The sequence below is a fragment of the Amycolatopsis pigmentata genome, assembly GCF_042684065.1.
Taxonomy (GTDB): Bacteria; Actinomycetota; Actinomycetes; order Mycobacteriales; family Pseudonocardiaceae; genus Amycolatopsis_E; species Amycolatopsis_E pigmentata.
The window spans coordinates 966,776-1,023,157 of sequence record NZ_JBHUKR010000004.1; the positions used below are offsets into that span (position 1 = coordinate 966,776).

The window sequence follows — 56,382 nt, forward strand, 5'->3', positions numbered from 1 at the left end:
TGTCGCTCGCCACCCCCGCCAGCAGCCGCGGCTCGCCGTCACGATCGACGAGCACGGCGGCCTCCCGCACCCCGGGCACGGCCAGCAGGGTGGCCTCCACTTCGCCCGGCTCCACCCGGAATCCGCGCACCTTGACCTGGTCGTCACGGCGGCCGACATACACCGCGTCGCCATTGGGCAGCCAGCGCGCGAGGTCACCCGTGCGGTACATCCGCTCGCCCGGCCTGAACGGGTCCGGCACGAACCGCTCGGCGGTCAGGTCCGGCCGGTGCAGGTAACCCCGCGCGAGGCACGCCCCGGCGAGGTGGACCTCCCCCACCACTCCGGGCGGCACCGGCCGCAGTTGCTGATCGAGCAGGTAGAGCCGGCTCCCGGGGAGCGGTTTGCCGATGGGACACGACCGTTCCAGCAAGCGCTGTCCGGTGTAGGCGACGGCATACAACGTCGCCTCGGTGGGCCCGTAGCCGAACAGGACGCGCAACCCCGGCAGCACACCGGTCATCCGGGCCAGCGCGGCTTCGGGCAACGACTCGACGCCGGTCAGCACCAGCCGCAGCGACAACCCGGCCAGCCGCCCCGCGGGATCTTCGTCGATCCAGCGGATGTAGGCGGGAGGCAGAAACGCCTGCGCCACCTGGTGTTCGCGCAGCCATGCCATCAGTGCCGACGGATCGCCTCGCATGTCTTCCGGCACCACATGCAACACCCCGCCGCTGGTGAGCGGAAGCAGCAATTCGTGCAGTGAAGCGTCGAAACCGATACCGGACCACGCCGACGCCGCCTCGCCCGGGATCGCGCCGAAACGCGCCACCCACTGGTCGAACAAGGCGAGCAGACTCCGGTGGGTGACCACCACGCCCTTGGGCCGGCCGGTCGAACCGGACGTGTAGATCACGTAGGCGGCATCCTCCGGCGCGGCCCGGATCCCAGCCCGGCCATCACTGTCCACTTCGGACTCGACGGCCGAGACCGGCAGGTTGTCGTCGTCGAGCACCAAGGCGGGAGCGGCGTCCTCGACCATCGCGGCGAGGCGGGTGGCCGGTTGCGCCGGATCCAGGGGCAGGTAAACGGCGCCCGCCTTGAGAATGCCGAGCAGGCCCACCACCAGCTCGGCCGTACGCCCGGTGCGCAGCCCGACCAGTTGACCAGGTCGTACCCCTCGAGCACGCAGTGCCCCGGCCAGGCGGCACGCTCGCCGGTCCAGCTCGGCGTAACTCAGCCGGGCCTCCCCCGCCACGACCGCGGTCCGGTCAGGACACCGGTCTGCCCAGGCCTCGAACCGCTCCACCAGGCCACCGGGACGAGGTTCGGCCTCGGGGCCGGTGCTCCAGTCCGCCAGCAACGCACGGCGCTCGGCCTCGTCCATCAGTTCGTACGAGGCGACTTCGTCGTCCGGCCGCTCGGCGATCTGCCACGCCAGCCGGAGCAGATAGCGGACGAACCGCTCCGCCGTGGCGCGGTCGTACAGCGCCAGCGCGAAGTCCAGATCCCCCGCGACGCCACCTTCCTTGTCGGCCAAGGTCAGCACGAGGTCGAACTTCGCCGGGATGTCCGGGATCTCCCGCGGAACGGCCTGGACGCCGGCAAGCTCCAGCAGGCCGTTCCGGTCCGGTACCCAGCTCACCATCGTCTGGAACAACGGCGTGTGCGCCGGGCTCCGCGGCGGATTGACCAGCTCGATCATCCGCTCGAACGGCAACTCGACGTGGTCGGCCGCCTCGCGCAGCGAGGCGCGCACCCGTTTGAGCAGCGCCGCGCCACTCGGCGAACCGGCGAGCCCCGCCCGCAGGGGCAGGGTGTTGGCCAGGAAACCGAACAGGTTCTCGGTTTCCGGGCGCCCACGGTTGGCCGCCGGGACGCCGACAACGATGTCATCCTGGCCCGAAAGCCGCGAGAGCAGGATGAACCAGCAGGTGAGGATCGTCGAGTAGAGCGTGACGCCGTGGTCGCGGGCGACCGTCTTGAGGGCGGCGGTCAACTCCTCACCGAAAAGGACCGGCACATGGCCGCCGCGGTAGTCCTGTTCGGCCGGGCGCGGCCGGTCGGTGGGCAGTTCGAGCAGGGCGGGGACACCGGCGAGGCGCTCGCTCCAGTACGCCTCGTGCGGCGCCGGTTCCGCACCGGCCAGCCACTCGGCCTCCCAGCGGGCGTAGTCGCTGAACTGCCAGGACGGCTCGGGCAGATCGGCTCGCTCACCGCGCACCAAAGCGGTATAGACCATGCCGAGTTCGCGGAGCAGGATTCTCAGCGACCAGCCGTCGTACACCGAGTGGTGCACGACCATCAGCAGCACATGATGGTCCGGCCCGAGGATCACCAATCGGGCGCGGAGCAGTGGCGCGCGCTTCGGATCGAACGTCTCGTGCAGATCCGTGTGCACCAGTTCGTCGAGAAGGTGGTGCCGGCCGGAAAGGTCGGTCACGGTCAGCGGGCAGCCGAGGCCGCGCGCCTCGGCCCGCTGGCCGAGCGTGCCGTCACGGACGACCAGCCTCGTCCGCAGCGCCTCGTGCCGCGCGACCAGTTCGTCGAGGGCGGCCCGCAGGACGTCGTGGTCCAACGGGCCCCGCAGGGTGTAGGTGATGGCGTCGTTGTAGGCCGCGATCGCGGCGTCGTCGTCGAAGAGGGTCCAGAGCCGCCGCTGTCCTGAGGACAGTGGCAGGGAGACGTCCGTCAAGAGTTCGATCCTCCCGCGAGGGAATGGTCGAGACCTTTGTTCTTAGCATGGTCGCCAACAACGTGCACCCCCCTCCCGGCTTCGGGCTTCCGGCGCGCCTGCCTCGAAGAACTTCCTGCCGGAACAAGCCTTCCAGGATCGGAAACCGGCGGGTCAGCCGATTTCCCGTGGAGCGACAACCATCCGGAATTTCGCGCAGCGAAACGCGCGGGCACCGTGGTTTCAGCGCCCGGCCACCGGAAGAAATGTGTCCAGTATCACTCCACGCCGGTTGGGAGCGCTCCCCTACGGGATCCAAGCCGGAAGCCGCCGCTACCGCCCGCGTCCGGTGAGCCTGCGGATCAGCCTGATCGCGGCCGAGGCCACGACGACGGCGAGGACGAAGCCGTCCGGACGCTTCGGCGGAGGTGGTTCCTCCGGGCCCAGGGGAACGGGCCTGCCGTGGGCGAGGTCGATACGGCGGCGAAGATCGTCTGCCGCCTCCGACTCGACCAGCCGTTCGTGCTGCTGCAACCAGTACAGGTAGGCGAAGGACGGCACCACGAGCAGCACGGCCAGTCCGGTCACCCCCAGCAACGCCCACAGCGCGCTGGGCGAGGCGCTGCCCTCGGTCAGCGTCAGCGTGCCCGGCACCAGCCAGGGGTACTGCGCCCATCCCCATCCCGCGACCACCGACGTCACGGCCAGAGCCGCGGTAAACCTCAACAGACGGTAACGGCGCAGCAGGATCAGACCGAGCGCGGCGATGCCCGCGGCAACCGAAAGGGCGACCAAGGGCAGTGCTCGCCCCACCAAACCGTCGAAGACATAGGGCGCGCCGGTGCGGAGCAGGAGCATGTTGACCGCCGCGAGCAGACCGGTGACCACGCCCGCGGCGAACGCCCGGCGGGCGAAGTACCGCACCATGACGGTTTCGCCCCGGCGATGGGCGTCCCCCACCAGATACACCGCGGCCAGGTAGGCACAGGCGGAGACGAACAACACGCCGGTCACCACCGGGACCGGGCTCGTCCACGCGGCAAGGTCGTTGCCCACCGCCGGGAAGGGCACGCGGCCGGTGGCCACCGCGCCGATGACGGCGCCGAGGAAGAACGGCGCGATCACCGAGGACGCGGCGAAGGTGGCTCCGAGCAGCCGTCGTGATCGCAACCTTCGCGCCTCCATGCGGAACGCGAAGCCGAGGCCACGGAAGAAGATTCCCGCCAGCGACAGGAACAGCGGCACGAACAGCGCGGTCATGACGCTCGCGAACAGGGGCGGAAAGGCGGTCCAGACGACGACCAGGCCGAAGATGATCCAGACGTGATTGCCCTCCCAGACCGGCGTCACCGACGCGGCGATCGTCGCGCGCGGCCGCTCACCGCGCTCGGCACTGCCGGCGAGCAGATCCCAGACCCCGGCACCGAAGTCGGCGCCGGAGAACAGGGCGTAAGCGGCCATCGCGGCGAAGAGCACCACCGCGCTCGCGATCGTCTCCGGCGGCGGGTTCACGGCGCCGGCTCCGGGACCGGGGGTCCGTAGGGCGTGGTCTCGTACTCCTCCGCCCGCGGATCTTCCCGGCGCCAGCGCCGGCTCATCAGCCACGGCGCCCCGATGCTGACGCCGGTGAGCGCGGCGTAGATCGCGACGGTCAGGCCCAGCGTCACCGGAACCCCTCCCGAGGTCGTGACGGCGTCGCTGGTCAGCAGGAGCCCGTAGACGACCCACGGTTGCCGCCCGACCTCGGTGACGATCCAGCCGGACTCCATCGCCACCACCGCCGCGAACCCCGAAAGCAGGGCCGGAACCAGAAACCAGCGGGTGGCCGGGATCGCGCGCCGGAACCACCAGGCCCATCCTTGCCACGCCCCGAGCAGGAGCAGCGCGACACCGAACATCACCATGGCGTCGAAGGCCAGATGGATCAGGTTCGGCAGCGGCGCCCGCAGTTCGGGCGGAAAAGCGTTCCAGCCGATGACCGGGGTGCTCGGCGAGAACCCGACGAGAATGGAGTCGAGATCGGGGACGCCCAAGCCGAAATAGACCTGCCCCCGGTAGTAGATCCCGCCCAGCCATTCGGTGACGTGGGTTCCGGTCCGCTCGACGAATTCCATCGCGGCGAACTTCGCCGGCTGCTGCGCCGCCACCTGCCGCGCCGCGATGTCACCGACGATGACCTGAACCGGCGCGGCGATCGCGCCGGTGGCGAAGGCGATACCGAAACCCAGCCGGTGATAGCGGTCCCGCCGTCCGCGGAGCATCCCCGCGGCATACACACCGGCCACGACGAAGCCCACCACCATGTAGGCGGCGAGCACCATGTGCGGTACTTCGTAGGGCACGGCGGCGTTGAAGACCACCGACCACGCGTTCACCGAGACGATCCGCCCGTCGCGCAGGACGAACCCGCTGGGCTCGTTCATCCAGGAGTTCGCCGACACCACCGACAGCGCGCCCAGCGCGCCCGCGATGACCATCGGCGTCCCGGCCCACCAATGCCGCCACGCGGGCAACCGCCGCCAGCCATAGAGATAGATCCCGGTGAAGATCGCCTCGAGGAAGAACCAGATTCCTTCGATGGCGAACGGAATACCGAAAGCACTGCCGTAGGTCCCCATCAGGCCCGGCCACAGCAACCCCAGTTCGTACGAGAGCACCGTGCCCGACACCGCGCCCACCGCGAAGATCACGGCCATCACCTTCGACCACCGCCGCGCCAGCAACAACGCCACCGCGTCGTTCCGGCGGATCCCCCGCCAATGCGCGATCAGCACGACCGTCGGAAAGGCGATGCCGAAGCAGGAGAACACGATATGGAACCCCAGCGACGCACCCATCTGGCTCCGGGCCGGAACCGCGCCATCAGCCAGCGTCACCAACGACGCGATCACCACGAAGGTGTCCTCCCCTCCGCGACGGCAAGGGGTGAAGCTTTGGTCATGGCAACTGCGATCGCGGTGTTCCTGCTCGGCGTCGGCATCGGTGCCCTCGGTCTGGTCGTCCCGGATCTCTATGTGGTCGGGCTCGTCGTGCTGGTGATCGGCGGGGTCGGCGTGCTGGTCCGCCTGGGCGAGCGGACCGCGCACACGGGCCGCCGCTAGCGCCGGAAACCTGCTTTCCGTGACCGGCACGACACTGTCGGCCACACCCTATGACGCTTCCGTCACGCCGTTCCCGCGCTGCGGGCGCACACGGGCAGTGCAGCACCGTTCCGCGGCCGGTGCCCGGCTCGCCTCCCTTACAATCGGTCGGACGGTCCGCCGGTCGGACGATGGGCGTCCCAAGAGCTCGAGGGGAAGGGAGACGCACGGTGGACCAGCAGTCGACCACGTGGGTGACGGCACCGCTCGGGCGAGTGGCCGCGCCGTTGCGTGACCAGGTACTCACGGTCGTCCGGCAGGCGATTCTCGACTTCCGGCTCCCCCCGGGACAGCGTCTCATCGAGCGCGAGCTCGTCACCCAGCTCGGCGTCTCCCGGGCCACGGTGCGCGAAGTGCTCGCGCTGCTGGTGTCGGAAGGGCTGGTCACGGTCATTCCGCAGAAGGGCGCGATCGTCAGCGTGCTGTCGGCGACCGAGGCCGCCGACATCTACGAGATGCGCCAGTCGCTGGAACCCCTCGCGGTCCGGCGCTTCGGCGAACGGGCCACCCCGGAGCAACTGCGTGACCTGCGGGCGTCCCTCGAGGCGCTGGAACAGGTCAGCGGGACCGACACCGACCGTCTGGCCGAACTCCGCGCCAAGGACGGGTTCTACGAGGTGCTGCTGGCGGGTGCCCACAGTCAGCCCCTGGCCCAGATCCTGACCTCGCTCCAAGGCCGGGTGCAGGTCCTGCGCGCGACCTCGCTGTCCACCCCGGGACGAGCCAAGCAGGCGTCCGCCGAACTGCGGCGAGTGGTCGAACTCCTCGAAAAGGGCGACGTGGAGGGAGCCGCCAACGCCTGCGCCGAACACGTCCGCAACGCCGCCGAGGCCGGTCTGCACAAGCTGGCCGAATTCGAGGCGGGCCAGACCGGACGCAAGGAACACAAAGCCCGCGCGTGACCGGCTGAACCTCTTGTCCGTCCTGGACTATCGGGTGATGTTCTCCGCTACAGATGTGGCGCGCGCAAGGCGTTGGTCGGTAGTGAGGACTCGAGCATGCAGACGCACCGCAAGCTCGACATAAAGCGCGTCGGCGAGGCGAAGGTCCGCGCGCCGCGCCCACGCTCCGACCGCCAGCTCAACAACGGGGTGCCGGGTGACGGGGACCGTTGCCAGCGCCGAGAGGCCCGTTTCGACACCTGCCACGTTCAGATCTCCGGCCCGCTGCAGTCGGCCGAGTGCGGAGAGGACTTCTGCGTCCATATGTGCTGGAGCGTGCATGACGGTACCAACGAGCCGCTTCTTCGTCGCGGCCGCATAATCCGTACCGGCAAGCAGGTCAACGAGCGCGGAAGCGTCGACGACGACAATCTCGGCGGGAGTATCACTCATCAGTTCGCCCGCCCAGCTCCGCCCGCGCGCCGTCGAGCGCGTCAAGAACAGCATCGTGGGACACCGTTTCGCGTGGGGCAGGCAAAGTGTCCAGCCAGGAGTCGGTGGCGCGGCGTTGCAACTCATCCGCGATAGCCGCCTGCACAAGCGCGGACACGTTCAGCTTCGCGGCCTTGGCGCGTTCGGCCAGCTCATCAGGGACGTAGACATTCAACCGAGCCATACACACACTATACACACAACGCGACCACGCCAACTCGACTCTGCCCGCGGCCCCTCCCGGCTCAGCGGAATCTCCAGGAACTCCGGCAGTCCCCGGAAGTCCGGCGAGGCGGGGGACGTTCGGCGCCCTCATACGGCTATTTTATCGAACAAGCGAGCGCATCTATCCCGGTAAAGGCCGAGTTCACCGGAAGGTGTGAAAACAGCCGGACACCCCGCGCAACGGACCTAGGGCTCCTGTCCGGTCTCCTTCATCTCCTCCAGCAGGATGGGCACGGCGGAGGTGACCGCGTGGATGCCGAGCACGCTGGCGATCTCCATCACTTCCAGGATCTCACCGGGCGTCGCGCCGTAACCCACGGCGTTTTCGATGTGCAGCTTCAGTCCCTTGACGTAGAGATGGGTGGCCGCGGTGTCGAACGCGATGTAGACGAGTTCCTTGACCTTCGGTTCCAGCGTGCCGTGCTGCCACGGGACCGAGGAGAACTCGGTGTAGGCGTCGAACAGTTCGGGGTCCAGTTCCAGCATCTCGTCCCAGAACGCATGCCAGTACCCACGATTCCTGGTGAACTCGGCCTTGAGTCGTTCCTGGTAGTCGTTCAGCGGAGCCGGACCGGTCCGCAGCCCCTTCTCTTCGAGCACCTCGACCAGGATCGGCACGCCGATGTTCATCGCGTGGATGCCGAGCGTCGCGCTCAGCTCCAGCACCTCCATGATCTCCTGCGGCGTGGCACCGGCCTTCAACGCGGCCTTGATGTGCTGGCGCACGCCGGGAAGGTACATGTGCGTCGCGTTGGCGTCGACCGCGATGAAGATCAGTTCCTTGATCTTGCCGGACAGGTGGTTGTGATTCTCACGCCAGGCGACCGTGGAGAACTTCAGATAGGCGGCGAGGAACGCGGGATCGAGTTCCAGAATTCCCTGCCACGCGTCACTCCACGTGCCACGTCGCGCGATGAACTCGGCCTTGAGCTTTTCCTGCTCTTCGGTCAGCGCCATACCGTGCCTCACCCACTCGTTTCCTTCTGGTACTCGTCCAGGACTCGTTCGGCGACGCGGAAGGACTCCAGCGCGGCGGGCACACCCACGTAGATGGCCGTATGGATGAACACCTCCTGGATCTCCTCCACGGTCACGCCGTTGCGCAGCGCGCCCCGCACGTGCACACCCAGTTCGTGTGACCGGTTCAGCGCGGTCAGCATCACGAGGTTGAGCAGGCTCCGGGTCCGCGGGGGCAGCACGGCCCTGGTCCACACCTCACCCCAGCAGTACTCGGTGACCAGTTCCTGGATCGGCCGGGAGAATTCACTGACCCGCGCCAGCGAACGCTCCACGTGCGCGTCGCCCAGGACCTTCTTGCGCATCGCGAGTCCGCGTTCGAAGGTCTCGCGGTGGGTTTCGTCGTTCGTCATCGAGCATCCTTCTGTGTGTTGTCCGCGTCGTGCTGTGCCGTTCGTTACCAATCCGACGGCAGCCACGGGCGGAAATGGTTCTCTACAAACAAGTCGGTTGCGGACCGTGTCCGCCTACTTTCGGTCGGATTGGTAGAGTCGCACACCACCGGAGATGTCCCCGATGGCGTCCACGACCGTGTTGCTGATTTCGTCGGCATAGCCGAGGGCACGAGCCAGCCCGAACGACGCGACCGGTCCCGCCGAGTTCAGGCTGGCGACACCGAGTTTGCCCACCAGTTCGGTGTAGAGCGTGATGTCCTTGAGCATCAAGGTGTTGCTGAGCCCGCCCTTGAGATAGTCGCCCGTGATGATCTTCGGGAACCGGTTGAGCGTGGCGAAGTTGACGCCCGAGCTCACGTTGAGCACGTCCAGCAGCACCTTGAGGTCCAGGCCCGCCTTCTTGCCCGCCACCATGACCTCCGCGGTCGCCGCCAGCGAAACCGCGTTGAGGAAGTTGTTGAGCAGCTTGGTCACGTGCCCCGCGCCGCTCTCGCCACAGTGGAAGATGTTGGCACTGAACAAATCCAGCACCTCGCGGACGGACTCCAGCGCCGCGGTGGAGCCGCCCACCATCAGGGTCAGCGCGCCCTTCTCCGCCGCCGCCGCTCCCCCGGAAATGCCGGCGTCGAGAAACGCCACGTCCTTCGCGGCGAGGTCACCGTGGATGCGACGGGTCGAGTCCGGCGACGCCGTGCTCAGATCGACCACCGTCTGTCCTGATCGGACAGTGGCGAGCAGGCCGTCGTCGCCGTACACCACCCGCTCGACCACCTTGCTGTCCGGCAGGGACAGCAGGACGACATCCGACCCGGAGACCACCTCGGCGACGGTGGCCACCGGCCGGGCGCCCGCGGCCGAGACCACCTCGGGCCGCACGTCGTAGCCGAGCACCTCCCGCCCGGCGTCCACGACGCATCGGGCCATGCGGCCGCCCATGTTGCCCAGGCCGACGAACCCCACCCGTTGTCCGGTCACTGTGTCTCCCTCCCCGAGCGGCTGCCGATCGTGGCCGCGAGACCCGCGAGTTCGCCTTCGACCGGGGTGAAGCGGGCCAGCGTGTCCGGGTCGTGCCCGCTCACCAGATGCCGGACCCGGCCCTGCCCGGCCATCGTCCGGATCAGGTCGAACGCGTCGTACATCTCCACCAGGTCGGCGACGAACGTGAAGGGCCTGTCCTGCTCGTATTCCTCGTAGTAGTGGATCGCGTCCGAAGCGAGCAGCACCGGTCCGTCCGAGGTGTCCACCAGGACGACGCTCTGACCGGGGGTGTGCCCGCCGACTTCGATCACCTCGATGCCCGGCGCCACCTCGAGCCGGCCGGAGAAGGTACGGACGTTGCCTGCCGCGTGCGCCGCGACCAGGGCGTCGATTTCCTCGTCCTCGACGGAGTGGTGGAACTGCGTCCGCTTCGCGTGCCTGCCGGTCCAGAAGTCGTACTCGCTCCGGGCCAGGATCAGCGGCGAGTCCGGGAACAGGCCGAGGTTGCCGATGTGGTCGTAATGCGCGTGCGTGACGATCACCGTCGGCCGGGCCGCCGGATCGACATCCAGCGCCGCGTACGCCCGCGCCGGTTCGAGGAGAAAGGTGCGTTTCCGCGCGGTCCCGCCGGCCCGCGAGAAACCGGTGTCGACGAGGACGGTGCGCTGTTCGTTCCGGATGATCCAGAAGAAGTAGTCCATCCGGATCGGCTCGTCGGCCTCCCCGTAGACCGGGTAGTTGAGGAAGACGTCCTTCTTGGTGGTCTCCCGGGTGCCGTACTTGACGATGACGACCTCGTAGGTTTCCGACACTGCGCTCGGTTCCCCCGTCAGCTCAGCACGGTGGCGATGTCCGAGGCCGGTCCCTCCACCGGCGGAAACTTCTCCCGCACCCGGCCGTCATGGCCCGGGATCACCGTGGCACCGGTCTCACCGGCGAGTTTGTTGATGAAGGACAGCGCCGAGCGCATCTGGCCGAGATCGGTGAAGGCGAAGAACGGCCATTCGTTCTCGATCTGCTCGTAGAAGTGGGCCGCGTCCGAAGCCAGGATCAGCGGACCGGACTGGGCGCGCACCAGGGTGAGCAGTTCGCCCGGGCAGTGCCCACCGACCGGATAGACGGTGATGCCCGGGAAGACCTCGGTCTCCTCGGAGACCAGCCGCAGCCGTCCTTCCCGCTCCGCCCTGCGTACCGCCTCGAGGTGTTCGGCGATGGTGAACTCGCCTTCCAGCTGGCTGTTGTCCCATTTGCCGAACCAGTACTCGTACTCGGCCGTGCCGGAGACCACCTGCGCGTTGGTGAACAGCCCGAGGTAGCCGATGTGGTCGTAGTGGAAGTGCGAGGTGATCACCATCGTCACCCCGGCCGGGTCGATGCCCAGCAGTTCCAGGGCCTCCGGGGTGTCCTTGACGACCTGCTCGCCCAGCCAGTCCCGCGCGCTGATGTCGTAACCGGTGTCCTTGAGGATCACGGTGTCACCGGCACGGATGATCCAGAAGTTGTAGTCCATCCGCAGATCGCCGTCCGGCCTGCCGTAGGCGGCGTAGTCGTGGAGCACCACGCTTTTCTGCGTCACGCGCTCGCCGTAGGTCACCTGGACGACCTCGAGCGGTACCGAGGGCGCGGCCGTTTCGGACATCTGTCAGCTCCCTTGCTCGCGACCGGACTCCCGGGGTGGCGGACCCGCCGACGCGCCTGACTATATGCTTGTCAGACAATCCAGGGCAAGACGCCTCACCGCCACGAGCGGCCAGGGATGCGAGGGCACTTTCCTTCCGCCATAGGGCAATCGGCGATACCGGACCACGAGCGCTCGATACGGTTGTCCCGATGGGAAAGGAGCGCTCGTTGGACCTGAGCCACACCCTGGCCGGGGCGAAGGACACCATGCACCGCCCGGATTTCCGCCGGGCGATCGGAGCCGGGGCGCTGGCGCTGGCGGCGCCCGGTGTCTACTACTGGCTCGGCGGCATCACCGGTTCCCACGCGCTCGGCTTCCGCATCGGCGCGTACCTCTCGATCGCGGTATGCCTGCTGTTCGGCGTCGTCGCGGTACGCAGCACGGCCACCGAAGTCGCGCGCATCACCCGGCCGCGCGGCGGGCCGGCGGTGGCCGGGGTGCTGCGCCTGCTCATCACCCTGGCCGGCTACGCGCTGGTCGCCGTCACCGTGCTCGGACTCCTCGAACTTCCCCTCGACCGCCTGTTGCTGTCCGGCGCGATCACCGGTGTGGTGGTCGGCATCGCCGCGCAGCAGTCGCTGGGCCACGCCTTCGCCGGGCTGGTGCTGCTGTTCTCCCGGCGCTTCGCCGTCGGCGACTACATCACGTTGCGGTCGGGCACGCTGGGCGGCCAGTACGACGGCGAGGTGACCGCCATCACGCTGATGTACACGGTGCTGGAAACCGAGGAGGGACCGATGACCATTCCCAACTCGGGGGTGCTGGCCGCGGTGACCGGACCCCGTCTCGCACCGGAAACCCCGGAACCCGCGGCCGGGACTGACTAGCCGACGTTCCGCAGCACCCGGGCGACCACACCCGTCACGACCAGCCAGAACACCGCGGCCGAACCGTAGTTCAGGATGGTCGTGAAAGCCTGGCTGGAGGTGCTGAACAGGTGCGTGAACCACAGGCCGATCACGTCGGACCAGCTCGCCGCCCACCGCGCCACCGGGTTGTCCGGCCGGGCGTTGGCCAGGACGAACACGATGTGCGCGCTCAGCACCAGCGCCAGCGCGGAACCGGCCAGGTTGACGAAATTCGCCGCCGTGCGACGGCCGCTGTACAGGTCATAGCTGGTCATGAGGACCTCCCCGACTGAGCGTTCGTACCCTTTGCGACGCGCGGCGACCGCCGGGGTTGCGCTGTGTACACCCGGCGGAGCAAAACTCCGCCGGGCGCCCCCGGCCCCGGTCCCGGACCTCGGTCACGGAGAGTGTGGTGCGCACCCCGCCGCTGCCGCCGGCAAGGTGACCGACCCGTCGATGACCTCCCCGGTGTCGTGCCGGACCGCGTGCGCGGACATCACGTTGATGGTGCCGTGCCGAACGTGGTTCGGATGGGTCTCGTTGATCCCGCTCGCCGTCGAGACGTCATCGTTGTCGGTGAAGAAGGGCACGCCGTTGTCGGACAAAACGACGGTCCAGTGTTGCCCGGCCTCGTGGGTTTCGATCTGGAATTCCTCCCCCGCGACCAAACCCGGCCCGTTGTCGTCGTACATCGACTTCAGCGCCCATGGGGTGCCGTCGGTGCCGACCCCCTGCGTCGTCACCGCCCCACCACACGGGCGCCCGCTCGCTTCGGCGGTGGCACCGGTGACCACACCGGTCGCCAGCAGTGCACCGCCCGTCGCGAGCACCGCGACCAGAACACGCATTCGCATGAAAATCCTCCCCGGAACGAATGGATGATTCGGCATCGCGCGGCCCGTTCCCGATTTCCCGGCGGGCCGGCGATCCCGTTTTGCACGCCCGGCGGAGCAAAACTCCGCCGGGCGCCCCCGACCCCGGCCTCAGACCTCGGTCACGGAGAATTCGGCGCGCACTGCGCCGGCGCCACCGGCAGGCTGACCGAGCCGTCGATGACCTCACCCGTCTCGTGCCGGACCGCGTGCGCGGACATCACATTCGTGGTGCCGTGCCGAACGTGGTTCGGATGCGTTTCGTTGATCCCGCTCGCAACCGAGACGTCATCGTTGTTGGTGAAGAACGGCACGCCGTTGTCGGACAAAACGACGGTCCAGTGTTGCCCGGCCTCGTGGGTTTCGATCTGGAATTCCTCCCCCGCGACCAAACCCGGCCCGTTGTCGTCGTACATCGACTTCAGCGTCCACGTGGTGCCAGCGGTGCCGACCCCCTGCGTCGACACCGCGTCACCACACGGGCGCCCCTTCGCTTCGGCGGTGGCACCGGTGATCACACCGCTGGCGACCAGCGCGGCGCCAGCGGCGAGAACCGTGGCCAGAACGCGTATTCGCATCGAAAATCCTCCCTCGGAAAAATGGGTGGTTCGCCTACGAATACGAGAGCGGGTTACAACACTGTTCAAGCGCCGAAATCGACGGGTCTCACCAGACCGAACGAAGCAGGTCGAGAACCTCGGATTCGGTGGGCTCACGCGGCGCGTTCCGCGTCACCGCGTCAGCCACGGCGTCGGCCGCGATGACAGGCAACTGGTCCGTGGTCACTCCGAGATCGCGCAGCCTGTGCTTGATTTCCAGCAGGCCCGCGATCCGGTGCACTCCCTCGATCGCCGAACCCGGCCAGTCTCCGCCGGATGGCATCACGCGCAATGCCCGCGCCGTGGTTTCGTAGGCGTCGGCGGCCGCGGTGGCGCTGAAGGCCATGACCTCTTCCATGACGGTGGCGAGCGCGACACCGTGCGGGATACCGGCATGCGCGGTCAGCGCGTGCCCGATGCCATGGACCAGACCGAGCCCGGACAGGGTCAGCGCGTGCCCGGCGAGGTGCGCCGCGGCCATCACCGACCCTCGTGCTTCGAGGTTTCCGCCCTCGGCATACACCACCGGCAGCCATTGCCCGAGCATGGTCACGGCCTGGGTGGCGTAGGCCGCCGAAACCGGGTTCGCACCCAGCGAGGCCAGCGACTCGATGCCGTGGACCAACGCGTCGAACCCGCTCGCGGCGGTCACCTTGGACGGCAGGCCCAGGGTGAGCTCCGGGTCCAGCACGGCGATCCGCGGCCGGACCGAAGAGTGTCCTATGTAGACCTTGCGGCGCGCGTGCGGATCCTCGATGACGCCGAAACCGTTGGTTTCCGCGCCGGTGCCCGCCGTCGTGGGCACCGCGATCAGCGGCGGGCCGTCACCGGCCTCCCACAGCGTGCCGGCGTCGGCCGCACACGAACCGGGATTGCCCGCCAGCAGTGCGATCCCCTTGGCCGCGTCCAGCGCGGAACCCCCGCCCAGCGCGACCACCACCGAAGAACCGAACTCGCGCAGGCGCGCGGCCCCGCGGTCCACTTCGGTGGTGGGCGGGTTGGGGCCGATGTCCTCGTAGGTCGCGGAGGTGATTCCTTCCGCGTCGAGGATCGTTTCGATCCGGTTGACGATTCCGGTCGCCCGCAGCGCCCGGTCGGTGACCACGAAGGCGCGCGAGTGACCGAGGGAAGCCACGAACGACGGCAGGGCGGCGACCACGCCCGGACCGAACTCCGTCCGCCCGGACGGCTCGATCGTCAGTCGTGGGATGCCGGTCAGATCCGCCATCGGCGCACCGCCTCTTCGTCGAGTTCGACGCCCAGTCCCGGTCGCCGTGGCACCTCGACCTCGCCCGCCGCGGTGATCGCCACCGGTTCGGCCAGCATGAAATCGCGGCGCGCGGGAGTCCAGCCGGGCGGGTCGTAGGGGTACTCGAAGAACGGTCCGCCGCCCACCCCGGCCGCGACGTGGAGATTGGCCAGCAGGCCGATGCCGTTGGTCCAGCTGTGCGGGGTGAACGCGCGGTGCTTGAACCGCGCGAGCTCGGCCAGGGTCCGGGCGCGGTGCATGCCGACCGCGAGCACGACGTCCATCTGGTAGACGTCGAGCACGTCGCGTTCCAGATATGCCAGCAGGTCCGGCACCGAAGGGTGCATCTCCCCCGCCGCGATCCGCAGTCCCGGGTTGTCCGCACGCAACCGCCGGAACCCGTCGATGTCGGGGTACGGCAACGGTTCCTCCACCCAGAACACGCCGAGTCCGGCCAGCCGCCGCACCAGATCGCGCGTCGTCGCGAGGTCGGTCGCCGGCTCGGTGTCCCCCGCCATCCGCCACGACTGGTTGAGGTCGACCATGATCTCGAAACCGGCGCCGAGCGCCTCGCGGACCGCGGCCACCGTGGCGACGCCCTCGTCGATCCGGGCCCGGTCGATGCGGATCTTCATCGCCCGGAATCCGGCCTCCCTGGCCCGCAAGGCCGACTCCACCCGCGCTTCGGGCGGCTTCGGCTCGGCCGTCGAAGCGTAGGCGGGCAGGGACGCCGCCGCGTTGCCGAACAGCGTGGCGACGGGCAAGCCCGCGACCTTGCCGATGATGTCCCACAGCGCGGCTTCCAGCGGCCAGTAACGGCCGCCGTGGAAGTTGGCGGTTTCGATCGCCTTGACGTGGCGCACGATGTCCAGCGGGTCGCGCCCGACGAACAGGTGCCTGACGGACTCGAACCCGTCCATGGTGTCGCCCGAGCCGATGCCGGTGACGCCGTCGCTGGTGTGCACTCGCACGATGGTCGCGTCGAAATGCCCGCGGGGGCTCGGATCCCAGGCCGCGCGCAACGGCGGATCGAGGTCGAGGCGCAGCCGGTCCAGCGTGATATCGGTGATCTTCACTGGGACCGACGGTAGAAGCCCGGAGATCGCATGACAAGACCCGCACCGTAGAGGTCGTTATACACAACGGGCGGCCCGCCTGGTGATCTCCGCCACGACCACCGCGCGCCTCCTTGACGGGCAACACTTGCATCTTGCAAATATTGATGGGTGCAAAACGTGTCCGGCGGTGGCGACGTGCCCGTGGTGAACCCGTCCACCGTCGCCGCGGGGGCGGCGCGCCCTGCCCATCTCGGGGATTTCCACCTCCGGCCCCGGGTGCTGCTGATCACCGCGCTCGCGGTGCCGGTCGGTTGCGCCGCGGCGGTGGCCGCCTTCGCTTTGCTGCGGCTCATCGGTTTGATCACCAACGCGGTGTTCTACCAACGGCTCGGCACCGGCCTGGTCGCCCCGGGCGCGGCGCACCACCCGTGGTGGCTCGTGTTGTGCGCGCCGGTCGCGGGCGGCCTGGTGATCGGGGTGATGGCACGGTTCGGCTCGGAGAAGATCCGCGGCCACGGCATGCCGGAGGCGATCGAGGCCATCCTCACCGGGGGCAGCCGGGTGGCGCCGAGGGTGGCGGTGCTCAAACCCGTCTCCGCGGCGGTGAGCATCGGCACCGGCGGCCCGTTCGGCGCCGAGGGACCGATCATCATGACCGGAGGCGCGGTCGGATCCATCCTGGCCCAGTCGCTCAAGTTGTCCGCCGACGAGCGCAAGACCCTTCTGGTGGCCGGTTCCGCGGGCGGGATGGCCGCGACGTTCAACGCTCCCCTGGCCTCGATCCTGCTGGCGGTGGAACTGCTGCTGTTCGAATGGCGGCCCCGCAGCCTCATCCCGGTCGCCACCGCGGTGGCGGTCAGCACCGTCTGCCGGAGCTTCCTGCTGGGCACCGGCCCGATCTTCGGCGTTCCGCCGTCATCCGGCGCTCCCGGGCCGCTCGCCGACGGCCTCGCGCTCGTCCCCGGCCTGACCGGCGGGCTGCTCGCCATCGCCGCGACCGCACTGGTCTACCTCGCCGAGGACGCCTTCGCCCTGCTGCCGGTGCACTGGATGTGGTGGCCCGCGCTCGGCGGACTGATCATCGGCGTGGGCGGGCTGGCCGAACCCCGGGCCCTCGGCGTGGGTTACGACGTCATCGGCCAGCTGCTCACCGGACACGCCACCGCCGCCCTGATCATCGGAATCCTCGTCGTCAAGACGCTGATCTGGTCGCTTTCCCTGGGTTCGGGCACTTCCGGCGGAGTGCTCGCCCCGGTGTTCATGATCGGTGCGGCACTCGGAGCCGCCGAGGGCGGGCTGCTGCCCCACGTCGCGCCCGGCTTCTGGGCGATGTGCGGGCTCGCCGCCGTGGTCGGCGGGGTCATGCGCTCACCGCTGACCGGCATCGTGTTCACCTGCGAACTGACCGGCGCCTGGAACGACCTGCTGCCCCTGGCCGTCGCGTCCGTTTCCGCGTACGCGCTGTCCGTGCTGTTGCTCAAACGTTCGGTGCTGACCGAGAAGATCGCCCGCCGCAAGCTGCACCTGACTCGCGAATACACCACCGACCCGCTGGAAACGTTCTTCGCCCACGAGGTCATGAGCCACGATGTCACCGTCTTGCGGACAGCCGAAACGATCGCCACGGTGCTGCCACGGACCGGCTACGCGACCTTGTATCCCGTCACCGACGACACCGGACGGCTCGTCGGCGTCACCTCGCGGCGAGCGTTGCTGACCCGCGCCGGACGGACCGTCCAGGACACGATCACGCCGGTGCGGGTCCTGGCTCACCCCGACGACACGCTGCGCGAGGTCGCCAACAAACTCGCGGCCGGGCACGTGACCGGCGCGCCCGTCGTCGCCCGCGGCGAACCCGGCCGGGTGCTCGGCGTGATCACCCTCCCGCAACTGCTCCACGCCCGGCGCCGCGACCTGTACGAAGAGGGCCACCGTGAACGACTGCTGACCACGCGCGCCAACGGTCGCGGGGCTTGACGGGCCCGAGGGAGGAAATACGGTCCGAGCTTCAGCCGTGGCCGGCGTTCTTGTCCTTGACGCGCGCCACTTCCTTGCGGACTTCGGCTTGCACGGCCTGTTCGCGGACCAGCCACTCGGGGCTTTCCGCCTTCAACGCGTTGATCTGCTCGGTGGTGAGGGGATCGACGATTCCGCCGCGCGCGAGGCCGCCGATGGAGACGCCCAGCCTCGCGGCGACGACCTGCCGGGGGTGCGGGCCGTTGCGGCGCAGATCCCGCAGCCACTCCGGCGGATCGGTCTGCATGGCGTTCAGTTCGTCGCGAGAGACCAAGCCTTCCCGGAACTCGGCGGGGGTGGCTTCGAGGTACACGCCCAGCTTCTTCGCCGCTGTCGCGGGCTTCATGGTCTGGGTGGTCTTACGCGAGGACATGCCACCCAGGGTATCGAGTGCGCGCGCGGGCCTCGGCCACGCCCGGTAACCTGACCCGCTGACACCCTTTGTGTCAACTCGCGGCAGTCAAGGTGACCACAGCGCGCGCCCTTTCTTTCCGCTATCGGGGTGGCAGGGCGCCCCGCCACTTGACGTGACGTGAGCTGCGCAGGAGCGCCCTGTCGACCCGATCGCGGGGCGCGCGAACTCGCGGAGGAAACGCTGTGACCGGCCCGGACGTCCCTCCCGCCTTCAGGCTCGCGTACGTGCCAGGGGTGACGCCCGGCAAGTGGGTGCGGATCTGGGGTGAACGATCGCCCGACGTTCCGTTGACCCTGATCGGTGTGCCCGCCGCGGAAGCGGCGGATCTCGTGCGGGAGCGCGCCGCGGACGCGGTCCTCCTCCGGTTGCCTGCCGACCGCGCGGGCCTCCACGCGATCCCGCTCTACACCGAGACCACTGTGGTCGTCGTGCCGAAGGACCATCTGCTCACGGCGGTCGAGGAAGTGTCCGACGAGGACCTGGCCGACGAGATCGTGCTGCGTCCCCTCGACGACACCCTCGACTGGGAACACCCGCCGGGACGGCCGGCGATCGAGCGGCCCGAAACGACGGCCGGAGCCTTCGAACTCGTCGCGGCCGGGGTGGGACTGCTGGTCGTTCCGCAGTCGCTCGCCCGCCTGCACCATCGCCGTGACCTCACCTACCGGCCCCTGACGGACGCCCCGCAGTCCCGCGTGGCGTTGTGCTGGCTGGAAGACGAGACCACCGACCTCATGGAACAGTTCATCGGAATCGTCCGCGGGCGCACCGTGAACAGCACACGCGGACGCCCGGCACCCCCGCCCCAGCGCAAGCGGGCCAAGACGGCCGTGGCCAAGCGAGCGGAAGACAAGCCCCGGCAACGGAATTCCGGTGCCCGGGGTGGCAGGCGCGGGAAACCCCGGCGCCGGTCCTGACTCCAAGTACCGCGCGGTGGACACCGCCTACGCCGAGGTCGAACGATTGAGGCGGTGGCCGCGTTGATCACCGACGCGGCGGGCCCGGCCGCCCGCGCGGGGAGAGCGCGGCGAGCGTGGCCGCGGTGTGATTGTCCACAGTGGACGCGTGATCCAGCGCCTGTCCGATGAGGCCGGCGATCTCCTCGGCCGTCCGGGTGAGGGTGACGGCAGCGGCGGGGTCGGTCACGAGATCGACGGTCCGGCGCAGATTCCACGAGACGGAGCCGTCCGCGCCGACCTCGAGCCCCGTCTCGCGGGCGAGGTTCACCGCCTGATTGAGCACGCTCTGTGCGGTGGAAAAGCCACCGTGCGCGTTCCGCAGGGTGTCCGAGACCGCGCGGAGTCGCTCCTCGTGCTCCGACGCCGCCTCCAGGAGCCGGTCGAGGTGGCCTCGCGCCGCCTCTCCCCCACCGCCGTCCCAGACCGCGGGGCCGAGGTTGGCACGAACATCATCGCGCAGGGCCGCGCTGTGCCGCGCGACCGAGTCGGCGACGGCGCGCCAGGCGTCCGCGGTGCCGCTCAGCGCGTCCGCGCGGAAATGCAGGAGCTGATCGAGCGAGATGCTGCGCCCGTCCTGGCCGGTCATGGGCTCAGCCTTCCCGTCACGGTCCAAGTCCCGCTCCAAGGCCGGTACAAAAGCAGGTCAGTGATGCACCACCGCCTTGAGCGTGACCAGTACCAGGCCGATTCCCAGCGTCGTGGCCGTAGTGCCGACCGTGCGCCACCGGCCCGCTCCGGCGCGTCTGGCCTTGACGAAGCCCCAGGCGCCCAGCGAGCCGGTACCGACCAACAGCGACACGTCGACCGCCCACTCCAGACTCAGCGCGCGCACGATCGCCAGCGCAGGCACACCACCGGCACCACCGCCACGACCAACAGCAACGAGGCGTCACTGATGATCGCGCGCCGTTCCCGCGAGCCGGGCCCCTTGCCGAAGGTGACGGTTTCGGCCAGCACTTCGGAGTACCAGCGGGTCAGGAACAGAGCCACGGCCGTGCCGGCCGGATAGAGGAGAAAGGCACCGGTGAGGCACATCGTCTCAGGCCAGGCCCGGCGCCAGTGCCGCGATGAGTCCCTCACAACTGCGCACGACGGTCTGCGCGGCCTGTCGTGCGCTCTGGGCGGCGAGCGGGTTCTCGGCGTAATGCCGCCACTGCTCCAGGGCGCCCTCGGCGATTTCGATCAGTTCGTCGTCACCGGACTCGCTGCCCAGGCGCTCGCCCGGGCTCGAGCCGTGGCCGCCGGTCAGCTGAACGGCCTCCTCCACCAGGTCGCCGGGCAATCCGGTCCGGCCCGCGCGCAGCGCGGCCAGCAGCCGCAGTTCCCGGAACTCGTGCGCGTCGGCCAGGAGCCGTCGCACCTCGAGGAAAAGATCGCGCGTGCCGGGCTGCGGATCGCTCCGCAGCACGGTTTCCAGGCCCAGCAAGGCGGACCGGGCCTTGAGCACGTCCTGCCCTCCGGTGAACAGCTGGCTGATCGTCTCGCGCAACTCGACCAGTCCCCCGCGCTGCGTGAGTTCCGCCGACAACGACCGGGTGGTGTCGAATCCCCGCCGAATCAACGTGGTCGCCAGCCTGATGCCGTAGAGCCCGAACCGCCGCAGCAACCGGGTTCTGGCCTCGGCGGAGACCGACGGCGTCGCGGCGGCCGCCAGCCGGTCCGCGGACACCAGTATGGCGGACAACGCGTTCTGCTCCACGCCCGCCAGGCCCGCCAGCGCCGCGAAATCCGGTTCCTGAAGCGTCCGGGCGCCCTCCGAGAGGAGGCCCGCGACCGGGAGGATGTGCTGGCACAAGGCCGCCAGCCCGGAATCGCGCAGGTGCTGCCGCGCGATCCGCCGGGCCGTGACCATCGCCTCGACCGTGCCCGCGCCCATTTCGTCCGCGCGGGAGAACACCACGACGACATTCACCGGATTGGCGCGGGCGAGGTGTGAACCATGCAGCGCTTCCAGGAACTCGACATCACTCGGCCGCGGGCGCGGAGTCACGTACACGACGGCGTCCGCTTCGGCGACCGTGCGCATGAGCCGGGGCCAGCCCGGCCCGGAGGCAGCGGGCGCGTCCACACCGGGGGTGTCGATCAGGGCGATCCCGCGCAGGCTCCGCGCCGGCCACTCGATCATCACGCGCTCGGTTTCGGCGGGCACGTCCGGCCCGTTGACCACGCCGAGCCCCGTTCCCGGCGAGGACATGGGAAGTTCCAGCGCGGAACCGTCGGACGAGTACGCCAGCGCCTGGGCGGTGGGGCCGTCGGTGTACCAGGTGGCGACCGGGATGCCGGTTCCCGTGCCGGTGGCCGCCAGTTCCGCCCCGGCCAGCGCGTTGAGCAGCGTCGACTTCCCGGCCTGCCGGGGGCCGACGATGGCGACGCTCAGCGGCGCCTCCAGCCGTCGCAGATGGTGGTGCACCCACGCCGAGGCGTGCGGTGTTCCCTGGTACAGCGCCAAGGCCTTCCGCAGCGTCGCCTGGACCACCGCGCCGATCCCCGCACCCGGCGGCGCGAACCACTCCGTCGTCACGCTCGCCTCTCCGCACTGATCGCGTCGAAGATCCTCATGCCGCGATGCTCCGGGTGGACAGCAACGCTTCGGCGCGGCGGCGCACCAGCATCAGCCGGTCGACCCAGGCCGCGGCCTCCCGGTCACGCCGGTCCCGTTCCATCGCCTCACGATTGGCGGCCTTGGTCGCGTCGGTGACCGATTCGGTCACCGCCTCCTGGAGTTCCTCGGTCAGCACGGTGAAATGGTCGCGCAAGGTCCGCTGCACCTGGCGCAGCGCGTCCTTGCCGTACTTGCTCGCCTGGAACACGGCCTCGTCGACGTGCCGCTGCACCGCGGCCTTCGCGGTGGCCTGGCGCCGTTTGAGCTGGGCGCTGCCTTCTTCACGAATGGACCTGGTGCCCAGCAAAGCCCCCGCTCCCAAGGAAATCGGGTTGATCAGCGACAGTCCGCTCACCGTGCTCAGCATGCCGAACATCAGCACGCCACTGTAGGAACCGCGGAGCCCGGTCACGATCTTGTGGCCGATCCGCACGGGTTCGATCTCGGGCCGCTCCAGATCCGCCAGCCCCTCCTCCACCGCCGCGGGCAGTTCCAGGGCGAGCGCGGGAAGCGCACCGCCGTTCACGTCGGCGAAGAACCCGGCGAGGTACCGGGTCAGCCAGCGGGCGCGTTCGGCGGCCCAGCCGAAGTTCGCCAGCACCGCCTCGGACAGGTTTTCCACCAGCCATCCGGCGAATTCGTCCCACACCTTCAGCGGATCGGCGTGGTTGAAGGTCCGGTCCGCCTCTCGCAGGATGGTCCGGGTCCGCTCGCGCAGGTCATGGTCCACATCGGACAGAAGTTCGGTCATGCCGTCGGAAAGCGCGAGCTGCCAGTGGGTCGCCCGGCGCCGCACGTCGGCGGCGCGGCGCTGAGCCGTGCGCAACCGCCGCATCGGCGCCGACTCGTCCAAAGTGGGCCCACCGGTCAGCCGCGCCTTGGCCGCCGGGGCGATCTGGTCGATCACGGCGAGGACGGCGCGGGCCGCCACCTGGGGGGCCATCACCTCGTTGCGATGCGTGATCCGCTGCTGCAGGTAGGTGATCAGCGATGGGAACCCCGATTCTTCGTTCAGTTCCTTGTCGTTCGTGCTCGCCGCGCGCAGACGCAGCGCCGAGGACGCGGGCAGCATCACGATGCGGTCGGAGATCCCGGCCAGTGCCCGGGTGTCGGCGGCCACGATGTCGCGCCACTGTCCGGACAAATCGGTTTTGGTGCGCACGCTGGCCACATTCGGGCAGGCCCGCGCCGCCTCCGCGAGGAAGTCCAGTTCGGCAGGGGCCAGCGCGTGGTTCGCGTCGGAGACCAGAAGCACCACATCGACTTCGGTGAACGCCTCCCGCGCCCTGGCGGGGCCGAGGTGGTCGATGCTCGGCCAGTCCACCAGGACCAGTCCGGCCGCCAGCACCGCGCGCGGCAGGCCGACCTCGGCCCGCAGCAGTTCCCGGTCACGGCTGGTCCGCGCCAGCGCGGTCATTTCGGCGGCGAAGGTGTCCACACCGACGGGGACCCGTTCCACCGCTTCGCCTGCTTCACCGGCCGTGGGACCGGCCGAGGGACCACGGGGTTTGAGCAGTTCCGCCTGCGGCGAGGCGGCATAACGCAAAACGGTCGGGACCACGGTGGTGACCTGGTCGTCGACCGGGCAGACCGGCGCGTTGACCAGGGCGTTGACCAACTGGCTCTTGCCTTCCTTGGCCCGGCCCGCGATCAGGACCCGGATCGAGGGCTGCAGAAACCGGGTTCGCAACTGCGCCAACCGGTTCGCGAGATCGGGACGGACCACGGCGCTCTCGCGGAGCGCTTCGTCGAGCACGTCCAACCAGGCGGGTGTCGTCACAGTTCCGATTGTGCTTGCTCACCGAGCGGACACGAAAGCGGGTCCGGACCTTTCGTGGAAAGGTCCGGACCCGCGGTCATCGAAGAACCCTCAACCGGTCAAAAACCGGTCAAAACCCCGCGATACCTCAGAAGCCGAGGTGAAGGTCGTCCGCCAGCGGGCCCGCGACGTCGTGCAGCTCGTGGGCGGCGGGCAGGTTGCCGATGTTGAGGCCGTGGGTGGCGTTGTCCACACCACTCATGACGCCACCGGCGTGCCCCGCCACCTGCTGGTGGATGTCGGAGAGCTGACCGGTGACCGAGCCCAGCGCGTGGTCCGCCACGCCACCGGCGACCGGCAGGTGACCGGTGGCGCTGTGGACCTCGTTGGTCAGCGAGCCGACGGCGTCGCCCAGCGCGGGCACACCGTGCACCGGCAGGGCCGGGATCGCCGGGGCGACCGGGAGGGCCGCGGCGACGTGGTCCAGCGGGCCGTTGGTCAGGCCGGCGTCCGAACCGCTGTGGAACTCGCCCGCGAGGGCCTCGCCGCTGTGCACGCCCACCGGGGTGGAGCCGATGGCCTCGTTGGTGACGCCGAGAAGGCCGCCACCGTCGTGCCGGACCTCTTCGATCAGGCCGGAAACCGGCGCACCGATGCCCGGGATCTGGCCGGTGACGTCGACCGCGGTCTTCCACAGGAGCGCGTCGCCGAGGTGGTTGGTGGCCGCGTCGACGGTCGCACCGACGAACTTGCCGTCGGCCGCGTGCTCGTGGATGGCGCCGGAGGTGTTCTGCAGGTCGATGTCGGCCGCGTTCAGCAGCGGGCCGACCAGCGGCAGGTTGTCCAGCGGGGTGGTGACCTGGTGCACGACACCGGAAACGTCGGCGACGGCGTCGTCCGCGACGGCGGTGATGCCGGTCTGGTCGGTGAAGTCGCTGACGCCACCGAACACGCCGCTGAGGTTGGGCAGGTTGCTCAGCGGGCCCGCGGCGGCGTGGGTGACCTGGTCGACCACGGAGGCACCGGCGCCGGCGCCCTTGGCCACGATCTCGTTGAACGTCGCGGCGGGGTCACCCGAGGCGAAGTTGCCCAACGCGTCGGTGAGCGAGGCGGGGGCGGTGTCCATGACCAGCGGAAGGATCTCGTGCACATCGGCCGGGCTCACGTCACCGAGACCGGCGGCGTTGAGGACCCCCTGGGGGTCGGTGTTGAACTCCGTCAGAGCCGCGGGGTCGGACAGGAGGTTCAGAGCGAAGTCGTGCAGGGTCTGCACCGGGGACATAGTTGTTTTCTCCAGGGGGTTTCAGCCACTAGCCGGACATTGGGACGGATCAAGAAAATTTCGATCCGTGGCGAGCATAGCGAGACCGCCCAACCCCGCCATCGGGGATCACGCCGAGCCCTTCGCGCCGGGCCACTAGGGATATGGGAACCTCCGTACTAGGGGTCCTAGGGGTACCGGGGACGGCAGTGGCGATGAGTACGGGGGTGAACCACGAGCGCGAGCTATGAGCCCGAGAGACCGCGTGCCCAGCGCGAGTCGCCCGGGCAAGGCAACCGGCCGGACGCGCCGTCCGAAGGTCGTGTGCCGGGGGGCGCCAAGCGGTCCAGCGGCCGGTTTCCGGCACCGGCCGGCGCGCCCTACGTGCTCGGCATCGACATCGGCGCGGGTCGCGTCAAGTCCGTGATCCGGCGTGCGGGCGGTGGTGAGTCACCGCCGCCCGTCAGCGATCCCGCCGTCCTGAAGATCGGCGAGGACGCCACCGTGGTGATCGGCGAGGCGGCCGAAGACAGTGGCCCCGCCGAACGGGACCGGGTGGCTCGTGGGTTCGCCCGGCGGCTCGGCGACACGGTCCCGTTCGTCCTCGGCGGCACCGCATACCCGGCACACGACCTGATCGCCACCGTGGTCTCCTGGGTCGCCGGCCGGGCAGCGCGGCAGACCGGCGCGAAACCGGCGCACATCGGCCTCGCCCAGCCGTCCGGGTGGGGGCCGCACCAGACCGCTCTGCTGCGCTCGGCATTGGACCGGTCGGGGGTCGGCCGGGTGACGCTGGTGCCGGACCTGGCCGCCGCCGCCCTCGGCTACGCCGCCGAACACGGTGCCGACGACCTGATCGCCGTGTGTGATCTGGGGGTTTCCGGGTACCGGGCGGCGGTCTTGCGGCGTTCGGGCGCGACCGCGTTCACGCCGCTGGCCCACCCGGAATCGACGGAGCCCGCCGAGGGCGCCGATCCCGGCGAAGCCGTGTTCGCCCAGGTCTCCTCCGAACTCGGCGATGGTCTGGACCGCGTCGATCCGACCGCGCCCGGCATCTGGCAGGCCGCGCTCGCGCTTCGCCGCCAGTGCGCCGCGGCCGTGGACACCGTGCTTTCCCAGCCGCGCACGGTCATCCCGGTCTCGCTGCCGGAACTACGGACGACCGTCGCGATCACCCGCGACCAGCTTGAGGAAAAGGTCGCGCCCGCGGCGAAGAAGGGCGCCGAACTCCTCCGCCGTGCCCTGCGCGTCGCGGGCGTCGACCCCGGCAGCCTGGGCGTGATCGTGCTGGTCGGCGGTCCGGCACGGATCCCGTTGGTAGCACGGATGATTTCGGCCGAACTGCGCCTGCCCGCCGTGGTCGCCCCGAATCCGGACGCGACGATCGCCCAGGGGGCGGCGGCCGCCGCCACCCAGGTGACGTGGCCGGGCGCGCTGAGTCTCGCCCGCGCGCCAGGGCGGGAGCTGGCTCGGGCCGGCCGTGTCCCCGGGCCGCCCGCCCGCCGGGACGAGGACGCGGTCATCGAGACCACCGTGCTCTTCACCGGAGGGTCCGAGACGGAGATCCACCATTACCGCGTCCCCGACCTCGCGGAACTCTCCGACGAGATGCCGCCCAAACCACCCCTTGAACTCAGCCCGCTACCATTCGACATCGCTCATGAGCCCGTGGGCGAACAGCCGATCTGGAAGCGCCTGGCCCTCGGCGGCGGGGCGGTTGGGGGGATTGTCCTTGTCGTTGCCCTCGTCGCGTGGTTCATCTTCGGCTCGCCGTTCCATTCGGCGCCGAGCGGGCAGCAGCCGATCCAAACCCGTCCGCCGACGACGGCAGAGGTGACGAGCAAGGCAACCCATTCCCCGGCCCCCGACACTCCGAGGACGACCGAAAGCCCATGAGCCAGTCGAAAACGACGCCCAAGCTCATTCCCGGTGACGAAGCCGCCGAACTGGCGGGCGCGGTGGCGGCCGATCCGCTCGCGCCGGTGCTCGCCGCGATCCGCGCCCCGGGCGGCTACGGCAAAAGCACCCTGCTGGCCGAGCTGGGACGGGCTTTCCGGCAAGCGGACGTGCCCGTGCTCAGTGTCCGGGAAGCGCTTTCCGAGCCCGCGCGCTGCCGTGAGGCCGCGATCGTCGTCGATGACGCCCACCGGCTTCCCGGCGGTCAGCTGGAACGCCTGGCGGACCTGGCCTCGGACGAGCGGACGCGACTGATCGCCGCCTACCGGCCGTGGCCGCGATCGCCCGCGTTGGCCGACCTGACCGGAATCCTGGAGCGCACCCGCCCGGCCTTGCTCCTGCGCCCGCTGGATCGCGCGGGCATCACCGGCCGGGCTGCCGCGCTGCTGGCCGACAGTCTTGCCGGGCGCGAACCGCCGGCGGGCCTGATCGACCAACTCGAAGAGCAGACCGGTGGTGTCCCCCGCTACGTCGACCGGGTGCTGGAAGCACTGCGCCAGGCGCATCGCGGAACCGTTCCGCAGGCACCGTTCCAGGTTCCGGCGACGGCCGTCACGCGGTTCCAGGCCGAACTCGAGCGGCTCGATCCCGGAGTGCACCGGCTGCTGCTCGCCAAGGCCGTCGCGCCCGGACTGCACATCGACCTGCTGACCGCGCTGCTCGGGCTGGACATCGACGTCGCCTGGGAGCTGATGGACGGCGCCCGCGCGACCGGGATGCTCGACGACGGCGATGCGCTGCTCCCCCTCGCCCAGCGCGCCGTCGCCGCGCTCAGCCCGCCCGAACGCAAACTGTCCGTGCAGCGGCAGCTCATCGAGGGACAGCGGGAGCGGGGCGGCCCGATGCTCGCGCTGGCACGTCCGCTGCTGGGCACCGGGGTCGGCGGCACGACCATCGCGGCCGCCTTCGAAGAAGCCGGGGACGAGGCGCTGGCCGAATCACCCGAACTAGCCGTCGAGTGCTACGCCGCCGCGATCGCCGCGGGCGCGCCCGCGGCGAAACTGACCGGCAGACAGGCGCAGGCGGCGGGCCTCTCCGGTGACTTCGACACCGCGCTGCGGCTGGCCGACCGGATGGTGGGGGGCGCCGACGAGGCGGACCGGGCGCACGCGGCCAACGTCGCGGGCACCGTGCTGGCCCATCGCGGCCTGCTCGGGCACAGTGCGGAGCTCTACCGGTGGTCCGGTTCCGCGCCGGGAGCGGCGTTCGCGGTGATCGGCCTGATCGGCACCGGGCACCTGGCCGAAGCGGAGGAACTGCTCGCCGCCCACCGGAACAGCGGCCCGCCGATGCTGGCCAGCAGTGCCGCGGCCCGGATGGCGCGCGGGGTCTACGAGTCGGTGACGGAAGAGGCCGCGACCGCGCTCGCGACGCTGACGCGGGCGTCGTCCATGCTCCAGCCGGTGGGCCGCGCCGAACTGCTGCCCGACACGCCGGCCGCCCTGGCCGCGCTGGTGGCCCTGCACTGTGGCGAGTTCACCGTCGCCGACGCGGTGCTGGAGCGGGCCATCCACGCGAAAATGGGCGGAACGCTCACCGTTCGCCGGCATCGGCTGCTGCAGGCGTGGGGGGCGATGCTGCGCGGCGACACCGTCACCGCGCGGGAAAGACTGGCCGAAGCCGTCCGGGCGCGGGGGCACCTGGAGCCGCGCGACGCGTTGACGGCTTCGGCGTTGCGGGTCGGGATCGCCCGCCGGGAAAGCAACCTCGGCGGGCTGCGGGAAGCGTGGGAGCAGGCCAGCGAAGCGACCGTGGGGCACCCGGCCGACCTGTTTTCCTTGCTACCGCTGGGAGAACTGGCGGTGGCGGCCGGCCGTCTCGGCGGGCAGGACCGGCTGGCCTCGCATCTGGCCGAAGCCGAAGCACTGCTGGCGCAGCTCGGGAATCCGCCGCTGTGGGAGGCCACGCTGCGGTGGTACCGGATGCACGCCGCGATCGCCGCCGAACAACCCGGCGCGGCCGAACCACAGGTCGCCGCGCTGAGCGCGATGGCGGGGAAACACTCCTACTTCGCGGTGCTGGCCACGGCCGCCCGCAGCTGGCTGAACGTGGCGACCAGGAACATCGACCCGGCCGAAGTGGAGGCGGCGGCGCGCGGTCTGCACGATGCCGGTCTGCACTGGGACGGGCCCCGGCTCGCGGGCCAGGCCGCGATTCACACCGCGGACCGCAAGGGCATGCTGCGCCTGCTGGATTGCGCGCGGTTCCTGCAGGGCAAAACGCCGCGCCAGGCCACCGAAAACCCCGCACGCGGTGAGCCGAGCGCTGAACCTCGTACCGAGCCGAGCGCCCCCACCCCGGCGGACACCCTCAGCGAGCGGGAACGTGACGTCGCCCAGCTTGTCGTGGAAGGCTTCACCTACAAGGAAATCGGCCAGCGCCTGTTCATTTCGGCGAAGACCGTGGAATACCACGTGGCGCGGATGCGCCAGCGGCTCGGCTGCGTCTCCCGCAGCGATCTGCTCGAACAACTGCGCCTGCTGATCGGCCCCCGGCCGAGCTGAGCCACGGAGCCCAGGACATACCCGGGCTCCGTGTTCTCTGTGTTTTCGGTGTTCGCCGGTGTTCGCTCAGCCGAAGTCCAGGACGAGCCGGCCGCGAACGCCGCCGGCTTCCAGGAGCCGGTGTGCGTCGGCGGCCTGCTCGGCGGGAAACACCTTGGCCACGCGGAGGGTCAGCACGCCTTCCTCGGTCTGCCGGACCAGCCGTTCGAGTGCGGCGGTCTCGTTGGCGCCCTGCATCACGCGCACCGGAAGCACCTTGATGTCCCGCTCCGCGGGGCCGCTCCAGCCGCGCACGGTCGCGAGCCGGCCGCCATCGGCGACCGCGGGCACGACGCGCTCGTTGAGGACCGCGCCGTCGGCGAGGCCTGGCACCCCGTCGGGCCTGAGTTCACGGATGCGTTCGGCGACCGCGTCACCACGCTCGACGACGTCGTCCGCACCGAGCTCGCGCACCAGGCCGGCGTCGTCCGGTTTGGCGTCGGCGATCACGTGCAGGCCCTCGGCCTTCGCCAGCTGGATCAGGTATCCGCCGAAGGCACCGGCCGCGCCGGTGACGGCCACCGTGTCACCGGCGGAAAGCTCGAGTGAGTCGAGGGCGAGCCGCGCCGTCATGGCGTTCATCAACAGGGTCGAGGCGGCGGCGAAGTCGGCCTCGGCGGGCGCGCGCACGACCGAAGCGGCCGGAACCACGATCTGTTCCGCGTAGGCGCCGTGACTACCGCGCGGGACCACGATCGTCACCACCCGGTCGCCGACGGACAGCCGGTCACCGGCCTCGGGGCCGATCGCATCGATCACCCCGGCGGCGTCCATCCCCGGCACCGACGGCAGTCCGTCCGTAGGGTCGTACCGGAGACCGGCACGACGCCCGGTGTCCGTCGGGTTCACCGCCGCCGCGTGGACCCGGATCCGCACCTCACCCGGCCCGGGCCGCGGCTCCGGCAGCTCCAGCACCTCGAGGGCCTCGGGCCCGCCGAACTTCGTCACTCCAATGGCTTTCATGCGAGTGGTCAACGCCACAGCGAAGGTGTTATTCCGGGCGCGACCAAGCTCGCCGAGAGTGTCAGCTCGCTGCCCAGGAGTGTTCGGCCATGCGAGCCGCGTAATACTCCGGCCAGGGCTGGTCCGGTTTTTCCGCCGTGTAGTCCTTGTCGAGTTTGACGAGAAGATAGATCAGCTCGCTGCGGACCGGCGCATGGCCGAGTAGTCGCGGCAACTCGGAAAGCCGGACGAGCCAGTCTCCATACCAGCTCGCCCAATCCGCATCGACGCCGTCCACGATGCGATAAACCTGATGGTGGGTCTCGGACGCTTCACCGAGAAGCTCACTGATGGCACCGGCATCGGGACTCATAGAACCCTCCAGGGAATCGTCGCCTGTCGCCTTCTGAATTCAGTATGACGCCGGACGCGGGTTTCGCAGCCGATCGAATGGGCGTTCAGGATCGCCCGGCGAGCAGGTAACGGTCCCAGCGGTGTGGATCGACTTCCAGTGCCGCGCGATCCCAGTCGCCGAGTTCCGCGGCGGCCGTGTAGGTCGTCTCGAGGAATCCGGCCAGCACCCGGTCCGGGTCCGCGGCGTCCGCCACCGCCTCGTACGGAAGCAGGAACTGGCTGTACTCCCGGCTGTAGAACGCTTCCGGCGGGCTGACCGGGTAGTCGGCGAATCCGCCCGGCTCCGGATAGACGTAGGCGTAGAACGCGCCTTCCTCGCCTCCTCCGGGCCAGAATCCGCAACTGGACACCTCGTGCGAGTACCCTTCGCGCATCACCCATTGTGGACAGTTCGGAGCTCCACCGGGATGCGGTGGCGCGGCGCGTCCGGAGAATCTCGTGCACGCGATATCCATCGCGCCCCAGAAGAAGTGCACCGGGCTGACCTTTCCGGCGAACCCGGACCGGAAGAGGGCCAACGCCCGGTTCACCCGCAGAAGCTGGCGCCAGAAGCGCGTCGCCGCCTCAGGATCGTAGCTGGCGTGCCGGAAGTCCTCGTCGAACGGGATGGCCGTCTCGACCTCGTTGGGCGTGCGCCGGATCTCCGTCGGAACACCCAGTTCGTTCATCGCCTCCATCACTTCGGCGTAGAACCGGGCCACCGGCTTCGCCGCGAGCACCACCTCGCGGCCGCCGCCGTCACTGGTGCGGAACCTCAGCCGATGGTCGAGGAAGTCGAACTCGATGTCGAAGGACTCGGCCGCGCAGGGAATCGTGAAAGTGCTCAGCCCCCGCGGCGTGACATAAAGCGTGACCTGCCACCAGTGATTGAGCAACGGCGCGTGGGCCAGCCGGATCTTGCCCACGATCTGGGTCCACAGGTGAAGCGTGTCCCGGGTCTCGGTCCATTCCGCGACACGCAATCGCGGCCATTCGGTCGTCACCGCTCCATCACCTCTTACGCGACGGTGAGTGGCATTTCCGGTGTCCATTGTGCACGGTCATGGTGGCACCTGCCGGACGAAGTCCTTCGTCCGGATCAGGGCGAGCGCCGCGATCCCGGCCACGACCTCGATGAGCGCCGCGATCAGCAGGATGTCGTTCAGGGCGGCGGCGAAGCTGCCCCGGACGACCTCGCCGATCAGGTCGCGCTGCGGCGGGACGGACGCGGCGATCAGGCCGTCCGCCCCGCCGTCGCGGAGTGCGACGGTGATTTCCGCGCTGTGCGCGGCGAGCGGAGTGCCCGCGGTCATCGCGGCCACCGCGGAGGTCAGCCGGGTGGTGAACAGGGCACCCAGCAACGCGATCCCGGTGGCTATCCCGGTCTGCCGGAAGGTCGCGTTGATGCCCGAGGCCATGCCCGCCCGCCGGGGCTCGACCACCCCGACCGCGGTGGAGGCCAGGGGCGGGTTGACGAATCCGATCCCCACGCCGGCCACGAGCATCCCCGGGATCAGGTGGGTCCAGGACGAACCCGCGGTGAGACCGCGCATGAGCAACAGCCCCGCGCCGGTCAGGAGCAGTCCCGGGCCGACGAGCAGCCGGACCGGCACCACCGCGCTCAGCCGCCCGGCCACCCCGCTGGCCGCCAGGATCCCGGCGGAAAGGACCAGTAGCCGCAGCCCGGTCTGCAACGCGCTGTACTCGAGCACCTCCTGGAGATAAAGCACCAGGTAGAGCAGCACGGAGAAGATTCCGGCGGCGACTCCGAAAGCCGCGACGTCACCGCCGACGAACGTGGGCAGCCGGAACAGCCGGAGGTCGAACATGGGATGCGTGCGGCGCGCCTCGATCACCACGAAAGCGGTGAGGAGACCCGCCGCGACAGCGAAGAACGCGATCACCCGCGGCGCGGTGAACCCCTCGCGTCCGGACGCGATGAGGGCGTATACCAGGCACCCCAGCGCCGCCGAGAACACCACGAACCCCAGCCAGTCGGGTGGTGAAGCGCGCTCGTCCCGTGACTCCGAGACCTTGATCATCGTCAGGACGAGCGCGATCACCCCGATGGGCAGGTTGACGAAGAAGATCCACCGCCAGGACAGGCCGGAGACCAGCACCCCGCCGACGACGGGCCCGGCCGCGACCGCGACGCCGGTGAGCGCCCCCCAGACGCCGAAGGCCACCCCCCGGTCCCGGCCGCGGAACGCGTGCGCCAGCAGCGCCAGCGAGACCGAGAACATCGTCGCCCCGCCGATACCCTGCACGCCCCGCGAGATTTCGAGCATGAGCGGTGACCGCGCGAGCCCGCACAGCGCCGACGCGCCCGTGAACACGACCAGCCCGGCCAGGTAGAGGCGCCGGCGGCCGTACAGGTCGGCCAGTGATCCCGTGGTGAGCAGCAACGCCGCCAGGGTCAGCGCATAGGCGTCGACGACCCATTGCAGGTCGGCGAAGGAAGCGGCCAGCGACTCCTGGATTTCCGGCAACGCGACGTTGACGATCGTCACGTCGAGCAGCAGCATGAACGTGCCCAGGCAGACCGCCGTGAGGGTCCACCACTTCGCGCCGGGCGGCCCACGACCCGCGCTACCGCCCAGGTCAGGCGTGGCCATAACCCGAGGCTACGAATGCGCGGGCAGGCATGCCATCGTCACGGTCGCGTGGTGCGGTCCGGCCGTCGGCACGGGGAAGGTGTGCGCAGGTGCTCCGTGCGGGTGGTGATGGCGCCGTCGCGGTTCTCCACGCGAGCGGCTGGGTGACACTGAGGCGTGTGGCCGACAAGGCGGAGACGGGCAACGACTTCCGTGGCACTGCCGGTGGCTCCGTGGTCCAGGCGCGAACGATCGGCCACCTTGTGCTCTCGATGCCGCCGGCGGAGGGACGGCTCCCGGTGCCACGGCAGTTGCCCGCCGCGGTGCCCGATTTCACCGGTCGCACCGGGGAAACGGCGGCACTGGACTCGTTGCTGTCCGAAGACGGGCCGGCGCGCGGGGTGGCGGTGGTGGACGGAACCGCGGGGGTCGGGAAGACCGCGCTCGTGGTGCGCTGGGCACACCGGGCCCAGCATCGGTTCCCGGACGGGACGTTGTTCGTGAACCTGCGCGGTTACGGTCCGAGCGCACCATTGGCTCCTGTGCAGGTGCTGGCGGGGTTCGTGACGGCGCTCGGAGTCGCCGAGAAACGGATCCCCTCGGACCCTGACGCCCTCACCGGGCTGTACCGGTCGGTGCTGGCGCAGCGGCGGGTGCTGGTCGTGCTCGACAACGCGGGCACCACGGACCAGGTCCGTCCGTTGCTGCCCGGCGCGCCCGGATGCCTGGTGCTGGTTTCCAGCCGCGCCCGCCTGACCGGGCTGGGAGTGGCGGTGGCGGCACGGCACATCACCCTGGGTTTGTTGCCGCCGAGGGAAGCGGAAGTGCTGGTACGCGGTGTGATCGGCGCGGCGCGCGCCGACGCCGAGCCCGGCGCCGTGGCGGAGTTGATCGAGGTGTGCGCGCGGCTGCCGCTGGCGTTGCGGATCGCGGCGACCCGGCTGGCGGTTCGCCGCCATCTGGCGGTGGCCGACATCGTGGAAGACATAGCCGAGGAGACCGCGGTGAGCGGCGACGGGGACGAGGCCGATTCGGTGCGTGGCGTTTTCGACTGGTCCTATGCCCACCTACCCGGTGGACAGGCGCGAACCTTCCGGAGGCTGGGCCTGCATCCCGGGCCGGAATTCGGGGTACCCGCCGCCGCGGCGCTCACCGGCCTGCCCCAAGCCACGGCCTATCGTCACCTGGAGGCGCTGGCCGAGACGCACATGGTGGAAGTAGTGGGCCGCAAGCGATACCGGTTCCATGACCTGCTTCATACCTATGCGGCCGCCCAGTCGGCGAGCCACGACAGCGAGCGGGATCGCCGCGACGCCCTGGACCGCGTGCTCACCTGGTACGCCCGCACCGCCCTGGCCGCGGACCGGCTGGTGTTTCCCGTCCATGCCGGCATCGAGGCCGGTGTGGACGGTGCGGCGGAAATGGAGTTCGCCGACCGCGCGCGGGCGCTCGCCTGGTTGAACGCCGAGCAGACCAACCTGATGGCGGCGTTGCGGTCGGCCGTGGAATGCCGCGCCCACGGTCCGGCTCTGGGACTGGCCGGCACCGCGCGGTTCCTCGTGTTCCGCGAGCGGGCCATGTGGCCGGTGGAAGCGGAAGCGGAATCGCTGGGTATCTCCGTCGCCCGGACCTGCGGGGACCGGGCCGCCGAAGCGTTCCTGCTGGCCTGCCGGTGCGAGACGTTCTCGAATTCGGGCCGGTGGGCGGACGCGGAAGCCGACTGCGCCCGCCTGCTGGTGCTGGCCCGGGAACTGAACGACCTGGACCACCAGCAAGCGGCCTTCGCCGCGCTGGGCTTCATTCGCCTCGGCCAGGGCCGCTATCCGGAGGCCCGTGCCTGCTACCTGCGGGCCTTGCCGCTGGCCCGGCGCACCGGGGCCACGCGCTGGGAAGCGGTGGTGGAATGCAATCTCAGCGAAATCAGTGCCCGCCTCGGCGACTACGAGCGGGCCCTCGATCACGCCCACCGTGAACTCGGTCTCCGACGGCGGATCGCCGACCACGTGGGCGAGGCTTTCGCTTTGCACAACCTGGCCGTGGCGTGGCGGGAACTGGGTCAGGCGGAGGCCGGTCTCGAATGCGCCATGCGGGCCGTCGAACTGAACCGGAGCCTCGAAGGTACGGACCACCACACGGCGCTGGTGCTGGAGACCGCGGCCTCCTGCCTGGAAAGCATGGGAGACCTTTCTCGAGCGGGCCAGTACCTGCGGGACGCCTGTGCGATCCTCACCGAGTTCGGTGACCCCCGGGCCGAAACCGTCCGGGATGCCTTGCGCGGCCTGGAATCCCGCGCCGCGCCCGATGCCGGGAATGCTGTTCAGCGGGACGCCGGGCGGCAGGTCGGGCAGTCCGGATCCGGTGCGTCGGGCGCGAGCGCGTAGGCGTGCTCCAACGTGACGAGGTTGAGGCCGTACTGGCGGTTCGCGGCCAGCGCGGGTACCCCGGTGATCAGGCTCATCACCGCGTGCGCGACCCGGTACCCGGCGATACCGGCGGTCACGGCGTTGGCCGGCTGGTGCACCGTATCCGCCGAGGACTTCCACGGGGTGCGCGGCGGGAGCCCGGCGAGCCGCCGTTGTTCGGTGATCCGGGCGCAGTCGTAACACGGCCCACTGCCCGGCCGGTACAGCCCGATGGTGACCTGTGGACCGTGGTAACCGCCGTGCACCCACTTGGTACCGGTGGCGTGGCAGGCCTGGTTGGCCCACGAACGGATCTCGGCGGGACGGTCCGCGGTGACGACAAGAACGTCCGCGTCGGCCGCCAGGCGGTGCAGGGCGGCGGGGCCGTCAATGGTGAGTTCCTCACCGGTGACGGTGATGGCGGTGTTGTGGGCACGGAGCCGGTCCAGTGCCGCGTCCACCTTCCGCCTGCCCACATCGTGCTCGGTAAAGAGGATCTGCCGGTTCAGGTTGGACAGCTCGACCACGTCCGGGTCGACGCAGTGCAGGCGCCCGACGCCGGAGACCGCCAACGCCAGGGCCGCGACGCCGCCCGCCCCGCCGACGCCGATCACCACGACCCGGGCTTCGCGCAACAGCAACTGGGTGTCCCAACTGGTTTGGCGCGGAACGCGGTCCATCCACCGCAACAGCGCCCGACCGCGGCCGTAGCGCTCGCGCTCGGCCGCGGACAAAGCATCGGGTGGGCGTTCCGCGGCGTCCTCGACGTAGCCCGCCCGCACCAGCGCGTCGATGTCGGCTCGCACTCGTTCGGCGGGCTCGCCGGGGAAACGGTGGACCAGGTCGGCGACCACCTGGTCCACGGTGCGTGAGCCGTCGAGAGTCTCCAGCAGCGCCCACACCCGGCCGTCCGGGTCCGGCATATCGGCGGCGATCCCCACCACCATTCCGCCGATCCGTACCCGGTCTTCGCCGTGACGAACGGGCCGGTGCTCATTCTTGATCTTCGGACGCAACATGACGACTCCCCGTGTGATTGCTAGTTCGCCTGGTTTCCGCTGAAGGTCACCGGTTCCGTGTCGAGATCGACCTCCACGAATTCGATCACCACCATGCACCCCCCTTCTCTTTTCCCGGGTAAAACAACGGGGCGTGCGCCAGACAGCCTCGCCGCGGCACGTCGTCATCGGGCGCGGCTTGCCGGACCTGCGGCGGATCCATCAATTCCCTCTTTCGTGATCAGCGGATGCGGGTCGGCCAGAATGTTGTAGAGTGCCCCATGGGTCAAATGTATAGCTTCACATTTGGCCGTCTACTCGTGGTGCAACGTCAGGCCAACGAAGACGTACCGGGAAACCTTAGGAGGGCCAGGCGAACGTAGAAGACAACAATTGATCATAGGCGATGTTTGCGCCATTCGGGTGAGGCAGGAGCCGCCAGACCTGGGACCGGGAGGTAGCAGCTTCGTGGGCACGCTGAACCCCACCGCCATCAAGCGCTGGATCGCACTCGAGATGCGGCGGCACCGCGAAACCGCCGGTATCGACCGGGCCGCCGCGGCCGAGCGCATCGGCAAGGCCAGCACGGTCATCGCGCATATCGAGACCGCGCGGAACCTGCCGGCGCCCTCGGACGTCGAGGTGCTGCTCCAGTTCTATGGCCAACCGGAACTCGTGGCCTCCTTCCGTGAGCTGATCAAGAAGGCCAGACGCGGCAAGGACTGGTGGATCAAGTTCCACGACGCCGTTCCCGAGTCGTTCAATCTGTATCTGGGACTCGAAACCGGCGCCGCGCGGATCAGCAGTGTCGATCTCACCGTCCTGCCCGCCTTGTTCCAGACTCGTGAATACGCCTCAGCCATTCTCCGGCCACCCGGGCAACGGCTGAGCAACGAGGAAATCGAGTCCCGGATCGAACTCAGACTGGCGCGGCAGGCCGCGGTATTGGATCGAGGCGAGGACGCTCCCCAGATCTGGTCGGTCATCGACGAGGGAATTCTCCGGCGCAGAACGGGCGGCCCGGCGGTGATGCGGGCCCAGCTGGAACACCTCGCCCGGTTGTCCGAGCGGCCGAACATCGAAATCCAGGTATTGCCCTTTTCCGCGGGCGCGCATCCCGCCACCGACGGGCCCTTCACCATCCTGGACTATCCCACGGAATTCGTCGGTGACCCGGGCACCGTGTGCATCGAAAACAGGCGACAGGTCCTCTACTACGAGTCCATGGAGTCGCTGAACGACTTCAGGCGCACCTTCGAGCGCCTGCAGATACAGGCCGAACACCCTGATCGGTCCCGAGAAATGATCCTCAGTATGGCAAAGGAGATTTCGTGAACATCGAGGCTTCACGCACCACACTCGCCACCATGTCCGGCTGGCACAAATCGAGCTACAGCAATGTGAACGCCTGCGTCGAACTCAACGGCTCGCTGCCCGGCTGCGTCGGCATGCGCGACTCGAAGCTCGGTGCGGACAGCCCGATCCTGGTCTTCGAACGGCATGAGATGCGGGCGTTCCTGCTCGCCGCCAAGGACGGCGAATTCGACAACCTCCTGGCGTAGCCACGACACCGAACCCCAGAGATCCTCCAGCGCCCAGCCGTGCCCGGAAACGCCGTGGCCGGCACGGCTGGGCCGGACCCCGTGTTCCCTGAACGCGCGGACGACGACGAGCCCGCCGTGGTGCGCGCCAACCTCCGCTGGCTCGCGGAGCTGCGTGAAGCGCTGGCGTCCTACGGCGGCGAGGGGGCGTATGTGAACTTCACGGACCCGGACCTGGAGGACTGGCGTACGGCGTATTACGGCGCCAACTACCCGCGGCTGGCCAGGGGTGACGACCGGGCACTCATCCGCACCGCGGCGGAAGCCGACAACGGCGAAGTGCCCGCGGCGCATCTCCCCCACATCCGGGAAATCCTTTCCTGGGCGCGGAAATTCCTCGTTTCCGCCCACCCGATCTCGGCCGGAGCGGCCCGGTGTGCCCGTACACCCAGCCATCGCTCCACAAAGGACTGTTTCATCTCGCCTGCCTCACCGGCGCAGTTCGGCGGCCCTGGACAAGGTGCAACGCCAGGCGAAGGACTTCTTCGTCGCGGACGGCCTGATGATCGGCCAGTTCCACCCGGCCCGTGACCAGCCCGGCCTGTGGAACCCGGAGTTCAAGGCCCTGCGCGCGCCGGTACCGCTCCTCGCCGTGCGCAAACTGGTCGTGTTCGACCTGCCGTTCCTGATGGACAGGGCCGCGCACGCCGAAAGCTACCTCCGGGTCTTCGCCCCGGACATCCCGCCCGCATTCGTGCCCAGCTCGTTCCAGCCTGGCGACTTCGGCGTCGAGGACCGGAACACCACCGAACTCCCCGTAGGCGGTGCCCCGCCACAGGCCCAGGGCCGTGGCCAGCAGTTCGCTCGCGACCTCGGTCGCCCCGCCGTCCAAGGCGCGCCGCCCCGCGACGGCCAGTCGCTCGAACCGCGTCGCGTCGACCATGTCCGGTCCCGCCGCCAAGAGGTAACCGGGCGGACGAGTGACCAGCAGGTCCGATGCCAGGGATTTCCGCAGGCGTGACATGTAGGTGCGCACGGTCCGTTCGGCGCCCGGCGGCGCATGGTGGCCCCACAGGGCGTCCACGAATGCCGCGACGCTGACCACTTGGCCGGCACCGGCGACCAGCAACGCCAGCGCCGTCCACAGCCTCGGCCCGCCGAGGTCGGCCGGCTCACCGCCGGCCAGCACCTCTAGCGGGCCCAGAACCCGGAATTCGACGCCGCTCACGCCCGGCGCGCGGGGAGCTTCTGGCACCACAACTCCAAGGAGCACCGGACCCCCGCGGCTGATACGTGAGGTCACCTGGACGGTTCCGGGCCGATCGGAGCAGCCGGATCGGACGGTGACCCCGCGTGCACGGCGGCCGGGCCGGGCGGCGACACGCTCCCCCGGGTGGCTGCAAGTTCTCGACGGCGCACGAATACCCTAGGGCCAGTGCACCACCCTGCATCCTCGTGCGTCAGGACTTTCATGCGGACATCGAGAAGAACTTCGCTGCGCCTCTCCGCCACGATGCCCCGCGCCCGTAAGTTCGGGCTGCTCGCGGGCACGGCGGCGCTTGTGCTCAGCGCCTGTACCACCACCGTCCAAGGCAACGCCGGCGGCCCCGGGGATCCGGCCGCCGTGCCTCCGGTCGCGCAGGTCAGCATCGAGCCCGCGGCGAAGACCGACGTCAACCCGAAGACACCCATCGTGGTCAAGGTGGCGAAGGGCAAGCTCACCACGGTCACCGTGACCAACACGGCCAAGGGCAGCACGGTCAAGGGTGCGCTCGCCGCCGACGGCACGTCCTGGACCTCCAGTGATGTGCTCGGTTACGGCTCCACCTACGACGTGGTCGCCGACGCCGTCGGCACCGACAACAAACCGGTGGAACAGAAGAGCAGCGTGAAGACCGTGACGCCGACGGCCCAGGCCTTCCCGGCGCTGACCCCGGCTCCCCCCGGTGCCGGCGCGACCTTCGGCGTGGGCCAGATCGTCGGCGTCTCCTTCGACCACAAGATCACCAACCGGGCGGCGGTCGAGCAGGCGATCAAGGTGACCACGACACCCGAGCAGCCGGGCGCCTGGCACTGGATCGACGACCGGACACTGCACTACCGCGGGCCGAACTACTGGCAGGCCAACACCACGATCAAGCTCGACGTCAATCTCTACGGCGTCGACCTCGGTTCCGGCGTGTACGGCCAGACCGACCGGTCCGCCACCTACCGCATCCACGACTCGTGGATCGCCAAGGCCGACGGCGCGACCGACCAGATGCAGATCCTGCACAACGGCGCGGTCACGGGCACGATGCCGATCAGCATCGGCAAGGACGAGACCCCCACGCACTCCGGTCCGCACGTGATCTCGGACAAGCAGCAGCAGGTCATCATGGACTCCTGCACCTACGGCGTCTGCCCGCCCGACCCCAAGGCCTACCGGTCGACCGAGTTCTGGGCGGAACGGATCTCCAACGACGGCGAATTCGTCCACGAGAACCCGAACACGGTGAACCAGCAGGGCAGCACCAACGTTTCCCACGGTTGCATCAACCTCAGCCCGGAAAACGCGCAGGCCTTCTTCAACCAGTTCGGCCTCGGCGACGTCGTGGAGGTCACGAACACGCCCGGACCGATCCTGCCGATCTACGACACCTACGGCGACTGGGAACTCAACTGGCAGCAGTGGCAGGCCCACTGACCCGAGTTGTTTCACCGGCACCACCGGGGGTGACCATGGTCATGGTCACCCCCGGTCCTTGTGCGGGGTCGGCACCGACAGGATTTCAGTGCCGGTGATCTCAGTGGAATGCCGCCGGAATGTCCCCGGCGACGCCCCATTGCTGCGTGGTCACCGCGCCGGTCACACCGTCCTTGACGTACCAGACCCCGTTGCCAGGACGCCAGACCACGTAGTCGTTCCGGCCGTCGCCGGTGAAGTCACCGCCGACCGGAACGTCGCCCGAAACACCCCACTGCTGCGTGGTCACCGCCCCGTTCGCACTGTTCTTGACATACCAGACCCCGTTGCTGGGACGCCAAACCACATAGTCGCTGCGGCCGTCCCCGGTGAAGCTGGCGCTGACCGGTATCGAGTCGTTGACCGGGACATCGCCCGCGACACCCCACTGCTGCGTGGTCACCGCCCCGGTCACGCCGTCCTTGACGTACCAGACCCCGTTGCTGGGACGCCAAACCACGTAGTCACTGCGGCCGTCCCCGGTGAAATCACCGGAAACCGGGATATCGCCCGCGACGCCCCACTGTTGCGTGGTCACCGCGCCCGTGACGCTGTCCCTGACGTACCAGACCCCGTTGCTGGGGCGCCAGACGACGTAGTCGTTGCGGCCGTGCATCGTGAAGTCGGCCGCGACGGGAATGTCGCCGGAGGCCCCCCACTGCTGCGTGGTCACGGCTCCGGTCACGCGGTTCTTGACGTACCAGACCCCGTTGCTGGGACGCCAGACCACGTAGTCACTGCGGCCGTCCCCGGTGAAATCACCGGAAACCGGGATATCGCCCGCGACACCCCACTGCTGGGTGATCACGCCCCCGGTGGCGCTGTTGCGGTCGTACCAGACACCGTTGCCGGGTCTGAAAACGACGTAGTCGTTCTGGACGATGCGTGGCTGCGGCCCCTTGGCGACGGCCGCCTCCCCGGCCGTCGCGACGGTGGCCGTGCCGAACAGCGCGGCCGCGGCCAAAGTGGACACGAGAAGGACCTTCCCTGGCTTCACCATGATTCTCCCCTACGGTAAGCGTTACGGACAAACGCGAGAAGTGTCGCAGTTCCATCGCCGTAGCGGGATCGCTTGGTCGTGTGACACCCAGCGGTGAACGACCGTTGTGGTGGTCTATGGTTTCTTCAAGTGCCCGTAATTGACGGAAAACCGGCAGGCCCCCCTCGACCGGGCCCACGACATCTCATCGCCGTCGGCGCGGCGTTGTCGGCCGGTTTCGGCCTGGCCGTCCAATCGCGGTTGAACGGCGAACTCGGCGCGCGGCTCGGTGACGGGATCGCGGCTTCCCTGGACACCACGGCCATGGGCCTGACGGCGTTGCTCGTCGCCGTGCCCGCCTTTCCCGCCGGGCGGCGCGGATTACGACGTGCACGCTCGGCGGTGCGCGCCGGAGATCTTCGATGGTGGCACTTCTGCGGCGGCCTCGGTGGCGCGCTTCTGGTGGCAGGCCAGGGAATCAGCGTTCGCGAACTGGGAGTCGCGGTGTTCACCGTGGCGGTCGTCGGTGGCACCGCGGCGGGCGGCATCGTGGCGGACTGGCGCGGCCTGGGCCCGGGCGGCCCGCGTGCGGTCACCCCAGCCCGCTTTGGCGGTGCCCTGCTCTGCGTTGCCGCGGTCGCCATCTCCGGTTCCGGGCGGCTGGGCGCGCAGGGCGCGTTGGGCCTGGTGGCGTTGCCTGTCCTCGCCGGATTCGCGGTGGCGATCCAGTCGGGGCTGAACGCCCGGGTCGCCTTGGCCGCGGGTTCGCCCTGGCCGGCCACAGTGATCAACTTCGTGGTGGCCTGGTTCGCCCTGGCCCTGGCCGCGGCGATCGAGTGGGCCGTACGAGGTTTCCCGGGCTGGCGGCCGGACGGTGTTTCCTGGCTCTACTCGGCCGGATTCCTCGGGATCGCCGTGATCGCGGTGACCACGGCGGTCGTGCGGCGCGTCGGCGTCCTCGTCTTCGGCTTGGCCGCCGTCACCGGTCAGCTCCTGGGCGCCGCGGCGATCGACCTCGTCGTCCCCGGGCCCCGGCCCACGGGCTCGACGATGATCGGGATCGGGATCACCATCGTCGCGGTGCTCATCGCGGCACGTCCTCCGGGCCCACGATCCGGATAGTCCTTTGTGGACTTCTCACGGGATCTTTTCGGCGGGGGGCGTGATAAGTCCGTAGTGGCCGTCGTAACGACGGTAGAGCACAGCACCCCGGTCGCGTCCGGTGTCGACGAAGAACAGGAACGGCACGTCCGCTTCATTCGACCGGACGACCGCCTCCTCGACGGTCAATCGTGGCGCCGGTTCCGTGCCGACCGTCAACGGCAGCCGGGTCGCGCCGAACTCGCCGGGGCCGGGAGGCGCAACCAACGTCAACCGGTAGCCGGTCGTGTCCGCCAGGACGAGTACCGCGTCCTGTCCCGTCGTCGCCTCGACGAACAGATGGAAGTCGTAGTCGAGAAGACCCATCTCGCGCGCCGCTTCCTCGACGGTGCAGCGACGGAGCGCGCACGACTTGCGGCGAACGACCCTTCGCTCGGTCTCCGGCCGGTGGTACCACCGATGCGAGCGCGGCGGAGCGCCTTCGGGCCGCGACCCGCGCCGGGCGCACAGTTGACACCGCAGGCGCTCCTCCAGACGGTCGACCGCTTCCCACGAATTCCCGCCTTCGGCCTGAGCCCGCATCGGAACGCCGTCCACGAACAGGTTGGCCTGCGCCACGACCGCCCACGGCACCTCGGGTTTGCCGTGCCGCGACAACCGCACCCGCACCGACGGAACCGGACGCCGTGCCGAACGGACCAGGGCGCCGATCCTGTCACGCGCGTAGTCCGCCACCTCCGGCAGCGCACCGTCGTGCGTGACCACGCGGATCTCCACCACGGCCGCCGGCTGAGCGGCGTTCACGCCTTTCCCCTTCCACGAACCGGAGACTTCTTCCCTCCGGCGTCACGCGTTCTGCGCGCAGACCGCTTCCACGAAACGCCCGATGGTCTGCTCCGGGAGATGACGGGCGACGTCGGCTTCACTGATCATGCCCACCAGCCGCTTCTTTTCGAGCACCGGCACCCGTCGAACCTGGTGCTCTTCCATCACGGACAGCACGTCGGTGATGTCGGCGTCGGTCCGCACCACGTACGGCGCGCCCTGGGCCAGTTCCGCCGCGGTCATCTTGCGCGGGTCCTTCCCGGCCGCGAGGCATTTGATCACGATGTCGCGGTCGGTGATGATGCCGTGCAGCCGGTCGTCGTCACCGCAGATCGGCAGCGCGCCCACGCCGAGGTCGCGCATCTGCTTGGCGGCGGATTCCAGCGTCTCGTGCTCCCCGATACACGTGGCGCCGACATGCATGATGTCCCGAGCAGTAGTCACAGCCAGCCTCCTCTGCCAGTCCGAACTCAGCCGGTTTCAACGCTGAACCCGCAGCATCCCTCCGGCCCCTCGGCGCCGAAAAGAGCCGAAGGTCCTCGGTCCCGATGACCGGACCGCGGTCATCACCTGCGATTTGAATACCTGCGCGATCGGATTTACGGAAAACGCCCCACAGGCTGACACCAGTTCGGCATGATTTCCCGACATGAGCGATGACAATGTGACCTTCGCCTTGGTGACCGGTGCGGGCGCGACCTCCTTTCTGTGGCATCCGATGGTGACCGAACTGGTGCTCCGCGGGCATCGCGCGCTGCCCGTGGAACTGCCCGGGCACGGTTTCGACACCGTGTTCCCGGACGGCTTCGGAGATCCCCGCGAGGACGCACGATTCGCCACCTCGCCGTCACCATTGGCGAAATTCACCTTGGACGACTATGTCGACCACACCCTCGGCGTTCTCCGGCGGGCCGCCGGCCACGGGCCGGTCGTCCTCGTCGGTCACAGCCTCGGCGGAAGCACGGTGACCCTGGTCGCCAACTCGGCGCCTGAACTGGTGGCCAGGGTGGTGTATCTGAGCGCGTACTGCTGCGTGGACGTGCCTTCGGTCACCGCCTACGCGCCGAGCCAGCCGCCTCAGGACAGCCCGCTCGGGAGAGCGCGGCGGTTGGCTTTCGCCGGGAACCCGGCCGCGATCGGGGCCCTGCGGATGAACGTGCGCACCGGGGACCCCGAGGTGATCGCGGCACAGCATGCCCTGCTCATGGCCGACCTCGATCCCGCTCACGTACCGGCCGTACTCGCCTACGCCCTGCAACCGGACGAGCCGATCCAGGCGATCGCCGGTCAGGCCCAGGTCGAGGAACGGACGTGGGGCGGATTGCCCCGCACCTACATCCGCACCACCGAAGACGAGGTCATTCCCCTCGAAGTCCAGGACCGGATGATCGCCGAAGCGGACCGGTTGACTCCCGGAAACCCGTTCACGGTGCACACCGTCGCCGGGAGTCATTTCTCCCCGATCACGCGTGCCGCCGAGATCGCCGACATCCTCGTCGCCGGGGAGCCTCAGCAGGTCACGCGATAGCGTCGATCAGGCGCGGTCGTGGAGAGTGACCTGGTAGCCGTCGGGGTCGGCGAAGGTGAAGGTCCTGCCGAACGGGCCGTCGATCGGCGCGGAGACGATGGTGTGGCCGTCGGCGACGAGAGCGTCGTGAATGGACTGGACATCTGTGGCGTGGAGCCAGATCGCGGCGCCGATGCCGGGCTGGGCGACGGAGGCGAGATCAGTGCCGGGAACGACATCGCGGAGCGCGAACGCGATCGGCTTCGTCTCGAAGACGACGGCGTGCGGAGGTCCGGCCTGCGAGCGGACGAGGCCGAGGTAGCGCTCGTAGAACGCCTGTGAGGCGTCGAGGTCGCGCGCTTGGAGCGAGATGAAGTCGGGGCCGGTGGCGGGCATGATGATGCTCCTTCTTTCCAACGTCGTGTCAGTCTTCTGACACGGGCCAATCTATGTCAGAATACTGACATGAGTCAAGACGGTGCCGGCGTCGACCTGGAGACGTCACTGGGCTATCTGCTGAAAGAGGCGTCGAGCGTGCTCCGCGCGGCCATGGAGGAGGTGCTGCGGCCGCTCGGGATGACCGTGACGCACTACTCCTGCCTCGAACTGCTCGCTCAACGGCCTGGCTTGTCGAACTCCGAGCTCGCCCGGGGCGCGTTCGTGACACGGCAGTCGATGAACGTGGTGCTCCAGGGCCTGGAAAAAGAGGGCTACGTGACCAGGCCGGCGGAGGCGCCCGTCGGGAAGGTTCTTCCCACGCGGCTCACGCCCCGCGGCCGACGGAGGCTCGAGAAGGCGTCCGCGGCGGTCCGGTCCGTCGAGATCAAAATGCTGTCCGGCATGACCGGGCCCGAGCAGTCGGAAGCGTTCCGGATCCTCAAGAGCATGATCCATTCCCTGCGCGATGCCGACCACGGCGCCTAGCTCGTTTCCCGGGCGCGGTCAGGACTCCGGAAGCGCGAGGGCGGCGCCGAGGATCATCAAGCCCCGCGCGGTACGCGGGTTCGCCGCGGTGAGCGCGGCGATCCGCGACAGACGGTTGTCGACGGTGTTGGGATGGACGTGGAGCCGCCGGGCGGTTTCCCGGCGGTTGAAGTCGTTCGCGAAGTAGGCGGTCAGCGTGTCCATCAGGTCGGGTTCGCCACGCAGCCGATCGGCGATGGAAAGCAGTTGGGGCGCCGCGTCGCTTTCGTGGGAGAGCTGATATTCGAAAAGGTGGTCGTCGAGAATCGCGACCTGACCGGGTGCCGCCAGCCGGAGCAGTTTCCGCGCCCGCTCGGTGACGGCCGGGATGGACGCGATGTCCGGAGCGACCGCGTAGCCGCCGGTGATCTCGATACCGATGCGATCGCGAAGCCTCGGGATCGCCTCGCGCACCGTCGCGAGATCCCGTTCGGCATGTCCGGGGGTGGCGGGGAAGAGGACCAGACCACCATCGGGATTCAGCGACGCGAGCACGTCGTCACGCAGTTCCCGGCGCAGGTGGCCGGTGAGCTGGTGCACCTTGCGGTGACCGGCGAGGCGGCGGCCGACGGTGTCGCCGACCGATTCGGCGGGATGGTCCGCGAACGCGAGCGCGAGCACCGCGTAGGCCTCGACGAGACGGATTTCGTACCGTGCGGCGAATTCGGCCGCCGGTTCGCCCGTCACCAGCGCTCGCACCACCTCCCGCATGGCTTCGCGTTCCTCGCTGTGCGCGGCCTGGGACTCTTCCTGATGCGCCTGGACGCCCACATACGCCAGGCGGTGCACACAACGCAGGAGCGTCCCGGCCGCGTCCGGCGGCAGGTCGCCATCAGTAACTTGTGACAGCTCCTCCCAGATCGCCTCGGCGATGAAGAAGTACGCCTGCAGGAGTTCGGCGACCGGCAGCCCCTCCGCACCGCGCTCTCCGGCGCGTTCGGAGAACAGGCGCAGTTCGTCCACTCCCGGCTCGCGTTGTTCGCGAACCATGCGCACGTAGAGCCGCACGGCCTCACGACACGTATGCGCCATGTGCCGGTAGAGGTGTTCCGGCACCACGCCACGGTAATGCGGCGAGGCTGCGGCATAAGCGTGCAGTGCCCGGTCCGCGACAGCCTGCATGCGCCGTTCCAGCCGGTCCCACGGTCGTTGTGACATGTCACAACAGCCTACGGGGAAACTGTGGGCAAAGAACGCTATCCCGGAACCCCGCATCTCCACGACAGTCGAAGCTGTGTCCACGACGATTCCCGGTGCCCCCCGTTGCGAACCGCTGTTCCGGCCGAAGTCGATCGCCGTGGTCGGTGTGTCGGCCACCTCGGATCGGTCCTGGGGGCGGATGACGGTACGACGGCTGGTGGAAGGCGGCTACCGCGGCGAAGTGACCGCCGTGGCCCGCCAAGGACTCGTTCTGCCGGGAGTCCGCGTCGTCGGTTCCCTGGACGAGATCGGTTACGGACCGGATCTGGTGGTGCTGGCCACGCCCGCGGCCACGGTGCCGGGATTGTTGCGCCAGGCACGGGAAATCGGTGCGGGCTCGGCGGTCGTCTACGCCGCCGGGTTCGCCGAAGGCGGCAACGAAGCCTTGCAGGACGAGTTGCGCGCGGCGGCCGGGCCGATGCCCGTGCTCGGCCCGAACTGCCTGGGCGTGGTCAGCCGTGCGGCGGCGGTGCAGGTGTCCACGACCAGATTCCTCGACCGCGCACGGCCCGATCCGGGACCGGTCGCGATCGTGACGCAGAGCGGCGCGATGGGCTTCGTGCTCGCCGACCTGCTGGAGCAGGCCGGACTCGGGTACTCCTACTACGCCAGCGTCGGCAACGAGGCTTGCCTCTCCGTCGGTGAGCTGGGCGCCTATCTGCTGGACCAGCCGGACGTCGAGGTGCTCGTGCTCTACCTCGAAGGCGTCCGCGACGCCAACGGACTGCGGGAACTGGGGCGGCGAGCACGACAGGCCGGAAAGGCCGTGGTGGCACTGACCGTCGGAAGGAGTGCGGCGGGACGGCGTGCCGCGCTTTCCCACACCGCCGCCGTCGCCGGGGATCATCTGCTGCTGGCCTCGTTGTGCCGTCAGGAAGGCATCCACCTGGTTACCGACGACGAAGAACTCGTCGACGCGGTGCTGAGCGCCCGCAAACGAGTGAGCCTGCCGCCCGCGCCCCGGCTCGCGGTGCTGACGATGTCCGGTGGCGCGGCCGGAGTGCTCGCGGATTCCCTCGCCACGATCGGGGCCCGCATCCCGCCGCTGGCCGAGGAAACCCGTGCCCGCCTGGCGGAGATCGGTGGTGTCGAAGCCACCGACGCCAACCCGGTGGACCTGGGCGGCAACTTCGACCGCTGGCTCGACCGGATCGCCGGCCTGCTCGGCGCGCTCGACGCCGATCCCGGCATTGACGGCATCGTGCTGTACCTGACCTTCGGCGATTCCTTTTTGGACGCCTACCGCGCGCTCGCCGGGACCATCGGTGAACTGTCCACACCGGCCTGGTTCGTGTGGGCGTGCGCGCCGCCGGGCGAACTCGCGCGGCTTGGCCGCCCGGAAACGGTTTTGCCGAGTATCGGCGCATTGCGGCGGCGGCTGCGCGCGCTCCTGCCCGACCGGGTCCCGGCGCCCCGGCCGGCGCCGGAGACGGACGGCACGAGCACCGATCGTCGCGTGGCTTCGGAACTGACCGCTGCCCCGGTGTTGGCCCGAGCCGGAATCCCCCATGTGGACACCGTGGCCGCTCTAGACGCCGAGACGCTGGTCGAAGCCGTGCGACAGTCCGGATGGAGCGGGCCGTACGTGCTCAAGGGAGACGCCGCGGACGTCCCGCACCGCGCCCGGTGCGGTCTGGTACGGATCGGCGTGACCGAGGCCGAGTTGCCCGCGGCCGCGACGGTGCTCGCCGAAGCGCTGGACCGGCATTCCGCCGATCCGGACCGTGCGCTGGCCGCGCAACCGTTGCTGCCGCACAGCGCGGAAGTGGCCTTGGGCGCGACTCGTGACCCGGTCTACGGAACCGCGGTGCTGCTCGGTGCGGGCGGGGACCGCGCCGAAGATCCGCAAGCCCCGCGCCGGGCGCTGCTGCTCCCCGCCACCGGCGCGCAGATCACCGAACTCGCCGGCTGGGCCGAGTCCGTGCTCGGCGCTCCGGCCCCGGCCACCCGGTCCGCGTTGACCGCGCTGATCGGGTTGCTCACCACCGATCCGGACATCGCCGAAGTCGACCTGAATCCGTTGTGTGTCACCGGCGACGCACTGGTCGCCGTCGACGCGCTGATCACCTATGCCCATCAGGGAGGGAACCCGTGACCGAACTGCTCGATTACGCCGACCGCGTCTGGCGCGGTGAGGCCGACACCGGCTTCTTCCACACAGGACGGTTGCGAAAGGACGGTCTGCACGAGATCGCCGAAGGCGTCTGGATGTGGCCCGCGTTCGGCAATGTCTACCTGTTCCCCACCTCGGACGGACTGTTCTCCTTCGACGCCGGAGAGAAGCGCACCGCGAAGGATCTCTTCGCCGCCACCCGCGCCCGCACGGACGCGCCACTGCATACGGCGGTGTATTCCCACGGCCATCTCGACCACGTCTTCGGCACCGAGCCGTTCGACGCCGAGGCCGCCGAGCGCGGATCGAGGCGCCCCACCGTGATCGCCCACGAAAACACTCCGGCACGGTTCCGCCGCTACGCCGCCACTGCCGGCTACAACACGGTGATCAACGAGCGGCAGTTTCAGGTGCCCGTGCGCTGGCCCGCGAACTACCGCTACCCGGACCTGACCTATCGCGACACCACCACGCTGCGGGTCGGCGAACTGGACGTGCTCTTGCGGCACGGACGCGGCGAGACGGACGACGCGACGATCGCGTGGCTGCCGGACCGGCGCATCCTGTGCTGCGGCGACTTCTTCATCTGGTCCTCTCCCAATGCCGGCAACCCGCAGAAGGTCCAGCGTTATGCCGCTGAATGGGCGGAGGCGCTGACGTGGATGGCGAGCCTGGGCGCCGAACTTCTCCTGCCGGGCCACGGGGTGCCGGTCGTCGGCGCCGAACGGGTGCGCGCCGCGCTCACCGACACCGCCGAGTTCCTGCGGACACTGCACGACCAGACGGTCGACGCGATGAACGCCGGTGCCACCCTCGACGAAGTCGTGCACGGCGTCACCGCCCCGGCCGAGCTCCTGGCCAAGCCGTACCTGAAACCGTCCTACGACGAGCCGGAATTCGTGGCCCGCAACGTGTGGCGGCTCTACGGCGGTTGGTATGACGGCAATCCCGCCAACCTCAAACCCGCCCGCACCGCCGATCTCTCCCGGGAAATCGCCGCGCTGGCCGGTGGTTCCGCGCGGCTCGCGGCCCGTGCCCGCGAACTGCTGGCCGCCGGGGAACTCCGGCTGGCCGGGCATTTCGCCCAGCTCGCCACCGACGCCGACCCGGCGGACACCGAGGCTCACCGCGCACGCGCGGAGGTCTTCGAGGCACTGGAGAAGGCCGCCACTTCCACCATGGCCAAGGGCGTCTATTCCTGGGCCGTCGCCGAATCCCGCGCCGCACTCGAGTCGGCGTCCTAACTGTGCCGATCATGACCAATCCGACCACAGCCACGGCGGACACGGGCGACTACCAGCAGATCGGCTGCGAACCGTATCCGCCTACTTTTGGCCGAATCGGTAAAAGTACCAGAGAAAGGGGCGAAACCAATGAAGCTTTCCTCCACCAGGTCCGAAACCGCGACCACCGCGGTGGTGTCACCGAGCGCCGTCCGCGCCTGGGTGGTCACCATCCTGCTGCTCGGATTCATGCTGATCAACTTCGCGGACAAGGCCGTGCTCGGGCTGGCCGCCAAACCGATCATGCACGACCTCGGCCTGTCGGCCAGTGACTACGGCCTGCTCTCCAGTGCCTTCTATTTCCTGTTCAGCATTTCCGCGATCGTCGTCGGGTTCGTGTCGAACCGGGTGCGCACGAAATGGGTGCTGCTGGTGATGGCCGTGATCTGGGCGCTGTCCCAGCTCCCGGTGGCCGGCGCGGCCGGTTTCGGGGTGCTGCTGGCTTCCCGCGTGGTGCTCGGCGCCGCCGAAGGCCCGGCGAACCCGGTCGCCATGCACGCGGCGAGCAAGTGGTTCCCGAACGAGAAACGCAGCCTTCCCAGTGCCGTGCTGAACATGGGCTCCGCGATCGGCGTGACGCTGGGCGCTCCCCTGCTCACCGCGGTGATCGTCGGCTACGGATGGCGGTGGGCGTTCTTCTCGCTGTTCGCCGTCGGCATGGTGTGGGTGCTGGTGTGGGCGTTGCTGGGAAAGGAAGGCACGGTCGCGAGCACGGCGTCGGTCCACGCCGCGGACGCGCCGCTGACCGAGGCGGACGAACCCCGGGTGCCGTACCGCAGGATCCTGCTCAGCGGCACCTGGCTGGGTGGGTTCTTCGCCGGGTTCGCCGCCTATTGGGCACTGACCTTGCTGACCGCGTGGGTCCCGCCGTATCTGGAAACCGCGCTCGGCTACAGCGTCAGCACCACCGGCACGCTGGTGATCCTGCCGTGGGCGGCCCTGGCGGTGTTCAACCTCGGCCAAGGCGCCGTCACCGAATGGCTGATGCGCCGTGGGGTGTCGAGCCGCCTCGCCCGCGGGGTGCTCGGTGGCGTCGCCGTCCTCGTCGCCGGCGCGGCCATGGTGCTGTTCCCGGTCACCGGGAGCCGGACGGTGCAACTCGTGCTGCTCACCATCGCGTTCAGCCTGGGCGGGATCATCTTCGCCATCGCGCTCACCGTGAACGCCGAGATCAGCCCCACCCGTCAACGCGGCGCGGTGCTGTCCATCAGCATCGGCCTCATCACCACCGCCGGGCTCCTCGCGCCCTACCTCACCGGCCGGATCGTCGAAGCCGCGGGCAAGAGCACGGCCGGATACACCCTGGCCTTCACCATCGCCGGTGTGCTGTCCCTCGCCGGCGGTCTGCTGGCCGTGATCTTCATCCGTCCCGAACGCGACGCCCGCAGGCTCGGACTGCGCACCGCGGCCGATTGAGGGAGCCCGTCACGGTTGTCTGACCAACTGGTCCAGGCGTTGAAGGTTCACCACGAACGGCAACTGGAGTTGCGGCGCGGACACCACCGACAACGGTCGCATCATCTCCACCTCTCCCCCGCTCGCCGCACCGTCTTCGTGCGACATGATGTGGCAGTGCCACACCGCGGTGCCGGGGACGGTGTACCGGCCCACCCATACCGTGATCGAGTCCGGTGGTGTGATGAAGGTGTCCTTCGGACCCGACTCGAAGGCGGCCGCGGGTTCGAACGGGCCGATCGTGGACGGGACCGGATTGCCGCCGGCGTCCCACCGTCCGACGTGCCAGCGGCCGACGAGCCGCAGTTCGACGAGATGTTCGTGGATGGGGTGCGCGTCACCGGTGCGGTTCCGGAACGCCCATGCCTCGGTCGTGCCGTACTCCGGCGTCTCGGTCACCGGGTCGGAATAGTCCAGCACCCGGTCGCGGTCACCGAGCTGGGGGGAACCCCGCCCGGCTTCCGCGCCTTGGACGGTGCGCAGTCTGGCCCCGGCGAGCAAGGCGGACGCGGGTGGACTGTTGTTGGTCTCGGCCAACGTCGCGGGCACGCGTGAAGTGTCGGGCGAACTGACCGACGAGCCGACGTCGAACCGCATCACCTGCGAGATACGACCCCCCTCAGGGTCGACACCGTCGGAGAAACGGCCGGGGAACGGAATCGGGGCCGTGTTGGACAAGACCCAGTTCTCCGACTGATGGCCGGTGAAGTCGACCACCAGCTTGTACCGCTCGCCCGGCGCGACGACGAGGTCGGTGACCGGTGCCGGATGAAGCACGTAGCCGTTGTCCCCGGCCACCACCGTCATGCGAGGCGCGTTCGAAGGCCTGCCGCAAACCTGCTTGAACCCGAAGCGGTAGAACCGGGAATCCGACCCGTTGATCAAGGTGAAGGTGTAGCGGCGTGGTTCGACCTGTTGCTTCGGCGCGATGGTTCCGTTGACCACCGGCAGATCACCGAAGAACTGCGGTCGCGTGTGGCCATAGCACAGGGTGAAATCACGGTTGAACGACTTGTCCTGCACGATGAACGTCTTGGCGAAGTCGCCGGACGGAAGGCCGTAGGTCCGCTCCAGCGGGTCGGTGTTGGGAATGTACCCGGCGAGTCCTTCGTAGACATGGTAGGAGGCGTTCATGTCCGGATGGTCGTGGTACCACAGTGGTGACGCGGCCTGGGTGTTCGGGTAGTGCAGGACACGCGAACCTCCCGGCGGGGTCTGCTCCTGCAGCGGCGCCGGGACACCGTCGTCCACCGGAGCCTGCAGCCCGCCGTGACGGTGCAACGTGGTGGTGTTTTCGTTGTCCGGTTGGTCGAAAGGGAAAACCCGGACGCCCGCGGGCGGCAGGGCGTTGACCACCTTGACCGCGGTCGGCGTGCCCTCGCGAGTCACGATCGTCGGACCGAGGTAGTCCATCGGCGCTCCGGGCGCGCTGTACCCGAGGGTTCGCACCGCGGGCCATCCACTGTGGAACGAATGCGCGCCCACATGCGCGGTGAGGGTGTAGTCCCCCCGCTCATCGGGCTCGGCCACCGGCAAGCCGGGCGCGTCGTCGGAAAAGAAGGCCGGGACCGGGGACGGCCCGCACGGCCCGGGTTGCTCCTCGGCGGGCGCCGAACCCGGACCGAGCACGGCGAGCGATCCCAGACCGAGGAGTGCCACGCCGGCCAGCCGGATCGGACGCGGCAGGCGTGCGCTGCCCAACGGAACCCGCCCCCTTTCACCGAGACCGGCCCCATTACGCCAGGCAGGCCGTCACCGGAAGGTCACAGTGACTTCGGGGAGGTGGCCTCGTGGGGAAACCGTGAGGTCAGCGGCCAACCGACATTCCCCGCCACAGCAGGTCGAGCAGTCTCTCGGTCCGGCTTCGCCAGTCGCCGCGGGGGTCGAGGTGGAACAGACCGTACAGGCCACTGAGGAGGGTCTCCGGATCGAGGCCCTCGCGCACGGTCCCGGCTTCGACGTTGGCCTTCAGGAGGCTGGACATCGCGTCCTTCATGGCTTCGTAGGCTTCCGCCGGGAGTTCGCCCTGGCACGCGGTCGCGGCGGCGAGGGCCTTGACCAGGCCCCGCTTGGTCATCATGTAGTGGACCAGGTAGTCGAAGATCCAGATCCGGAAGGCCTCTTCCGGCGCGTGCCGGTCGAGCAGGCTCGGCACGACCTCGACGAGATGCCGCACCTCACGCTGGTAGACCGCCAGGATGAGCGCCGCCGGCGTGGGAAAGTGCCGGTACACCGTGCCGACGCCCACTCCGGCCTCCTTCGCGATCGCGTTGAAGGAGACTTCGTCCGATCCGGTCAGCGACTCGGCGGCCGCGACCAGGATGCGCTCGTGGTTGCGCCGGGTGTCCGCACGGCGGGCACTGACCGACCCCGTCGTCATCGTTCCTCCCGGCCCGTTTCTCTTGCCTGAATTTCGCTTTCCCTGCCTGAATTTACTGCAAACCCCCGGCAGAGCTGGAGCTGCTCCGGGGTGGGATACGTCATTGCGAAGCGGATTGATATCCGCTAGCCTCGGGACCGAGGGGAGCGGATGAATATCCGGTTCCGCTCCTGTTGGGGACCATCTGCGGGAAAGAGACCAGTGGACATCTCACTCGAAGTCAATGGCAGGACGGAGCACCTGGAGATCGAGCCCGGTGTGACCCTGCTCGACGCGCTGCGCGAGCGCCTCGCGATCACCGGCCCGAAGAAGGGCTGCGATCGCGGTCAGTGCGGCGCCTGCACGGTGCACGTCGGCGGGAGGCCGGTGCTCTCGTGCCTCACCCTGGCCGCCACGGTACGGGAAAACGTGACCACGGTGGAGGGACTGGCCGACGGGGACCGGCTGCATCCGGTCCAGCAGGCCTTCGTCGATCAGGACGCCCTCCAGTGCGGGTTCTGCACGCCCGGCCAGATCATGTCGGCGGTCTCCGCCGTGGGGCAGGACGTCGAGGACGTCCGGGAGTTCATGTCCGGCAACCTCTGCCGTTGTTCGGCCTATCCGAACATCGTCGCGGCGATCGAGCAGGCAAGGCAGGCCGATGCGACCGTTTGAACTCACCGCGCCGGCGACCGTCGAGGACGCTCTCGCCTCGCAAGGCACATTCCTGGCCGGCGGCACCACCCTGGTCGACCTGATGAAGCTCGACGTCGCCACGCCGCAACACGTCCTGGACATCAACGGGCTGCCGTTGCGCGGCATCGACACCAGTGACGGGCTTCGGATCGGCGCGCTGGAAAGGATGAGCGACGTCGCCCGGCATCCCGGGGTCTACCCGGTGATCTCGCGAGCGCTGTTGCAGAGCGCCTCCCAGCAGTTGCGGAACATGGCCAGCATCGGCGGAAACCTGTTGCAGCGCACCCGGTGCACGTACTTCCGTGATGTGGCCACGCCGTGCAACAAACGGCTGCCCGGCAGCGGATGCCCGGCTGTTTCGGGAGCGAACCGCAACCACGCCGTGCTGGGGACGAGCGAGCATTGCGTGGCGACGCACGCCAGCGACCTGGCGGTCGCGCTGGTCGCGCTCGACGCGGAGGTCACGCTCGCGAGCGGTGAGGAGGGGGTTCGCACCGTCGCACTGGCCGATTTCTACCGTCAGCCAGGCCGGACCCCCGAGGTGGAGAACGACCTGCGCCCCGGCGAGCTCATCACCGAAGTCCATGTCCCCCGGCTGGACTGGGCCCGGACGTCCACCTACGTCAAGGTGCGGGACCGGCAGTCCTACGAGTTCGCGGTGTCTTCGGCCGCGGTCGCGCTGGACATCGAGGACGAACACGTTGCCG

General features: G+C 69.3%; 53 protein-coding genes and 3 pseudogenes (2 of these 56 only partly in view). 21 read left to right on the top strand and 35 right to left on the bottom strand.

The genetic code is table 11. The annotated features are described in order from the left end of the window. The 3 genes from ACFSXZ_RS06145 to ACFSXZ_RS06155 form a co-directional block, all read right to left on the bottom strand. Positions 1–2,674, bottom strand: the 5' portion of a protein-coding gene (locus ACFSXZ_RS06145) for a non-ribosomal peptide synthetase (protein WP_378262127.1). 1,121 nt of this gene lie to the left of the window's left edge; the window shows 2,674 of its 3,795 coding nt (coding positions 1–2,674); it begins with the start codon at positions 2,672–2,674; its stop codon lies off the left edge, out of view. 312 nt (positions 2,675–2,986) lie between these two features. Then, on the bottom strand, positions 2,987–4,165 hold the full coding sequence (locus ACFSXZ_RS06150; protein WP_378262129.1) for a cytochrome d ubiquinol oxidase subunit II: 1,179 nt from the start codon (positions 4,163–4,165) through the stop codon (positions 2,987–2,989). Continuing rightward, positions 4,162–5,547, bottom strand: a complete 1,386-nt coding sequence (locus ACFSXZ_RS06155; protein WP_378262131.1) for a cytochrome ubiquinol oxidase subunit I — start codon at positions 5,545–5,547, stop codon at positions 4,162–4,164. Before ACFSXZ_RS06155 ends, ACFSXZ_RS06150 begins: the two co-directional genes overlap by 4 nt. Positions 5,548–5,592: 45 nt before the next feature. Between ACFSXZ_RS06155 and ACFSXZ_RS06160 the strand changes: the two genes are divergently transcribed. Continuing rightward, positions 5,593–5,754, top strand: coding sequence for a hypothetical protein (locus ACFSXZ_RS06160; protein WP_378262133.1), 162 nt, complete (start codon positions 5,593–5,595; stop codon positions 5,752–5,754). Between the two features lie 209 nt (positions 5,755–5,963). Beyond that, positions 5,964–6,695, top strand: coding sequence for a GntR family transcriptional regulator (locus ACFSXZ_RS06165; RefSeq protein ID WP_378262135.1), 732 nt, complete (start codon positions 5,964–5,966; stop codon positions 6,693–6,695). 27 nt (positions 6,696–6,722) lie between these two features. On the opposite strand, the gene ACFSXZ_RS06170 is transcribed toward ACFSXZ_RS06165, so the two are convergent. The 7 genes from ACFSXZ_RS06170 to ACFSXZ_RS06200 all read right to left on the bottom strand — a co-directional run bounded on the left by ACFSXZ_RS06170 (position 6,723) and on the right by ACFSXZ_RS06200 (position 11,420). Next, entirely contained in the window at positions 6,723–7,127 is a 405-nt protein-coding gene (locus ACFSXZ_RS06170) for a type II toxin-antitoxin system VapC family toxin (protein WP_378262775.1), read from the bottom strand. Further along, a complete protein-coding gene (locus ACFSXZ_RS06175; protein ID WP_378262137.1) occupies positions 7,120–7,350 on the bottom strand; it encodes a type II toxin-antitoxin system CcdA family antitoxin in 231 nt (76 codons plus the stop codon). The genes ACFSXZ_RS06170 and ACFSXZ_RS06175 overlap by 8 nt, the downstream gene beginning before the upstream one ends. A gap of 227 nt (positions 7,351–7,577) precedes the next feature. Continuing rightward, on the bottom strand, positions 7,578–8,360 hold the full coding sequence (locus tag ACFSXZ_RS06180) for a carboxymuconolactone decarboxylase family protein (RefSeq protein WP_378262139.1): 783 nt from the start codon (positions 8,358–8,360) through the stop codon (positions 7,578–7,580). Beyond that, the gene (locus tag ACFSXZ_RS06185; RefSeq protein WP_378262141.1) at positions 8,357–8,761 is read right to left on the bottom strand and encodes a carboxymuconolactone decarboxylase family protein; all 405 of its coding nucleotides are present in this window, start codon (positions 8,759–8,761) and stop codon (positions 8,357–8,359) included. Before ACFSXZ_RS06185 ends, ACFSXZ_RS06180 begins: the two co-directional genes overlap by 4 nt. A gap of 114 nt (positions 8,762–8,875) precedes the next feature. Beyond that, positions 8,876–9,778 (bottom strand): NAD(P)-dependent oxidoreductase, encoded by a 903-nt coding sequence (locus ACFSXZ_RS06190; protein WP_378262143.1) that lies wholly within the window; start codon positions 9,776–9,778, stop codon positions 8,876–8,878. Next, positions 9,775–10,593, bottom strand: a complete 819-nt coding sequence (locus tag ACFSXZ_RS06195; RefSeq protein WP_378262145.1) for an N-acyl homoserine lactonase family protein — start codon at positions 10,591–10,593, stop codon at positions 9,775–9,777. Before ACFSXZ_RS06195 ends, ACFSXZ_RS06190 begins: the two co-directional genes overlap by 4 nt. Positions 10,594–10,610: 17 nt before the next feature. Further along, a complete protein-coding gene (locus ACFSXZ_RS06200) occupies positions 10,611–11,420 on the bottom strand; it encodes an N-acyl homoserine lactonase family protein (protein ID WP_378262147.1) in 810 nt (269 codons plus the stop codon). Between the two features lie 191 nt (positions 11,421–11,611). Here ACFSXZ_RS06200 and ACFSXZ_RS06205 point away from each other — a divergent pair, with 191 nt between their 5' ends. After that, positions 11,612–12,289, top strand: coding sequence for a mechanosensitive ion channel family protein (locus ACFSXZ_RS06205; protein ID WP_378262149.1), 678 nt, complete (start codon positions 11,612–11,614; stop codon positions 12,287–12,289). Here the strand turns inward: ACFSXZ_RS06205 and ACFSXZ_RS06210 are convergent. The 5 genes from ACFSXZ_RS06210 to ACFSXZ_RS06230 all read right to left on the bottom strand — a co-directional run bounded on the left by ACFSXZ_RS06210 (position 12,286) and on the right by ACFSXZ_RS06230 (position 16,106). After that, the gene (locus ACFSXZ_RS06210) at positions 12,286–12,585 is read right to left on the bottom strand and encodes a hypothetical protein (protein ID WP_378262151.1); all 300 of its coding nucleotides are present in this window, start codon (positions 12,583–12,585) and stop codon (positions 12,286–12,288) included. The two genes, ACFSXZ_RS06205 and ACFSXZ_RS06210, sit on opposite strands and share 4 nt — an antisense overlap. 123 nt (positions 12,586–12,708) lie before the next feature. Next, positions 12,709–13,164, bottom strand: coding sequence for a hypothetical protein (locus ACFSXZ_RS06215; protein ID WP_378262153.1), 456 nt, complete (start codon positions 13,162–13,164; stop codon positions 12,709–12,711). Between the two features lie 140 nt (positions 13,165–13,304). Beyond that, entirely contained in the window at positions 13,305–13,760 is a 456-nt protein-coding gene (locus ACFSXZ_RS06220; RefSeq protein ID WP_378262155.1) for a hypothetical protein, read from the bottom strand. 88 nt (positions 13,761–13,848) lie between these two features. Continuing rightward, positions 13,849–15,009, bottom strand: a complete 1,161-nt coding sequence (locus tag ACFSXZ_RS06225) for an iron-containing alcohol dehydrogenase family protein (RefSeq protein WP_378262157.1) — start codon at positions 15,007–15,009, stop codon at positions 13,849–13,851. After that, complete coding sequence (locus tag ACFSXZ_RS06230) at positions 14,997–16,106, bottom strand: mandelate racemase/muconate lactonizing enzyme family protein (RefSeq protein WP_378262159.1); 1,110 nt, start codon at positions 16,104–16,106, stop codon at positions 14,997–14,999. Before ACFSXZ_RS06230 ends, ACFSXZ_RS06225 begins: the two co-directional genes overlap by 13 nt. 150 nt (positions 16,107–16,256) lie before the next feature. Between ACFSXZ_RS06230 and ACFSXZ_RS06235 the strand changes: the two genes are divergently transcribed. Continuing rightward, positions 16,257–18,065: a chloride channel protein gene (locus ACFSXZ_RS06235; RefSeq protein WP_378262161.1), complete on the top strand. Its 1,809-nt coding sequence runs from the start codon at positions 16,257–16,259 to the stop codon at positions 18,063–18,065. 31 nt (positions 18,066–18,096) lie between these two features. On the opposite strand, the gene ACFSXZ_RS06240 is transcribed toward ACFSXZ_RS06235, so the two are convergent. Further along, positions 18,097–18,477 carry a DUF5997 family protein gene (locus ACFSXZ_RS06240; protein ID WP_378262163.1) on the bottom strand — a complete coding sequence of 127 codons (381 nt, stop codon included), beginning with the start codon at positions 18,475–18,477 and terminating at the stop codon, positions 18,097–18,099. 224 nt (positions 18,478–18,701) lie between these two features. Between ACFSXZ_RS06240 and ACFSXZ_RS06245 the strand changes: the two genes are divergently transcribed. Next, the gene (locus ACFSXZ_RS06245; protein ID WP_378262165.1) at positions 18,702–19,436 is read left to right on the top strand and encodes a LysR family transcriptional regulator substrate-binding protein; all 735 of its coding nucleotides are present in this window, start codon (positions 18,702–18,704) and stop codon (positions 19,434–19,436) included. A gap of 67 nt (positions 19,437–19,503) precedes the next feature. On the opposite strand, the gene ACFSXZ_RS06250 is transcribed toward ACFSXZ_RS06245, so the two are convergent. The 6 genes from ACFSXZ_RS06250 to ACFSXZ_RS06275 all read right to left on the bottom strand — a co-directional run bounded on the left by ACFSXZ_RS06250 (position 19,504) and on the right by ACFSXZ_RS06275 (position 25,121). Beyond that, positions 19,504–20,064 (bottom strand): hypothetical protein, encoded by a 561-nt coding sequence (locus ACFSXZ_RS06250; protein WP_378262167.1) that lies wholly within the window; start codon positions 20,062–20,064, stop codon positions 19,504–19,506. 57 nt (positions 20,065–20,121) lie between these two features. After that, positions 20,122–20,310 carry a hypothetical protein gene (locus tag ACFSXZ_RS06255; protein ID WP_378262169.1) on the bottom strand — a complete coding sequence of 63 codons (189 nt, stop codon included), beginning with the start codon at positions 20,308–20,310 and terminating at the stop codon, positions 20,122–20,124. Further along, positions 20,298–20,513 (bottom strand): hypothetical protein, encoded by a 216-nt coding sequence (locus ACFSXZ_RS06260; RefSeq protein ID WP_378262171.1) that lies wholly within the window; start codon positions 20,511–20,513, stop codon positions 20,298–20,300. The genes ACFSXZ_RS06255 and ACFSXZ_RS06260 overlap by 13 nt, the downstream gene beginning before the upstream one ends. A gap of 4 nt (positions 20,514–20,517) precedes the next feature. After that, positions 20,518–21,999 (bottom strand): GTP-binding protein, encoded by a 1,482-nt coding sequence (locus ACFSXZ_RS06265; protein WP_378262173.1) that lies wholly within the window; start codon positions 21,997–21,999, stop codon positions 20,518–20,520. Between the two features lie 34 nt (positions 22,000–22,033). Continuing rightward, positions 22,034–23,860, bottom strand: a complete 1,827-nt coding sequence (locus ACFSXZ_RS06270; protein WP_378262175.1) for a dynamin family protein — start codon at positions 23,858–23,860, stop codon at positions 22,034–22,036. A gap of 127 nt (positions 23,861–23,987) precedes the next feature. Beyond that, the gene (locus ACFSXZ_RS06275; RefSeq protein WP_378262177.1) at positions 23,988–25,121 is read right to left on the bottom strand and encodes an IniB N-terminal domain-containing protein; all 1,134 of its coding nucleotides are present in this window, start codon (positions 25,119–25,121) and stop codon (positions 23,988–23,990) included. A gap of 303 nt (positions 25,122–25,424) precedes the next feature. On the opposite strand from ACFSXZ_RS06275, the gene ACFSXZ_RS06280 reads away from it, so the two are divergent. Beyond that, positions 25,425–26,996: an Hsp70 family protein gene (locus tag ACFSXZ_RS06280; RefSeq protein WP_378262179.1), complete on the top strand. Its 1,572-nt coding sequence runs from the start codon at positions 25,425–25,427 to the stop codon at positions 26,994–26,996. Beyond that, entirely contained in the window at positions 26,993–29,560 is a 2,568-nt protein-coding gene (locus ACFSXZ_RS06285; protein ID WP_378262181.1) for a helix-turn-helix transcriptional regulator, read from the top strand. Before ACFSXZ_RS06280 ends, ACFSXZ_RS06285 begins: the two co-directional genes overlap by 4 nt. Positions 29,561–29,626: 66 nt before the next feature. Here the strand turns inward: ACFSXZ_RS06285 and ACFSXZ_RS06290 are convergent, their stop codons facing one another. The 4 genes from ACFSXZ_RS06290 to ACFSXZ_RS06305 form a co-directional block, all read right to left on the bottom strand. After that, the gene (locus tag ACFSXZ_RS06290; protein ID WP_378262183.1) at positions 29,627–30,562 is read right to left on the bottom strand and encodes an NADP-dependent oxidoreductase; all 936 of its coding nucleotides are present in this window, start codon (positions 30,560–30,562) and stop codon (positions 29,627–29,629) included. Between the two features lie 61 nt (positions 30,563–30,623). After that, a complete protein-coding gene (locus ACFSXZ_RS06295; RefSeq protein ID WP_378262185.1) occupies positions 30,624–30,914 on the bottom strand; it encodes a hypothetical protein in 291 nt (96 codons plus the stop codon). Positions 30,915–30,999: 85 nt separating this feature from the next. Beyond that, complete coding sequence (locus ACFSXZ_RS06300; RefSeq protein ID WP_378262186.1) at positions 31,000–31,938, bottom strand: DUF5996 family protein; 939 nt, start codon at positions 31,936–31,938, stop codon at positions 31,000–31,002. A 57-nt stretch (positions 31,939–31,995) separates the two neighbouring features. Next, positions 31,996–33,549 (bottom strand): MFS transporter, encoded by a 1,554-nt coding sequence (locus tag ACFSXZ_RS06305; RefSeq protein ID WP_378262188.1) that lies wholly within the window; start codon positions 33,547–33,549, stop codon positions 31,996–31,998. Positions 33,550–33,707: 158 nt separating this feature from the next. Between ACFSXZ_RS06305 and ACFSXZ_RS06310 the strand changes: the two genes are divergently transcribed. Next, complete coding sequence (locus tag ACFSXZ_RS06310) at positions 33,708–35,909, top strand: ATP-binding protein (protein ID WP_378262190.1); 2,202 nt, start codon at positions 33,708–33,710, stop codon at positions 35,907–35,909. Here ACFSXZ_RS06310 and ACFSXZ_RS06315 read toward each other — a convergent pair. Continuing rightward, entirely contained in the window at positions 35,846–36,949 is a 1,104-nt protein-coding gene (locus ACFSXZ_RS06315) for a HesA/MoeB/ThiF family protein (protein ID WP_378262192.1), read from the bottom strand. The genes ACFSXZ_RS06310 and ACFSXZ_RS06315 overlap by 64 nt on opposite strands. A 447-nt stretch (positions 36,950–37,396) precedes the next feature. On the opposite strand from ACFSXZ_RS06315, the gene ACFSXZ_RS06320 reads away from it, so the two are divergent. The 4 genes and pseudogenes from ACFSXZ_RS06320 to ACFSXZ_RS06335 form a co-directional block, all read left to right on the top strand. Then, positions 37,397–38,263, top strand: coding sequence for a helix-turn-helix domain-containing protein (locus ACFSXZ_RS06320; RefSeq protein WP_378262194.1), 867 nt, complete (start codon positions 37,397–37,399; stop codon positions 38,261–38,263). Then, a complete protein-coding gene (locus ACFSXZ_RS06325; protein WP_378262196.1) occupies positions 38,260–38,490 on the top strand; it encodes a DUF397 domain-containing protein in 231 nt (76 codons plus the stop codon). The genes ACFSXZ_RS06320 and ACFSXZ_RS06325 overlap by 4 nt, the downstream gene beginning before the upstream one ends. Positions 38,491–38,682: 192 nt before the next feature. Next, a pseudogene (locus ACFSXZ_RS06330) lies at positions 38,683–38,745 on the top strand (BBE domain-containing protein); the annotation flags it as partial. A 158-nt stretch (positions 38,746–38,903) separates the two neighbouring features. Next, positions 38,904–39,157 (top strand): annotated as a pseudogene (locus ACFSXZ_RS06335) (DUF6875 domain-containing protein); the annotation flags it as partial. Positions 39,158–39,238: 81 nt separating this feature from the next. Here the strand turns inward: ACFSXZ_RS06335 and ACFSXZ_RS06340 are convergent. Beyond that, positions 39,239–39,772 (bottom strand): annotated as a pseudogene (locus tag ACFSXZ_RS06340) (AfsR/SARP family transcriptional regulator); the annotation flags it as partial. Positions 39,773–39,940: 168 nt separating this feature from the next. Between ACFSXZ_RS06340 and ACFSXZ_RS06345 the strand changes: the two are divergent. Further along, positions 39,941–41,155: a L,D-transpeptidase gene (locus ACFSXZ_RS06345; protein ID WP_449224267.1), complete on the top strand. Its 1,215-nt coding sequence runs from the start codon at positions 39,941–39,943 to the stop codon at positions 41,153–41,155. A gap of 100 nt (positions 41,156–41,255) precedes the next feature. Here the strand turns inward: ACFSXZ_RS06345 and ACFSXZ_RS06350 are convergent, their stop codons facing one another. Then, complete coding sequence (locus tag ACFSXZ_RS06350; RefSeq protein ID WP_378262198.1) at positions 41,256–42,194, bottom strand: VCBS repeat-containing protein; 939 nt, start codon at positions 42,192–42,194, stop codon at positions 41,256–41,258. Between the two features lie 129 nt (positions 42,195–42,323). Here ACFSXZ_RS06350 and ACFSXZ_RS06355 point away from each other — a divergent pair, with 129 nt between their 5' ends. Further along, complete coding sequence (locus tag ACFSXZ_RS06355) at positions 42,324–43,295, top strand: DMT family transporter (protein WP_378262200.1); 972 nt, start codon at positions 42,324–42,326, stop codon at positions 43,293–43,295. A 15-nt stretch (positions 43,296–43,310) separates the two neighbouring features. Here the strand turns inward: ACFSXZ_RS06355 and ACFSXZ_RS06360 are convergent, their stop codons facing one another. Both ACFSXZ_RS06360 and ACFSXZ_RS06365 read right to left on the bottom strand, forming a co-directional pair. Further along, the gene (locus ACFSXZ_RS06360) at positions 43,311–44,078 is read right to left on the bottom strand and encodes a sigma 54 modulation/S30EA ribosomal C-terminal domain-containing protein (RefSeq protein WP_378262202.1); all 768 of its coding nucleotides are present in this window, start codon (positions 44,076–44,078) and stop codon (positions 43,311–43,313) included. 42 nt (positions 44,079–44,120) lie between these two features. Next, positions 44,121–44,543 carry a CBS domain-containing protein gene (locus ACFSXZ_RS06365; protein WP_378262204.1) on the bottom strand — a complete coding sequence of 141 codons (423 nt, stop codon included), beginning with the start codon at positions 44,541–44,543 and terminating at the stop codon, positions 44,121–44,123. Positions 44,544–44,748: 205 nt separating this feature from the next. Between ACFSXZ_RS06365 and ACFSXZ_RS06370 the strand changes: the two genes are divergently transcribed. Further along, the gene (locus ACFSXZ_RS06370; RefSeq protein WP_378262206.1) at positions 44,749–45,627 is read left to right on the top strand and encodes an alpha/beta hydrolase; all 879 of its coding nucleotides are present in this window, start codon (positions 44,749–44,751) and stop codon (positions 45,625–45,627) included. Between the two features lie 6 nt (positions 45,628–45,633). Here ACFSXZ_RS06370 and ACFSXZ_RS06375 read toward each other — a convergent pair whose 3' ends face one another. Further along, positions 45,634–46,002 carry a VOC family protein gene (locus ACFSXZ_RS06375; RefSeq protein ID WP_378262208.1) on the bottom strand — a complete coding sequence of 123 codons (369 nt, stop codon included), beginning with the start codon at positions 46,000–46,002 and terminating at the stop codon, positions 45,634–45,636. Positions 46,003–46,071: 69 nt separating this feature from the next. Between ACFSXZ_RS06375 and ACFSXZ_RS06380 the strand changes: the two genes are divergently transcribed. Beyond that, entirely contained in the window at positions 46,072–46,530 is a 459-nt protein-coding gene (locus tag ACFSXZ_RS06380; protein ID WP_378262210.1) for a MarR family winged helix-turn-helix transcriptional regulator, read from the top strand. Between the two features lie 18 nt (positions 46,531–46,548). Here ACFSXZ_RS06380 and ACFSXZ_RS06385 read toward each other — a convergent pair whose 3' ends face one another. Further along, complete coding sequence (locus tag ACFSXZ_RS06385; RefSeq protein WP_378262212.1) at positions 46,549–47,727, bottom strand: PucR family transcriptional regulator; 1,179 nt, start codon at positions 47,725–47,727, stop codon at positions 46,549–46,551. A 76-nt stretch (positions 47,728–47,803) separates the two neighbouring features. Between ACFSXZ_RS06385 and ACFSXZ_RS06390 the strand changes: the two genes are divergently transcribed. The 3 genes from ACFSXZ_RS06390 (at position 47,804) to ACFSXZ_RS06400 (ending at position 52,581) form a co-directional block, all read left to right on the top strand. Then, complete coding sequence (locus tag ACFSXZ_RS06390; protein ID WP_378262214.1) at positions 47,804–49,864, top strand: acetate--CoA ligase family protein; 2,061 nt, start codon at positions 47,804–47,806, stop codon at positions 49,862–49,864. Then, complete coding sequence (locus ACFSXZ_RS06395; protein ID WP_378262216.1) at positions 49,861–51,126, top strand: alkyl sulfatase dimerization domain-containing protein; 1,266 nt, start codon at positions 49,861–49,863, stop codon at positions 51,124–51,126. Before ACFSXZ_RS06390 ends, ACFSXZ_RS06395 begins: the two co-directional genes overlap by 4 nt. 129 nt (positions 51,127–51,255) lie before the next feature. Beyond that, a complete protein-coding gene (locus tag ACFSXZ_RS06400) occupies positions 51,256–52,581 on the top strand; it encodes an MFS transporter (protein ID WP_378262218.1) in 1,326 nt (441 codons plus the stop codon). A gap of 9 nt (positions 52,582–52,590) precedes the next feature. On the opposite strand, the gene ACFSXZ_RS06405 is transcribed toward ACFSXZ_RS06400, so the two are convergent. Together ACFSXZ_RS06405 and ACFSXZ_RS06410 are read right to left on the bottom strand one after the other, a co-directional pair. Beyond that, positions 52,591–54,321: a multicopper oxidase family protein gene (locus ACFSXZ_RS06405; RefSeq protein ID WP_378262220.1), complete on the bottom strand. Its 1,731-nt coding sequence runs from the start codon at positions 54,319–54,321 to the stop codon at positions 52,591–52,593. Between the two features lie 106 nt (positions 54,322–54,427). Next, positions 54,428–55,000: a TetR/AcrR family transcriptional regulator gene (locus ACFSXZ_RS06410; protein ID WP_378262222.1), complete on the bottom strand. Its 573-nt coding sequence runs from the start codon at positions 54,998–55,000 to the stop codon at positions 54,428–54,430. A gap of 201 nt (positions 55,001–55,201) precedes the next feature. On the opposite strand from ACFSXZ_RS06410, the gene ACFSXZ_RS06415 reads away from it, so the two are divergent. Continuing rightward, entirely contained in the window at positions 55,202–55,654 is a 453-nt protein-coding gene (locus ACFSXZ_RS06415; RefSeq protein ID WP_378262224.1) for a (2Fe-2S)-binding protein, read from the top strand. Continuing rightward, positions 55,641–56,382 carry the 5' portion of an FAD binding domain-containing protein gene (locus tag ACFSXZ_RS06420; protein ID WP_378262226.1) on the top strand. The gene runs 230 nt beyond the window's last position, so 742 of the gene's 972 nt are visible here — the first part of the coding sequence; the start codon lies at positions 55,641–55,643; its stop codon lies off the right edge, out of view. Before ACFSXZ_RS06415 ends, ACFSXZ_RS06420 begins: the two co-directional genes overlap by 14 nt.

Coding starts and splice junctions, on each gene's coding strand:
- ACFSXZ_RS06160 (WP_378262133.1), top strand. CDS start 5,593: ATGGCAACTGCGATCGCGGTGTTCCTGCTCGGCGTCGGCATCGGTGCC.
- ACFSXZ_RS06170 (WP_378262775.1), bottom strand. CDS start 7,127: ATGAGTGATACTCCCGCCGAGATTGTCGTCGTCGACGCTTCCGCGCTC.
- ACFSXZ_RS06175 (WP_378262137.1), bottom strand. CDS start 7,350: ATGGCTCGGTTGAATGTCTACGTCCCTGATGAGCTGGCCGAACGCGCC.
- ACFSXZ_RS06185 (WP_378262141.1), bottom strand. CDS start 8,761: ATGACGAACGACGAAACCCACCGCGAGACCTTCGAACGCGGACTCGCG.
- ACFSXZ_RS06200 (WP_378262147.1), bottom strand. CDS start 11,420: ATGTCCGAAACGGCCGCGCCCTCGGTACCGCTCGAGGTCGTCCAGGTG.
- ACFSXZ_RS06205 (WP_378262149.1), top strand. CDS start 11,612: ATGGGAAAGGAGCGCTCGTTGGACCTGAGCCACACCCTGGCCGGGGCG.
- ACFSXZ_RS06210 (WP_378262151.1), bottom strand. CDS start 12,585: ATGACCAGCTATGACCTGTACAGCGGCCGTCGCACGGCGGCGAATTTC.
- ACFSXZ_RS06215 (WP_378262153.1), bottom strand. CDS start 13,164: ATGCGAATGCGTGTTCTGGTCGCGGTGCTCGCGACGGGCGGTGCACTG.
- ACFSXZ_RS06220 (WP_378262155.1), bottom strand. CDS start 13,760: ATGCGAATACGCGTTCTGGCCACGGTTCTCGCCGCTGGCGCCGCGCTG.
- ACFSXZ_RS06225 (WP_378262157.1), bottom strand. CDS start 15,009: ATGGCGGATCTGACCGGCATCCCACGACTGACGATCGAGCCGTCCGGG.
- ACFSXZ_RS06240 (WP_378262163.1), bottom strand. CDS start 18,477: ATGTCCTCGCGTAAGACCACCCAGACCATGAAGCCCGCGACAGCGGCG.
- ACFSXZ_RS06250 (WP_378262167.1), bottom strand. CDS start 20,064: ATGACCGGCCAGGACGGGCGCAGCATCTCGCTCGATCAGCTCCTGCAT.
- ACFSXZ_RS06260 (WP_378262171.1), bottom strand. CDS start 20,513: ATGTGCCTCACCGGTGCCTTTCTCCTCTATCCGGCCGGCACGGCCGTG.
- ACFSXZ_RS06275 (WP_378262177.1), bottom strand. CDS start 25,121: ATGTCCCCGGTGCAGACCCTGCACGACTTCGCTCTGAACCTCCTGTCC.
- ACFSXZ_RS06285 (WP_378262181.1), top strand. CDS start 26,993: ATGAGCCAGTCGAAAACGACGCCCAAGCTCATTCCCGGTGACGAAGCC.
- ACFSXZ_RS06290 (WP_378262183.1), bottom strand. CDS start 30,562: ATGAAAGCCATTGGAGTGACGAAGTTCGGCGGGCCCGAGGCCCTCGAG.
- ACFSXZ_RS06295 (WP_378262185.1), bottom strand. CDS start 30,914: ATGAGTCCCGATGCCGGTGCCATCAGTGAGCTTCTCGGTGAAGCGTCC.
- ACFSXZ_RS06305 (WP_378262188.1), bottom strand. CDS start 33,549: ATGGCCACGCCTGACCTGGGCGGTAGCGCGGGTCGTGGGCCGCCCGGC.
- ACFSXZ_RS06315 (WP_378262192.1), bottom strand. CDS start 36,949: ATGTTGCGTCCGAAGATCAAGAATGAGCACCGGCCCGTTCGTCACGGC.
- ACFSXZ_RS06345 (WP_449224267.1), top strand. CDS start 39,941: ATGCGGACATCGAGAAGAACTTCGCTGCGCCTCTCCGCCACGATGCCC.
- ACFSXZ_RS06350 (WP_378262198.1), bottom strand. CDS start 42,194: ATGGTGAAGCCAGGGAAGGTCCTTCTCGTGTCCACTTTGGCCGCGGCC.
- ACFSXZ_RS06370 (WP_378262206.1), top strand. CDS start 44,749: ATGAGCGATGACAATGTGACCTTCGCCTTGGTGACCGGTGCGGGCGCG.
- ACFSXZ_RS06375 (WP_378262208.1), bottom strand. CDS start 46,002: ATGCCCGCCACCGGCCCCGACTTCATCTCGCTCCAAGCGCGCGACCTC.
- ACFSXZ_RS06380 (WP_378262210.1), top strand. CDS start 46,072: ATGAGTCAAGACGGTGCCGGCGTCGACCTGGAGACGTCACTGGGCTAT.
- ACFSXZ_RS06385 (WP_378262212.1), bottom strand. CDS start 47,727: ATGTCACAACGACCGTGGGACCGGCTGGAACGGCGCATGCAGGCTGTC.
- ACFSXZ_RS06400 (WP_378262218.1), top strand. CDS start 51,256: ATGAAGCTTTCCTCCACCAGGTCCGAAACCGCGACCACCGCGGTGGTG.
- ACFSXZ_RS06410 (WP_378262222.1), bottom strand. CDS start 55,000: ATGACGACGGGGTCGGTCAGTGCCCGCCGTGCGGACACCCGGCGCAAC.